This window comes from Nocardia carnea NBRC 14403, from assembly GCF_000308515.1.
Taxonomy (GTDB): Bacteria; Actinomycetota; Actinomycetes; order Mycobacteriales; family Mycobacteriaceae; genus Nocardia; species Nocardia carnea.
Genome location: NZ_BAFV01000003.1, coordinates 114,259 through 171,929, shown reverse-complemented (window position 1 = coordinate 171,929; position 57,671 = coordinate 114,259). Strand labels below are relative to the sequence as shown.

At 67.2% G+C, this 57,671-nt stretch carries 49 protein-coding genes and 1 tRNA gene (1 of these 50 running past the window's edge); 21 read left to right on the top strand and 29 right to left on the bottom strand.

Going from position 1 to position 57,671, the window contains the following annotated elements; genetic code table 11:
• The 4 genes in view from ON22_RS01310 to nth are tightly spaced (each overlapping or abutting the next) and all read right to left on the bottom strand, a layout consistent with a single transcriptional unit that may run on beyond the window.
• A protein-coding gene (locus ON22_RS01310) for a MarP family serine protease (RefSeq protein WP_033243930.1) crosses the window boundary here: on the bottom strand, nucleotides 1-888 show its 5' portion. 306 nt of this gene lie to the left of the window's left edge; 888 of the gene's 1,194 nt are visible here — the first part of the coding sequence; its start codon is at nucleotides 886-888; its stop codon lies off the left edge, out of view.
• Nucleotides 885-1,589: an NUDIX hydrolase gene (locus ON22_RS01305; RefSeq protein WP_033243929.1), complete on the bottom strand. Its 705-nt coding sequence runs from the start codon at nucleotides 1,587-1,589 to the stop codon at nucleotides 885-887. Before ON22_RS01305 ends, ON22_RS01310 begins: the two co-directional genes overlap by 4 nt.
• Nucleotides 1,586-2,242: a TlpA family protein disulfide reductase gene (locus ON22_RS01300; protein WP_051157033.1), complete on the bottom strand. Its 657-nt coding sequence runs from the start codon at nucleotides 2,240-2,242 to the stop codon at nucleotides 1,586-1,588. The genes ON22_RS01305 and ON22_RS01300 overlap by 4 nt, the downstream gene beginning before the upstream one ends.
• Nucleotides 2,239-2,946, bottom strand: coding sequence for an endonuclease III (gene nth / locus ON22_RS01295; protein WP_051157032.1), 708 nt, complete (start codon nucleotides 2,944-2,946; stop codon nucleotides 2,239-2,241). The genes ON22_RS01300 and nth overlap by 4 nt, the downstream gene beginning before the upstream one ends.
• Nucleotides 2,947-3,178: 232 nt before the next feature.
• Between nth and ON22_RS01290 the strand changes: the two genes are divergently transcribed.
• Nucleotides 3,179-3,418, top strand: coding sequence for a hypothetical protein (locus tag ON22_RS01290; RefSeq protein ID WP_081595241.1), 240 nt, complete (start codon nucleotides 3,179-3,181; stop codon nucleotides 3,416-3,418).
• A gap of 154 nt (nucleotides 3,419-3,572) precedes the next feature.
• Complete coding sequence (locus ON22_RS01285; protein WP_033243926.1) at nucleotides 3,573-4,247, top strand: Crp/Fnr family transcriptional regulator; 675 nt, start codon at nucleotides 3,573-3,575, stop codon at nucleotides 4,245-4,247.
• A 337-nt stretch (nucleotides 4,248-4,584) separates the two neighbouring features.
• On the opposite strand, the gene ON22_RS01280 is transcribed toward ON22_RS01285, so the two are convergent.
• The 3 genes from ON22_RS01280 to sp36 form a co-directional block, all read right to left on the bottom strand.
• Nucleotides 4,585-5,379 (bottom strand): MBL fold metallo-hydrolase, encoded by a 795-nt coding sequence (locus ON22_RS01280; RefSeq protein WP_033243925.1) that lies wholly within the window; start codon nucleotides 5,377-5,379, stop codon nucleotides 4,585-4,587.
• A 212-nt stretch (nucleotides 5,380-5,591) separates the two neighbouring features.
• Nucleotides 5,592-6,062: a RidA family protein gene (locus tag ON22_RS01275; protein WP_051157043.1), complete on the bottom strand. Its 471-nt coding sequence runs from the start codon at nucleotides 6,060-6,062 to the stop codon at nucleotides 5,592-5,594.
• A 20-nt stretch (nucleotides 6,063-6,082) separates the two neighbouring features.
• Nucleotides 6,083-6,247 carry a Sp36 family protein gene (gene sp36, locus ON22_RS36245; RefSeq protein WP_086007639.1) on the bottom strand — a complete coding sequence of 55 codons (165 nt, stop codon included), beginning with the start codon at nucleotides 6,245-6,247 and terminating at the stop codon, nucleotides 6,083-6,085.
• A gap of 168 nt (nucleotides 6,248-6,415) precedes the next feature.
• On the opposite strand from sp36, the gene bagA reads away from it, so the two are divergent.
• Entirely contained in the window at nucleotides 6,416-7,435 is a 1,020-nt protein-coding gene (gene bagA / locus ON22_RS01270) for an ATPase BagA (protein WP_033243924.1), read from the top strand.
• On the top strand, nucleotides 7,432-8,571 hold the full coding sequence (gene bagB, locus ON22_RS01265; RefSeq protein WP_033243923.1) for an ATPase BagB: 1,140 nt from the start codon (nucleotides 7,432-7,434) through the stop codon (nucleotides 8,569-8,571). Before bagA ends, bagB begins: the two co-directional genes overlap by 4 nt.
• Nucleotides 8,572-8,665: 94 nt before the next feature.
• Here bagB and ON22_RS01260 read toward each other — a convergent pair whose 3' ends face one another.
• Entirely contained in the window at nucleotides 8,666-8,989 is a 324-nt protein-coding gene (locus ON22_RS01260) for a WhiB family transcriptional regulator (RefSeq protein WP_033243922.1), read from the bottom strand.
• Nucleotides 8,990-9,338: 349 nt separating this feature from the next.
• Between ON22_RS01260 and ON22_RS01255 the strand changes: the two genes are divergently transcribed.
• Nucleotides 9,339-11,726 (top strand): penicillin-binding protein, encoded by a 2,388-nt coding sequence (locus ON22_RS01255; protein ID WP_033243921.1) that lies wholly within the window; start codon nucleotides 9,339-9,341, stop codon nucleotides 11,724-11,726.
• 30 nt (nucleotides 11,727-11,756) lie between these two features.
• Here the strand turns inward: ON22_RS01255 and ON22_RS01250 are convergent, their stop codons facing one another.
• Nucleotides 11,757-12,221, bottom strand: coding sequence for a GatB/YqeY domain-containing protein (locus ON22_RS01250; RefSeq protein ID WP_033243920.1), 465 nt, complete (start codon nucleotides 12,219-12,221; stop codon nucleotides 11,757-11,759).
• A 204-nt stretch (nucleotides 12,222-12,425) separates the two neighbouring features.
• On the opposite strand from ON22_RS01250, the gene ON22_RS01245 reads away from it, so the two are divergent.
• Together ON22_RS01245 and ON22_RS01240 are read left to right on the top strand one after the other, a co-directional pair.
• Nucleotides 12,426-13,385, top strand: coding sequence for a metallophosphoesterase (locus ON22_RS01245; RefSeq protein WP_033243919.1), 960 nt, complete (start codon nucleotides 12,426-12,428; stop codon nucleotides 13,383-13,385).
• Between the two features lie 84 nt (nucleotides 13,386-13,469).
• Nucleotides 13,470-13,543, top strand: a tRNA-Pro gene (locus ON22_RS01240).
• 31 nt (nucleotides 13,544-13,574) lie between these two features.
• Here the strand turns inward: ON22_RS01240 and ON22_RS01235 are convergent.
• Nucleotides 13,575-14,183 (bottom strand): TetR/AcrR family transcriptional regulator, encoded by a 609-nt coding sequence (locus tag ON22_RS01235; RefSeq protein ID WP_051157031.1) that lies wholly within the window; start codon nucleotides 14,181-14,183, stop codon nucleotides 13,575-13,577.
• 107 nt (nucleotides 14,184-14,290) lie between these two features.
• Here ON22_RS01235 and ON22_RS01230 point away from each other — a divergent pair, with 107 nt between their 5' ends.
• The gene (locus tag ON22_RS01230; protein WP_033243918.1) at nucleotides 14,291-15,544 is read left to right on the top strand and encodes an FAD-dependent monooxygenase; all 1,254 of its coding nucleotides are present in this window, start codon (nucleotides 14,291-14,293) and stop codon (nucleotides 15,542-15,544) included.
• Nucleotides 15,545-15,790: 246 nt separating this feature from the next.
• On the opposite strand, the gene ON22_RS01225 is transcribed toward ON22_RS01230, so the two are convergent.
• Genes ON22_RS01225 through ON22_RS01205 form a run of 6 tightly spaced genes read right to left on the bottom strand, consistent with a single transcriptional unit; the run spans nucleotide 15,791 to nucleotide 21,320 of the window.
• Nucleotides 15,791-17,086: a glycerate kinase family protein gene (locus tag ON22_RS01225; protein ID WP_051157030.1), complete on the bottom strand. Its 1,296-nt coding sequence runs from the start codon at nucleotides 17,084-17,086 to the stop codon at nucleotides 15,791-15,793.
• 33 nt (nucleotides 17,087-17,119) lie between these two features.
• Complete coding sequence (locus ON22_RS01220) at nucleotides 17,120-18,637, bottom strand: SLC13 family permease (protein ID WP_033243917.1); 1,518 nt, start codon at nucleotides 18,635-18,637, stop codon at nucleotides 17,120-17,122.
• On the bottom strand, nucleotides 18,634-19,296 hold the full coding sequence (locus ON22_RS01215) for a response regulator transcription factor (protein ID WP_033243916.1): 663 nt from the start codon (nucleotides 19,294-19,296) through the stop codon (nucleotides 18,634-18,636). Before ON22_RS01215 ends, ON22_RS01220 begins: the two co-directional genes overlap by 4 nt.
• 3 nt (nucleotides 19,297-19,299) lie before the next feature.
• The gene (locus ON22_RS38685; protein WP_425339832.1) at nucleotides 19,300-19,533 is read right to left on the bottom strand and encodes an ATP-binding protein; all 234 of its coding nucleotides are present in this window, start codon (nucleotides 19,531-19,533) and stop codon (nucleotides 19,300-19,302) included.
• A complete protein-coding gene (locus ON22_RS01210; RefSeq protein WP_425339831.1) occupies nucleotides 19,493-20,932 on the bottom strand; it encodes a sensor histidine kinase in 1,440 nt (479 codons plus the stop codon). Before ON22_RS01210 ends, ON22_RS38685 begins: the two co-directional genes overlap by 41 nt.
• Complete coding sequence (locus tag ON22_RS01205; protein WP_051157029.1) at nucleotides 20,865-21,320, bottom strand: hypothetical protein; 456 nt, start codon at nucleotides 21,318-21,320, stop codon at nucleotides 20,865-20,867. Before ON22_RS01205 ends, ON22_RS01210 begins: the two co-directional genes overlap by 68 nt.
• 1,054 nt (nucleotides 21,321-22,374) lie before the next feature.
• On the opposite strand from ON22_RS01205, the gene ON22_RS01200 reads away from it, so the two are divergent.
• A complete protein-coding gene (locus ON22_RS01200; protein WP_033243915.1) occupies nucleotides 22,375-23,721 on the top strand; it encodes a serine hydrolase domain-containing protein in 1,347 nt (448 codons plus the stop codon).
• Nucleotides 23,722-23,769: 48 nt separating this feature from the next.
• Here the strand turns inward: ON22_RS01200 and ON22_RS01195 are convergent, their stop codons facing one another.
• The 3 genes from ON22_RS01195 to ON22_RS01185 all read right to left on the bottom strand — a co-directional run bounded on the left by ON22_RS01195 (nucleotide 23,770) and on the right by ON22_RS01185 (nucleotide 26,836).
• Complete coding sequence (locus tag ON22_RS01195; protein ID WP_033243914.1) at nucleotides 23,770-24,804, bottom strand: aspartate-semialdehyde dehydrogenase; 1,035 nt, start codon at nucleotides 24,802-24,804, stop codon at nucleotides 23,770-23,772.
• Between the two features lie 3 nt (nucleotides 24,805-24,807).
• Nucleotides 24,808-26,073, bottom strand: coding sequence for an aspartate kinase (locus ON22_RS01190; protein WP_033243913.1), 1,266 nt, complete (start codon nucleotides 26,071-26,073; stop codon nucleotides 24,808-24,810).
• Between the two features lie 178 nt (nucleotides 26,074-26,251).
• Nucleotides 26,252-26,836 (bottom strand): dihydrofolate reductase family protein, encoded by a 585-nt coding sequence (locus tag ON22_RS01185; RefSeq protein WP_033244475.1) that lies wholly within the window; start codon nucleotides 26,834-26,836, stop codon nucleotides 26,252-26,254.
• A gap of 173 nt (nucleotides 26,837-27,009) precedes the next feature.
• Between ON22_RS01185 and ON22_RS01180 the strand changes: the two genes are divergently transcribed.
• Complete coding sequence (locus ON22_RS01180; RefSeq protein WP_444543641.1) at nucleotides 27,010-27,192, top strand: DUF1918 domain-containing protein; 183 nt, start codon at nucleotides 27,010-27,012, stop codon at nucleotides 27,190-27,192.
• Between the two features lie 167 nt (nucleotides 27,193-27,359).
• Nucleotides 27,360-27,818, top strand: a complete 459-nt coding sequence (locus tag ON22_RS01175; RefSeq protein WP_033243912.1) for an SRPBCC family protein — start codon at nucleotides 27,360-27,362, stop codon at nucleotides 27,816-27,818.
• On the opposite strand, the gene ON22_RS01170 is transcribed toward ON22_RS01175, so the two are convergent.
• The 3 genes from ON22_RS01170 to ON22_RS01160 all read right to left on the bottom strand — a co-directional run bounded on the left by ON22_RS01170 (nucleotide 27,803) and on the right by ON22_RS01160 (nucleotide 31,348).
• Nucleotides 27,803-28,666: an ion transporter gene (locus ON22_RS01170; RefSeq protein ID WP_231508535.1), complete on the bottom strand. Its 864-nt coding sequence runs from the start codon at nucleotides 28,664-28,666 to the stop codon at nucleotides 27,803-27,805. The two genes, ON22_RS01175 and ON22_RS01170, sit on opposite strands and share 16 nt — an antisense overlap.
• Before the next feature lie 156 nt (nucleotides 28,667-28,822).
• The gene (locus ON22_RS01165) at nucleotides 28,823-30,421 is read right to left on the bottom strand and encodes a GMC oxidoreductase (protein ID WP_081595239.1); all 1,599 of its coding nucleotides are present in this window, start codon (nucleotides 30,419-30,421) and stop codon (nucleotides 28,823-28,825) included.
• A 162-nt stretch (nucleotides 30,422-30,583) separates the two neighbouring features.
• Nucleotides 30,584-31,348: a sulfite exporter TauE/SafE family protein gene (locus tag ON22_RS01160; protein WP_033243909.1), complete on the bottom strand. Its 765-nt coding sequence runs from the start codon at nucleotides 31,346-31,348 to the stop codon at nucleotides 30,584-30,586.
• Nucleotides 31,349-31,834: 486 nt separating this feature from the next.
• Between ON22_RS01160 and leuA the strand changes: the two genes are divergently transcribed.
• Together leuA and ON22_RS01150 are read left to right on the top strand one after the other, a co-directional pair.
• On the top strand, nucleotides 31,835-33,634 hold the full coding sequence (gene leuA / locus ON22_RS01155; RefSeq protein ID WP_033243908.1) for a 2-isopropylmalate synthase: 1,800 nt from the start codon (nucleotides 31,835-31,837) through the stop codon (nucleotides 33,632-33,634).
• A 167-nt stretch (nucleotides 33,635-33,801) separates the two neighbouring features.
• Nucleotides 33,802-36,084 (top strand): nucleotide-binding protein, encoded by a 2,283-nt coding sequence (locus ON22_RS01150; RefSeq protein ID WP_373280835.1) that lies wholly within the window; start codon nucleotides 33,802-33,804, stop codon nucleotides 36,082-36,084.
• Here the strand turns inward: ON22_RS01150 and ON22_RS01145 are convergent.
• Complete coding sequence (locus ON22_RS01145; protein WP_033243907.1) at nucleotides 36,078-37,013, bottom strand: LysR family transcriptional regulator; 936 nt, start codon at nucleotides 37,011-37,013, stop codon at nucleotides 36,078-36,080. The genes ON22_RS01150 and ON22_RS01145 overlap by 7 nt on opposite strands.
• A 71-nt stretch (nucleotides 37,014-37,084) precedes the next feature.
• Between ON22_RS01145 and ON22_RS01140 the strand changes: the two genes are divergently transcribed.
• The 5 genes from ON22_RS01140 (at nucleotide 37,085) to ON22_RS01120 (ending at nucleotide 42,790) form a co-directional block, all read left to right on the top strand.
• Nucleotides 37,085-38,122, top strand: coding sequence for an EamA family transporter (locus ON22_RS01140; RefSeq protein ID WP_081595237.1), 1,038 nt, complete (start codon nucleotides 37,085-37,087; stop codon nucleotides 38,120-38,122).
• A 94-nt stretch (nucleotides 38,123-38,216) separates the two neighbouring features.
• The gene (locus ON22_RS01135) at nucleotides 38,217-40,025 is read left to right on the top strand and encodes a hydroxysqualene dehydroxylase (RefSeq protein WP_081595236.1); all 1,809 of its coding nucleotides are present in this window, start codon (nucleotides 38,217-38,219) and stop codon (nucleotides 40,023-40,025) included.
• Nucleotides 40,026-40,123: 98 nt separating this feature from the next.
• Entirely contained in the window at nucleotides 40,124-41,362 is a 1,239-nt protein-coding gene (locus tag ON22_RS01130; protein ID WP_081595235.1) for a MurT ligase domain-containing protein, read from the top strand.
• A complete protein-coding gene (locus ON22_RS01125; protein ID WP_033243906.1) occupies nucleotides 41,359-42,072 on the top strand; it encodes a type 1 glutamine amidotransferase in 714 nt (237 codons plus the stop codon). The genes ON22_RS01130 and ON22_RS01125 overlap by 4 nt, the downstream gene beginning before the upstream one ends.
• A gap of 76 nt (nucleotides 42,073-42,148) precedes the next feature.
• Nucleotides 42,149-42,790: a hypothetical protein gene (locus ON22_RS01120; RefSeq protein WP_033243905.1), complete on the top strand. Its 642-nt coding sequence runs from the start codon at nucleotides 42,149-42,151 to the stop codon at nucleotides 42,788-42,790.
• 361 nt (nucleotides 42,791-43,151) lie between these two features.
• Here ON22_RS01120 and recR read toward each other — a convergent pair whose 3' ends face one another.
• Entirely contained in the window at nucleotides 43,152-43,760 is a 609-nt protein-coding gene (gene recR / locus ON22_RS01115) for a recombination mediator RecR (protein ID WP_033243904.1), read from the bottom strand.
• 19 nt (nucleotides 43,761-43,779) lie between these two features.
• Entirely contained in the window at nucleotides 43,780-44,112 is a 333-nt protein-coding gene (locus ON22_RS01110; protein WP_033243903.1) for a YbaB/EbfC family nucleoid-associated protein, read from the bottom strand.
• Nucleotides 44,113-44,313: 201 nt separating this feature from the next.
• On the opposite strand from ON22_RS01110, the gene ON22_RS01105 reads away from it, so the two are divergent.
• Complete coding sequence (locus tag ON22_RS01105; RefSeq protein WP_033243902.1) at nucleotides 44,314-44,667, top strand: VOC family protein; 354 nt, start codon at nucleotides 44,314-44,316, stop codon at nucleotides 44,665-44,667.
• A gap of 67 nt (nucleotides 44,668-44,734) precedes the next feature.
• Here ON22_RS01105 and ON22_RS01100 read toward each other — a convergent pair whose 3' ends face one another.
• The gene (locus tag ON22_RS01100) at nucleotides 44,735-45,169 is read right to left on the bottom strand and encodes an SRPBCC family protein (protein ID WP_033243901.1); all 435 of its coding nucleotides are present in this window, start codon (nucleotides 45,167-45,169) and stop codon (nucleotides 44,735-44,737) included.
• Nucleotides 45,170-45,525: 356 nt separating this feature from the next.
• On the opposite strand from ON22_RS01100, the gene ON22_RS01095 reads away from it, so the two are divergent.
• Both ON22_RS01095 and ON22_RS01090 read left to right on the top strand, forming a co-directional pair.
• Entirely contained in the window at nucleotides 45,526-46,962 is a 1,437-nt protein-coding gene (locus ON22_RS01095; protein ID WP_033243900.1) for an FAD-binding oxidoreductase, read from the top strand.
• Complete coding sequence (locus ON22_RS01090) at nucleotides 46,959-48,275, top strand: class I SAM-dependent methyltransferase (RefSeq protein WP_033243899.1); 1,317 nt, start codon at nucleotides 46,959-46,961, stop codon at nucleotides 48,273-48,275. Before ON22_RS01095 ends, ON22_RS01090 begins: the two co-directional genes overlap by 4 nt.
• 1 nt (nucleotide 48,276) lies before the next feature.
• On the opposite strand, the gene ON22_RS01085 is transcribed toward ON22_RS01090, so the two are convergent.
• From ON22_RS01085 to ON22_RS01075, 3 genes are all read right to left on the bottom strand, one after another.
• Entirely contained in the window at nucleotides 48,277-51,909 is a 3,633-nt protein-coding gene (locus ON22_RS01085; RefSeq protein ID WP_231508590.1) for a serine/threonine-protein kinase, read from the bottom strand.
• A gap of 877 nt (nucleotides 51,910-52,786) precedes the next feature.
• Complete coding sequence (locus ON22_RS01080) at nucleotides 52,787-54,937, bottom strand: 3-hydroxyacyl-CoA dehydrogenase NAD-binding domain-containing protein (protein WP_033243898.1); 2,151 nt, start codon at nucleotides 54,935-54,937, stop codon at nucleotides 52,787-52,789.
• A gap of 38 nt (nucleotides 54,938-54,975) precedes the next feature.
• Nucleotides 54,976-56,187, bottom strand: a complete 1,212-nt coding sequence (locus ON22_RS01075) for an acetyl-CoA C-acetyltransferase (protein ID WP_033243897.1) — start codon at nucleotides 56,185-56,187, stop codon at nucleotides 54,976-54,978.
• Nucleotides 56,188-57,671: the final 1,484 nt, after the last annotated feature.

The window sequence follows — 57,671 nt, the reverse complement described above, 5'->3', positions numbered from 1 at the left end:
CGGATAACCGAGCACGATCGCGCTTTCGCCCGAACCGGCCGCTTCCGGCGCCTGCGGGATCACCGGCGCCGTGAGACCGGGCACCGACAGCACCGCAATATCCATGGACGGATCGAATTCCACCACTGAGGCTTCCAGCGGGCCCGCGGCCGAATCCACGGTCACGCTGGTGGTTCCGGCCACCACGTGCGCGTTGGTCATCACCCGCTCCGGCGCCACGACGAACCCTGAACCCTCCAGCGCGCGCTGGCAACTCGGCGCGACACCGCGGATACGCAGGACACTCTGCTGCAGCGATTCGGCCACGGGACTGGCCAGCACACTCGGATCCGGAGGTTCCACCGCCGCGATGGGAGCGCGCCCGAACGGCCCGATCACATCCGGCAGCCCCGAGGTGTTGAGCAGTTTCGAGAACTCGTTGGGCAGTTTGCGCAACCAATCCGGGGCGACCCGGTTGACATCGGCGAGCACCCGGGAGCTGTTGATCGCCGAGGCGATGGCCGGCTGCGACGAGGTTGCCAGCGGTAGCGCAAGCAGCCACGCCGTAACCAGTACCGCGCCGGCCATGAGCACCGCGCCGACCGTGCTGTCGGCGCCGCGGGCGAAGGGATGCCGCATTCCGCTGCGTGCCGCCCGGCCGAGCACCATCCCGGCGATCTCCCCGACGATCACCAGCAGCACGATGAGCAGCACACCGGCCAGAACCCGGCTACGGCCCTCGTCGATGTGCACGAGAATATGCGGGGCGATCAGGATCCCGGCGACAGCGCCCAGTACCACCCCGAGAAAAGCCAGCGCGGAACCGACCGCGCCCTGGCGCCATCCGGAGGTGGCCGCCGCCAGCGCCAGGATGATCACCGCGATATCGAGCCACGCCGAAGAGCTCACAACACCATCCCCACCGCGGCCAGCGCCTGCTCCAGATCACGCACGTCGGTTCGGTCCCATTCCGATTCCCAGCCCAGTGAAGTCATGAGTCCGGCCAGTATGCCGCCGGTGAGGCCCCAAACCAACATTCCGTCCACCTGGAACGCCGGGCCACGGTAGCCGAGCGCGCTGCGCACAAGGAAACGGTTCGCCGGATCCAGCAGGTCCGCCATCGGCACGCGGACCACCCGATCGGTTTCTCCCCGATCCATGACGCGTACTTCGCTCGGTGTGTGCCAATAGGCGACCACCGGGGTCACATCGAAACGGGAGGGCGGTACGAACAGCTCGGGCAGGGTCGTGACCGGTACGACGCCCGCGCGGTCGAGCCCGGTCTCCTCCCAGGCTTCGCGCAGCGCGGTATCGACCGGGCCGTCGTCACCGGGATCGACCGCACCACCGGGGAAGGCGACCTGGCCGCGGTGCTGGCGCATGGTGGAAGCACGTTGCGTCAGAAGTACCTCGGCATCCGCGGGCAGGCCGCCCGGCGCCGCCGGATCACCGGCGGGGTCACCGGCGAACAGCACCAGTACGGCGGCCTTGCGTACCTTGCCCGCCATGGTGCGGCGCAGAATCCGCGTCCGCCCCAGGGTATCGGTGAAATCGGGCTGCCCGGGACCGGCCGCCCTGCTCAGCCAGGGCGGCAATTGTTCTTCGGTCATGCGGTAACTCCCAGGGCACCGGCCACGGTATCGGCGATATCGGCGACATCGCGGAACGGGCGGGCGACGTATTCGGCAATCGAACCATCCGGCCGGATCAGCACCGTGATCGGTAGCGCATTCGGAGCATTCGCTGCCGTGCGCACCCGGGCGTCGGGATCCTGCAGGCCGGGCAGCCGCAGTTCCGGCCGGTGCCGGGCGCGGAGATCCTGATTCAGCGCGGCCAGCAGCGATAAGGCTTTCGCCTCGTCCGGATCGCTGTGCACGGTCAGCACCCGCACCGCGGAACCCGCCCGGTCCGCATACTCCTGGAACAACGGCAATTCGGCCCGGCAGGGCTCACACCAGTAGGCCCACAGGTTCAGCACCATCGGGGTGCCGGTCATCCGGCCGGGCGTGGCGCGAGTGCCATCGGCGAGGCAGGTCAGGACGATATCCGCCAGCGGTCCCGCCGCCGGCGGGGAATCGGAGCCCGGGGGGCAGATCGCGGCGCCCGAGGCCTGCCGCAGCGCGGGATCGACCCCGCGGGCAGGTTCCGGAGATGCCCCGGTGCCCTCGGAATCCGAACCGCCGCGCGGCCACAACGCCACCGCCGCCGCCAGAGCCACAATCACTGCCGTCAACGCCCATTTCCACAAAACCGGTCGGCTCACCGGCCCACCAGTTCGAGCAGATGTGCGGCCTCCGGTCCTTTCACCAGAGCCGCGGCCGTATCGGGATCGGTCGGGCCGGCGCCGAACGAAGGACAATCCTTGGCCAGGACACACACACCACACGCAGGTTTACGGGCATGACAGACACGGCGCCCGTGGAAGATCACCCGATGGGACAGCAGTGTCCACTCCTTGCGTTCGATGAGCGCACCCACGATGTGCTCGACCTTGACCGGATCCTCCTCGGTCGTCCAGCCCCAGCGACGCACCAGCCGCCCGAAATGCGTATCGACCGTGATACCCGGAATCCCGAACGCGTTCCCGAGAATGACATTGGCAGTCTTGCGGCCGATCCCGGGCAATCGGACCAGCTCCGCCATCGTGTGAGGTAATTCACCGTCGTGCCGTTCGAGCAGCGCCTGTCCGAGACCGATCAGCGAATTGGCCTTGTTGCGGTAGAAACCCGTCGGCCGGATGAGTTCCTCCAGCTCCGTACGGTTCGCCTCGGCATAGGCCCGGGCATCCGGATAGGCGGCGAAAAGCGCCGGAGTGGTCATATTCACTCGTACATCCGTGCACTGCGCCGACAGGATCGTGGCGACCGCCAATTCCAGTGGATTACCGAAATCCAATTCGCAGTGCGCATCCGGAAATGCCCGCGCCAGCATCCGGTTCATACGGCGTGCACGGCGCACCAGACCCAATCGGGTTTCAGCCGGTCGGGAACCGGTTTTCCGATTTCGTACCCCGCCGGAAACCGAGGGCGCCGCATCCGCGGCGGCTGTTCCGGAAAGGGGGCTTCCGGCGGTATCGGAGGGGGAGATTCGCACCCATCCACCATACGGAACCCACCGACAACCTTGCCCTGCCAGTTCTGGTCCCGTATTCCATCTGAGACCTCGACCGTGTTTACTACCCGGCATGCAAGGACTCGCTGTGGCGCTCTTCCCAGTGGTGTTGATGCTGTTCGCCCTCGGTATGGAACGAGTGGAGAACCGTCTTCGCAAACTTGTCGAGCCCGACGAGGAGGTCCAGGCCTACCTGGACAAAGCCAGCAACGCCGAGGTCAACGAGCTCACCAAACTCGGCCTACCGGCGGCGGTCGCACGTATGCGCCGACGTCGCAACCGTAGCGAGGAGGCCGAGGAACCCCTCGATATCGCCCGGGCGAGCTGATTCGGCGCGCCCACTGCCGTGGACCGGACAGCCCCCGGTTAACCTGCCTTTCGTGGTGTCTGTCACTGCGCGTCGATAAGGCCGCGTAGACTGCACTGTCGGCCGAACTGCTTCGGTCCGACGACTACAGCCATTCCCGATAAGGAGCACATTCGTGGACGAGGCCCTCGCCAGAGCCGGCATCTTCCAAGGCGTTGAGCCCACCGCGGTGGCTGCGCTCGCCAAACAGCTGCAGCCCGTGGATTTCCCCCGCGGCCACGTCATCTTCAACGAAGGTGAACCAGGCGATCGGCTGTACATCATCACCGCCGGCAAAGTGAAGCTCGGCCGCCGTTCCCCGGACGGCCGGGAAAACCTGCTGACCATCATGGGACCGTCGGATATGTTCGGCGAACTGTCCATCTTCGATCCGGGCCCGCGTACCTCCACGGCCACCACGGTGACCGAGGTCCGCGCCGTCACGATGGACCGGGACGCGCTCAAGTCCTGGATCGATCAGCGCCCCGAGATCGCGGAGCAGCTGCTGCGCGTGTTGGCCCGCCGCCTGCGCCGCACCAACAACAACCTCGCGGACCTGATCTTCACCGACGTCCCCGGCCGGGTCGCGAAGGCGCTGCTGCAGCTCGCCCAGCGTTTCGGGACCCAGGAGGCCGGTGCGCTGCGCGTCACCCACGACCTGACCCAGGAGGAGATCGCCCAGTTGGTGGGCGCTTCCCGGGAAACGGTCAACAAGGCGCTCGCCGATTTCGCGCATCGCGGCTGGCTGCGTCTCGAGGGCAAGAGCGTGCTGATCTCCGATTCCGAACGGCTGGCCCGCCGGGCGCGCTGATTCGCACGACCGGGTTACGAGCGCCGTGGTTCACGGCGGCAGTATCGCCCGGCCACCGTGAACGGTTCTCGGGGTCGTTTGTTCGTCGGTACCCGGCTGCAGCGCAGATAGCCGGGTACCGCTGTCCTGCTCGGGACCGCCGGCGGCGCGAGCTGCCGTTCAGTCACAGACCTGACTTGTAGGCGCCGCAGAGGCGGCTTTGCCGAGTCGACGTTCAGGTCAACACCATCCGGCAGCTGATCCGCCGATGCAGACCGGCTACAACCCGCGTATCGGCTCGTGTTCGGGACGCCCGCACCGATCCGTGCACGGCCAACGGTCGAACGCGATAACCCGCTCAGGCGTCCGCTTCGGACCGCAGATAGGTGAGCTGGGATTCGACCGAGTTGCGGGCCATCGGCCACATACTCTCGTCCACATCCACGTACACCTTGCGCACCACGTCCATGGCGTCGGCGTCCGCACCGAGTTCGTCGAGCGCGGAGCGGACCTGCTCGAGCCGCTCGTGCCGGTGGGCGATGTAGTACCGCGCGACCGGTTCCAGATCCGGATGGTCCGGCCCGTGCGCGGGTAGCAGTGCCCGTCCTGCCCCCTCCTCCAGCAACCGGTCCATCGAGCGCAGGTAGTCGCGCAGTGTCCCGTCACGGTCCAGCACGGTGGTACCGCGACCCAGGACGGTGTCGCCGGACAGCACCGCGTCCGCGAGTAGGAAGCTCACCGAATCGGCGGTATGCCCAGGGGTGTGCAGCACGGTGATCCGCAGACCGGCGATTTCGATGACCTCACCGTCGGTCAGCGGCGCGACATCGCCGCGCAGGAACTCCGCTTCCATGGCGCGTACCGGCGACCCGGTCAACCGGACCAGTTCGTCGATCCCGCCGGTGTGGTCCGGATGGCGGTGAGTGATGAGCGTGAGCGCCACCGCACCACCGGTCGCCGCGGCAATTGCGGCGATATGCGTCGAATCGTCCGGTCCCGGATCGACCACTACGCAGTCGGTGTGCCCGGGAGCCCGCAGAATCCAGGTGTTGGTTCCGTCCAGGGTCATCGGCCCCGGATTGTTCGCGAGCAGTACCGCCGCGGTCGGCGTGACGGCACGCAATTTCCCATAGGCGGGATGGGCGAGTGTCATCGACGACACCTCCGATCAGAAAGCAACAGAGTCGAATCTACGGTCCACGGCGCCGCAACTCCGGTCCAGGTCCCGGACCCCGGGACAGTCCGGCGTACCCGCAGCCTCACAGCAGATTCCCACAGCCACAGGAAGGTCGGACAGATTCGCTGGGCGAAGTGACAATCCGCACTCCGCCCATTCCCTTCCGGTTCGCCCGTGTGGGGGCGCGCCTATCGGACCTCGGCGATCAATTCGACCTCGACCGGGGTGTTCTTGGGCAACTCGAAAACGCCGACCGCCGAACGCGCATGTGCACCGGCGGGGCCGAACACCTCACCCAGAAATTCCGAGGCGCCGTTGATCACCAGTGGCTGATCGGTGAACCCGGGTGCCGAGGCCACGAAACCGACGACCTTCACGATCCGCACAACCTCGTCGAGGCCCACCAGATCGTGCACGGCCGCCAGTGCGTTGAGCGCGCACCAGCGGGCCGCGAGCACCGCCTCGTCGAGCGATACCTCCGCACCGACCTTGCCGACCGCCGTCAGTTCGCCCGATACGAACGGCAACTGCCCGGAGGTGTAGACATGCGCGCCGCTACGCACCGCCGGCACATAGGCGGCGACGGGGGCCACGACCTCGGGCACCGTCAGCCCCAGCCGGTCGAGGTTCACGCGCCATTCGGTAGCGGGTCCGCTCACGTTGGATTCCCCCACGACGCTTACTGCTTCGGCCGCTTCAGGTACGCGACATGCTGCTCACCGGTCGGGCCGGGCAGCACGGTCACCAATTCCCAGCCGTCGGCGCCCCACTGGTCCAGAATCTGTTTGGTCGCATGCGTCAGCAGCGGCACGGTCGCGTACTCCCACGAGGTGATATCGCTCATGCGCACCGAGCGTACTGGGTCCCGGGCCGAGTACCGGGCGCAGGACCGGGTGTGACCGAACAGGTGCCGGGTCCCGGTGTCTGGTACACCACAGCGGGACAATCCGGAGTATGCGGGCATCCGTCCAGTCCGGGTTATAGGCTCGCGACCGTGGCAGAACCAACGACGATGTCGGAATCGGCCCACCCGGATATGAAAACCGGATGGCCCGAGCGTGCGGCGAACGCCCGGCTGCACTACGTATCCGGTAAAGGCGGCACCGGTAAGTCCACGGTCGCCGGGGCGCTCGCGCTGGCGCTGGCCGCGGGTGGACGGCGCGTACTGCTGGTCGAGGTGGAGAACCGGCAATCGATCGCGCAACTGTTCGACCTGCCGCCGCTGCCACCCACCGAAACGAAGATCGCCACCGCCGACGGTGGCGGCGAGGTCGTGGCATTGGCACTCGATATCGAGCACGCCTTCCTCGAATACCTCGATATGTTCTACAATCTCGGCTTCGCCGGGCGGGCGATGCGCCGGATGGGGGCGATCGATTTCGTCACCACGATCGCGCCGGGCCTGCGCGATGTCATCCTGACCGGCAAGATCAAGGAATGCGTGGTCCGGGTCGACAAGCAGGGCTCGCCGGTCTACGACGAGGTTGTGGTCGACGCCCCGCCGACCGGTCGGATCGCGAGCTTCCTGGATGTCACCAAGGCAATGGCCGAACTCGCCAAGGGGGGCCCGATCGCCGGGCAGGCCGAGAGCGTATCCCGGCTGCTGCATTCGGATCAGACGATGATCCACCTGGTCACCCTCCTCGAGGCGCTGCCCGTTCAGGAGACCCTCGATGCCGTGGCGGAATTGAGCGCGAACGATCTGCGGATCGGCAGTGTCATCGTCAATCGCGCCGCGCAGAGCCCGCTGAGTGCGGAAACCCGCACGGCCGCGGCCGCGGGTGAGCTCGATACCGAGGCCCTCCGCGCCGGTCTGGAAGCCGCCGGGATCACCCTGACGGCGGCCGATTTCGCGGGCCTGCTCACTGAGACGGTCGAGCATTCGACCGTGTTGAGCGCCCAGGAGCAGAGCGCCACAGACCTGCTGGATCTGGATATCGCGCGATTACAGCTACCCACCCTCGACGAGGGGATGGACCTAGGCGGCCTGTACGAGCTGGCCTCCTACCTGACGGAACAGGGAGTCCGATGAGCACCCGACCGGCCGGCCCGGCACCCCTGGACATCTCCGGCATCCTCGCCGACCCCGGCGCCCGCGTCGTGGTGTGTTGCGGTTCCGGCGGCGTCGGCAAGACCACCACGGCTGCGGCGATCGCCTTACGCGCGGCCGAACAGGGACGCAAGGTCGTGGTTCTCACCATCGACCCGGCGCGGCGACTGGCCCAGTCGCTGGGGGTCGCGGATCTGGACAACAGCCCGCAGCGGGTGGACCTGGGTCCCGAGGTCAAGGGCGAACTACACGCCATGATGCTGAACATGCGGCGCACATTCGACGAAATGGTGCTCGAACACACCACGCCGGAAAAGGCCGAACAGATCTTCGCCAACCCCTTCTACCAGGCGGTGGCCTCATCGTTCGGTGGCACCCAGGAGTACATGGCGATGGAGAAGCTGGGCCAGCTGGCGGGGCGCAAGGAATGGGACCTGATCGTCGTGGACACCCCGCCGTCGCGGAATGCGCTGGATTTCCTCGACGCACCGAAACGGCTGGGAACTTTCCTCGAAGGCCGCATGATCCGGGTCATCATGGCCCCCGGCCGGGGGGTCGGGCGGTTCGTCACCGGCGCGATGAGTCTGGCGGTACGCGGGGTATCGACCATTGTGGGCGGTCAGATGCTCAAGGACGCCTCGAATTTCCTGCAATCGCTGGAATCGCTGTTCGGCGGCTTCCAAGAGCGGGCGAATCGCACCTTCGCGATGCTGGCCAAACCCGGCACGCATTTCCTGGTGATCGCCGCCCCGGAACCCGATGCACTGCGCGAGGCATCGTTCTTCGTGGATCGGTTGTCGACCGAGCGGATGCCGCTGGCCGGGCTGGTGCTCAACCGCACCCATCCGGTGCTGTGCTCGCTTCCGGCCGATCACGCCCTGACCGCCGCCGACCGGTTGGGCGAATCCGATCCGCTGACCGCCGGAGTGCTGCGCGTCCACGCCCACCGGGTGGCAACCGCCCGGCGTGAGCAACATCTGCTGCACCGGTTCACCGGTGCGCATCCGCGGGTGCCGATGGTCTCGGTGACCGCGCTGCCGTTCGATGTCACCGATCTGACAGCGCTGCGCGCGGTGGGATCCCAGCTGGCGGGTACCGAATCCGCGGCCGTCGGCTGATCGGTCTCACAGCCGGATCTTCCGGCCGATCAATCGACCGCCGGGCATTCGGCGATTCGAATGCCCGGCGGCCGGTCGTCCAATAGGGATACGGTTACATCGCCATCTGGTGCTGGCGCTGGGCGTTGAAGAAATCCGCCCAGGAGGTCACCTCAGGATGCTGTTTGAGCAGCGCCCGTCGCTGCCGCTCGGTCATACCACCCCACACTCCGAACTCGACTCTGTTGTCCAGTGCGTCCGCCCCGCACTCCATCAGGACCGGGCAGTGCCGGCAGATCGTCGCCGCCTTGCGCTGCGCCGCGCCGCGTACGAACAACTGATCGGGATCGACTTCCTTGCATCGGGCCTGGGAAACCCAGGCGATCCTTGCTTCGGCCTGCTCTACATCCAAGCGAGCGACGGGGGTTGTCATGTGCATTTGGTGTGCCCCTTTGCCAGTCCGAACACCGGGTCACGGCGCTCCGGAATCGCGTGTACTCCGCAGCAACCCGAACCCCGCTGCGAAGTGCACCACATTCCACATTGAGTGTTAGCTCTATCACACTGAGCTCTCAATCTAGGTAAAGGTATGCCGCGAGCGCAAGACCGGATGATGACTTTTTGGTACGTCCGTCCCTGCACCCCCCGCCGCGTCGGCCGCCCCCACGCCCGAATACGCACGTCAGGCACCCTCCCCGCGATTCGCCGCACAATCGGCGAATCCGGATACACAACACCGAATGTCCACACGTCACGGACGCCGGACGGCCACCCTCTACCCTGGTGCTGTGCCGATCACACGTGCGCTCCTCAAGCTGGCGGGCAGCTGTGTACTCGCCTCCGTACTCGTTGCCGGAATGTTGTTCCCGGTCGCCGGAGGTTTCGGATTCGTCTCGAACCGCGCCGCCGACGCTGTCGACAATGTGTCGGCGGAACTGGTCGAGGGAACCGTACCGGCCGTTTCCACCATGGTGGACGCGGCCGGTAACCCCATCGCCTATCTGTACGAGCAGCGCCGCTTCGAAGTGCCCAGCGACCAGATCTCCAACGATATGAAGCTGGCCATCGTCTCCATAGAGGACAAGCGCTTCGCCGACCATCACGGTGTCGACTGGCAGGGCACCATCCGCGCCTTCCTCACCAATACCAGCAGCGGCGAGGTGCAGCAGGGTGCCTCCACGCTCGACCAGCAGTACGTGAAGAACTTCAACCTGCTGGTGGTCGCGAAAACCGATGCCGAACGCCGGGCCGCCATCGAGACCACTCCCGCGCGCAAGATCCGCGAGATCCGCATGGCGCTGACCCTGGACAAGGAGCTCAGCAAGGACGAGATCCTCACCCGGTATCTGAACCTGGTCCCGTTCGGCAACTCCTCCTACGGCATCCAGGACGCCGCCCAGACGTACTTCGGTATCGATGCGAAAGATCTGAACGTCGCGCAATCGGCAATGCTCGCGGGCATGGTGCAGAGCAGTTCGAAACTGAACCCCTACACCAACCCGGAGGGTGTGACCGCGCGGCGCAACACCGTCCTGGACACCATGATCCAGAACATCCCCAGCCGGGCCGAGGAGTTCCGGGCCGCGAAGACCCAGCCGCTGGGTGTGCTGCCGGATCCGAAAGGCCTGCCGCAAGGCTGTATCGCCGCCGATGACCGCGGCTTCTTCTGCGACTACGCGCTGCAGTACCTCGCCGAGGCCGGGCTGAGCCAGGAACAGATCCAGAAAGGCGGATACCTCATCCGCACCACTCTGGACCCGGTCGTGCAGGACTCGGTGAAACGTTCTCTCGCCGAGAACGCCGACCCGCATCTGCCGAATATCGCCGAGGTCATGTCACTGATCGGCCCGGGTAAGGACAAACATCCGCTACTGGCAATGGCCAGCAGCCGCACCTACGGCCTGGACCGGGAGGCACACGAGACGCTGCTCGCCCAGCCGTATTCGATGGTCGGCGACGGCGCGGGATCGGTGTTCAAATTGTTCACCACGGCGGCGGCCATGGAGAAGGGCATGGGCATCAACGCCCAGCTCGACGTTCCGGGCCGGTTCGACGCCCGCGGGATGGGTAACGGCGGCGCCCCCGGCTGCCCGCCCGCCACCTACTGCGTCGAGAACGCCGGTAACTACAAATCGCCGATGTCGGTGACCGAGGCGTTGGCCACCTCCCCCAACACGGCCTTCGTGAAACTCATCCAGGCCGTCGGCGTGACGCCGACCGTGGATATGGCGGTCCGGCTCGGCCTGCGCTCATACACCGAACCGGGGTCCTCCGGTTTCGACAACCAGAGCCTGGCCGACATGATCAAGGGCCAGAACCTGGGTTCGTTCACCCTCGGCCCGGTCGCGGTGAACCCGCTGGAGCTGTCGAATGTGGCGGCCACCCTGGCCTCCGGCGGGACCTGGTGCCCGCCCTCGCCCATCGCGGAGGTGATCGACCGCTACGGCAAACCGGTGCCGCTCACCGAGCAGGCCTGCGAGCAGGTTGTCGAACCGGGCTTGGCCGACACTCTGGCCAACGCGATGGGTAAGGACCACGATCCGGGCGGTACCGCCGGGGCCGCCGCCGCGGCGACCGGCTGGCAAGGGCCCGTGGCCGCGAAAACCGGGACCACCGAAAGCCACCGTTCCTCCGCGTTCGTCGGTTTCACCAATTCGATGGCGGGCGCGGCCTACATCTACGGTGACAGCCCGACCCCCGGCGAGATCTGTTCGTTCCCGCTGCGCAACTGCCCGGCCAGCGACGCCAACGGTCTGTTCGGCGGTAACGAACCGGCCCGGAGCTGGTTCAAAGCCGTCAAGGAAGCCTCGGTGAACTACCCGCCGCCGGCCCTGCCGCCGGTGGACGAGAAATATGTCCGGGGCTCGGAGAACGCCCAGGTCCCCGATGTTGTCGGGATGACGGCGGGTGAGGCGACCGGCGCTCTCACCGGCGCGGGTTTCAAGGTCACCTCGGTGACTTCGCCCGGCTCGGCGCCGAAGGGCACCGTCACCGGGTCGACGCCGAACGGTTCGGCCATTCCGGGTTCGCAGGTGACGATCTATCTCAGCGACGGGACCGTCCGGCAGGCGCCGGAGCCGGGACGTCCGCCCGCCTCGACGCCGAACGGTCCCGGCCTGCCACCGCTGCCGCCGTTCCTGCCGCCGATTCCCATACCGATACCGATACCCCGGTGATCTCCGGCGGTGCGGGCGCGGCGCGAACGTCTAGAGCCGCGCCTTCACCGCCGCCGAGACCCGGGAACCGTCGGCCTTCCCGGCAGCCAGCCCGGTCGCGACCTTCATGACCTGCCCCATCTGCCGTTTCCCCGGCCGCTCCCCCAGGTCCTCCGCGACCTGGGCGATAGCGGTATCGGCGATATCGGCGACCTCCGCGTCGGTCAACTGGGTGGGCAGATATTCGTCGATGATCCGCGCCTCGGCATGCTCGTTGGCGGCCAGCTCGCCACGCCCGGCCTGGGTGTAGATCTCCGCGGCTTCGTTGCGCTTCTTCGACTCTTTGGTGAGCACCGCGACGACCTCCGCATCGGAGAGTTCCCGGGATTCCTTGCCGGCCACTTCGGCCGTCTGCACGGCGGCGAGCAGCATCCGCAGCGTATTGAGCCGCAGCGAGTCCTTCGCTTTCATCGCGGCGGTCATATCGGCGCGTAGCCTCGTTTTCAGTTCCGACATGGGCGCAACGGTAGCCGCTGCGCCGCGCCACGCCCATCGCTTTATCCTTCCGCACCGGGCGTGTCCACCTGCGGTTATCGCATTGTTTCCCAAGGCCACAGGCCCGGCGTGGGCAAGCATGAGCAGGTAATCCGCCTGCTACGGCGCCGTAACTGTGGTTGATCACGCTGCGCACTGCGCCTGCTGGTCACCTATGCTGGGCAAATGCCCGTGATCTCGACGTCGGCCCTGCGCCGGACCGCGTTCGGCGCAGCCGGAGCCGCGGCTGCCGGAGTCGGCTACGCCTCACTGATCGAACGCAATGCCTTCGTTCTGCGCGAAGCCACCATGCCGGTACTGCGGCCGGGTTCCGCTCCGCTGCGGATATTGCATATCAGCGATCTGCACATGACCCCCGGGCAGAAGCTCAAACAGCAGTGGTTGCGAGAGCTCGACCGCCTGGAACCGGACCTGGTGATCAACACCGGTGACAATCTGTCCCACCAGAAGGCCGTACCGGCGGTGGTGCAGTCGCTGGGCCCGCTGTTGTCGCGCCCCGGTCTGTTCGTATTCGGCAGCAACGACTATTTCGCGCCGGTACCGAAGAACCCGCTGAAGTACTTCGACAAGAATCACAAGCGGGTCCACGGTGCTCCGCTGCCGTGGAAGGATCTGCGGGCGGCGTTCACCGAACGCGGCTGGCTGGATCTCACCCACATCCGCCGCGATATCGAGGTGGGCGGTATCCGGATCGCCAGTGCGGGCGTCGACGATCCGCATATGCAGCGCGACCGCTACGACACCATCGCCGGCGCCCCCAATCCGCTGGCCGATCTGCGGCTCGGTCTCACGCATTCGCCGGAGCCCCGGGTCCTGGATCGCTTCGCCGAGGACGGCTACGACCTGGTACTGGCCGGCCATACGCACGGCGGCCAGCTGTGCCTGCCCGGTTACGGCGCCCTGGTGACCAATTGCGATATCGACCGCTCCCGCGTGAAGGGCCCGTCCAAATGGGGCGCCCACACGCGGCTGCACGTATCCGCCGGTATCGGCACCTCACCGTGGGCGCCCTACCGTTTCTGCTGCCGTCCGGAAGCGACGCTGCTCACCCTGGTGGCAGTGCCGCCGAAAAAGCCCGCCACCGATTCCGGCCACGTCTCGGCCTCGCAGGCAGTGGCCAGATAGGTTTTGTCGCCCGGAAAAACGGCCTCGAGCTGCCGGTTTCTTTTCCGGACCGGACCTGGGGTAAGCTACCTCAGGTCCGCTTCACGGGGTGTGGCGCAGCTTGGTAGCGCGCTTCGTTCGGGACGAAGAGGTCGTGGGTTCAAATCCCGCCACCCCGACTCGTGTGGTCGAGACACGATTGACCCCTGATCAGTTTTTCTGGTCAGGGGTTTTCTCGTATCCGGGCCTATTTTCCCCGGTCAGTGCGGATAGCGCCGCGCCGAGTTCCGCGCCGGTGGGCAGGGCGCCCTCCGGATGGCTCATCCATTGCATGACCAATCCGTTGAGCAGGATCATGTAGAGCCCGCCGAGGGCGTGGGCGTGCGCCGGGTCCAGATCCGGATGGGTTTCGGCCAGCGAGGTCGCGAGTTCGGTGGCCCCGGTTTCGCTCAGCTCCCCCATCCGCGCTTGTTCGCTGGGCGTCCGGTGGACCCTGACCAAGTTCTCCACACTCGCTACCAGGACTTCCCGGTTGCGTTCGAACAACTCGGCGATTCCCTCCCAGACCTGCGGGAACGCGGTGGCGGGCGATTGCCCCGCGGTGGCGCGGATCCGGAGTTCGAGGTCGTCACCGATCACCCGGCCGGTCTCGTCGGTGAAGGCTTCGGTGAGGAGCCGGTCCTTGGATCCGAAGTGGTAGCCGATGGCGGCGAGGCTCACGCCTGCTTCGGTGGCGATATCCCGGGCCGTGGTCGCGGCGAATCCGCGCTCGTAGATGCAGGTGCGCGCGGCAGCCAGCAGGTCCTCCTTGTTTCCCATGAGCACACCTTAACCGCTCGTCTTAGACGTTTGTCCTAGACAGTTGTTCTACGCTTGTGTTAGACATTTGTCTAAGACGAACGATCAAACAGCTCAGCGAGGAACCCATGACCACACACGCCACCGCCCCCAGAGTGCTGATCTCCGGCGGCGGAATCGCCGGCAACGCCGTCGCCCTGCAACTGTCCCGAGCCGGTATCCGGCCGACCGTGGTCGAACGCGCCCCCGCTCCCCGCCCCGGTGGTCAGGCCGTCGACCTGCGTGGACCCAGCCGGACCGTCGCCGAACGGATGGGCCTGATGCCCGGGATCCAGCGACACCGGCTCGACGAACGCGGCATGGTCCATGTCGACAACGCCGGACACGAGATAGTCCGCATGCCCGCGGACCTCTTCGGCGGTAACGGCGCGGTCGCCGAAATCGAGATAACCCGCGGCGACCTGAACCAGGTTCTGCTCGACGCGATCTCCGATGCCGCGGGCCACCCCGGCAATCCGGGCGTCGACTACCGATACGGGGAATGGATTCGCGACCTGCACGAACACAACGAAGGTGTCCGGGTGGATTTCGCCTCGGGCGCCACCGCGGAATTCGAGCTGGTGATCGGCGCCGACGGCCTGCACTCGGCGACCCGGCGGCTGGCATTCGGACCCGAGGAACGGTTCAGCACCTACCTCGGCGCCTATACATCGTTCTTCACGATGCCGACCCCGGCCGGAATCGAACCGCACTGGATGACCATGTATTCGATGCCCGGTGGCGTCGTGGCAGGCCTGCGTCCCGATGCCGATCCGGCCACCGCCAAGGCGATGGTCATCATCCGGACCGATCCGGACCCGGCGCTGCGGGGCAATATCGCGGCCCAGCAGGAACTCATCCGCGCAAGCCTCGCCGGCGGCGGCTGGCAGACGGCCGCCATCCTCGACGCGATGGAGCGGGCCGAGGATTTCTATTTCGACGAGATCGCGCGGATCACCCTCCCGCACTGGACCACCGGACGGGTCGCGCTGGCCGGTGACGCCGGCTACTGCGGGTCGCCACTGAGTGGCCAGGGCACGGCCATGGCGCTGGTGGGCGCCTACGTACTGGCCGGGGAGATCGCCCGGCCGCCGCGCAACCCGGCCGCCGCCCTCTCCCGCTACACCGAAACCCTGCGACCGTTCGTCGAAACCGCACAGCAGTTGCCGCCGGGTGGTGTGAAAGGTATGGCCCCGCGAACAAAGACCGGAATCCGAGCGGCCCACGCCTTCGCCCGCCTCGCGGCATCCCGGCTGATGCAGCCGCTGATGACCCGCATGCTATCGGAGACCGAGAGCTACACCCTCCCGGAATACCCGGCGGCACAACCGGTACCCGACTGATCTCCCGCTCGCCTCAGTGCACTCCGGATCCGCGTTGCCCGTGGCGGAACAGTACGCCGCCGGGGCCGAACCTCGCTGGTAGCTGCGATGCCGGCCGATGCATGACCTGCATGGTTGCCAGAACCCGATTGGAAGGCACCTACGAGTCGCAAGGGGGCGGCGCCCAGCGCGGAGCACGGGTGTGGATATCGCGTAGCGGTGCTCGAATCGAACCGGACCGCGCTGCCACCCGGCGTGGACGTAACCTCACCGATTCTGCCCGCGAGCCCGGCCACGGGCAGCCGGTATACGAGGTCCGGTGGCGCGGCGGGCACCCAGGACGGGCCGGGCGGGACGGTTCGCACCGCGACCCATCCGCACCGAGAGCGCTCCGCCGACCAGCAGCATCCGCATCATGCGTTCGGCGGCATCGGTGAGCAGGTGTTCGGCATCCGCCACCGCATCGGCGAGGGCCATGGGCACCGGGATGATCGAGGCGATGGCGCCGATACCGACCTCGTGGACCGACGGCGCGCCCTCTCCCAGCGAACCGGCCAGCGCGACCACCGGCACCCCCTGCGCGCGGGACCTGCGGGCGATTTCGGCCGGCACCTTGCCGTGTGGGGTCTGCAGGTCGATCGCGCCTTCCGCGGTGATCACCAGATCCGCCAGGCCGATCCGGCGGTCCAGGTCCGCCCCGGTGAGGCCGGAGTCCAGCAGTGCGTCGAATCGGGAACGCAACGCCGCGCCCACCCCGCCGGCCAGCCCGGCGCCGAGCCCACCGGATGCGCCGGTCACCGGCCCGGTGCGCAGATCGCCGAGTGCCCGGCCGTCGCGTTCGAGTATCGCCGCCCAGTTGTCCAGCGCGAGCGACAGTGCTTCGACCTGCGCGGGTGTTGCTCCTTTCTGCGGTCCGAAAACACGCGCGACACCGCGGGGGCCGCAGAGGAGATTGTGCGGGTTACCCGCCACCACGATTTCGGCGCGGGGCAGTCCGGGGTGCAGGCCGGAGAGGTCGAGGCGCGCAGCCCGCGCGAGTTCATAACCACCACGGCCTATTTCGGAGCCGGATCGGTCGAGGATCCGCGCACCCAGTGCCTGGAGCGCACCGGCGCCGCCATCGCAGGTACCGGAATCGCCGCAGCCCACCACGATCCGCTCCGCATCCGAATCCAGCGCTGCCGCGATGAGCTGCCCGACCCCGGTTGTCGTGGTGGCGCCGGGATCTCGGCGGTCGCGCGGTACCTGCCGCAGCCCCGCGGCCGCGGCCACCTCGACCACGGCCGTCTTCGCCGCGGGGAACCCGAGCCGGGCCCACTGGGCGCGCACCGGAATATTCACCGGCCCAGTGACATCGAGGTGACGCAGTGTGCCACCGGTCGCGGCGGCGAGCATGGCGGCGGTGCCCTCGCCGCCGTCGGCGATCGGGGCGAGATCGACGTGCACGCCGGGCAGCACCCGGCGCAGACCCGCGGCAATGGCGTGCGCCACGGATTCCGCCCCGAGACTTTCCTTGAATCCGCTGGGTGCCACGAGGATGCGCTGCGGAACGGTTACCGACATGGTGGTGCCTTTCGAGAGAGCCGACCGATCGGGTCAGGGGGTGGGACTCAGACCCAGCTGCGGCCAGACCCAGACCGCGAACGCAAGGAGTAACGCCACCGACAACGGGGCGAGGACAGCGGAGTACCGCAGTAGATGTTCGGGCCGGTACCCCGGAACGGTCTCGGATGCGGCGAAGACGGCCATCGGTTTCGCCGAACTGGTCATCGTGTGGCAGAAACCGGCCGCCGCCGTCGACAGGAAGGCCGCTGCCGCGGCGTCCACGCCCACCGCCGGGGCGGTCGCGACGATGATCGGCACGAGCACGGCCGACCTGGCCGAACGTGACTGGATCATCAAATGGGCGAGTAGGGAGACGACCACGGTCAGCACCAGAAAGACCGCACCGGCAGCAGTTCCCAGTGAGCGCACCGGATCGAACACGAGTCCGGCGAGCCAGGCGGATGCGCCGGTAGTCGTGAGGGCGATACCCAGGCACAGTGTGGCGGCCATGAACAACAGCAGCGTCCACGGGATCGTTTTCGCGGCCGCGGGCAGCGTGGTTGCGCCTATCCTCGGCGCGGTCGCGAGCAGGGCGCCGAGCACGGCGATCACCGCCGGGTCCACACCGTGCAGAGCCTCGGTGCACCACAGCACCACAACGGCCGCGAGCACACCGAGTACCCGGCGCTGAGCGGCGGACAGTGGCCCCCGCACGTCAGCACCTGCCGTCTCGGCGAAGGCGGAGGCGGGCACGGTGAGCGGTGTGCGGCGCTCGGTGCGGTCGGCGAACAGCGTGAGTGCGATTTCCGCGGCCAGATGCGACCACACCACCGCAAGCGGGAGGCCGAGGATCAGCCACTGTACGAAGTGATAGCCCTCACCGGTGGCGGTCGCGACGATCTCGCTGGTGATGAGATGCGCGCCCGCGCCGAGAAGGGAACCCACCGCGGAGAACAGGATGACCGAGGGAACCCCCACCGCGAACGCCAGCACAAGCTGGGGCCGATGCCGCAGCACCGTGGCGAGGGCCAGGAAAACCGGTAGCGCCAGCGCGGCGCGACCGGAGGTCGCCGGAATTGCGAAAGTGGTCACCAGCAGGACGGCCGTGAGCAGATGCATCAGCTGCCGCGGGGTCCGGGCGACGGTGAGAACCCGTGCGGCGATCCGCGCCGACAAACCGCTCGCGGTGACCGCAGCCGCGATCACGAACGACCCCACCAACAGCCAGATCACCGAATCACCGAGAGTTCCGGTGAACGTCTCGGTATCTATCGGTCCGGTGACGACGAGCGCCACCGCCGCGCCGAGCGCGACATAGGTGTCGGGTACCGGCGCGAAAACCCACATCCAGATCGCGGCCACGAACACCACTAGCGTGATCAGGGCATCGCGGCCGAGGTCACCTGCTGCCGCGGCGGCGAGAAAGCCCAGGCAGACAAGGATTCCCGCAATTGCAGCCAGCAACGGCGCCCATGCGGGCTCACGCGCGGGTGATCCGGCCGGTGGGCGCCGGCGCGGCACGGTCCGGAATTCGGTCGCTTCGACGTCCGCCCGACGTTGCGCTGTCATGAGAGGCGGTATCCCATCCCGCGCACGGTCTGCAGACGCTGGGCCCCGATCTTGCCCCGTAGCGCCCGCACATAGACATCGACCACGTTGGAGGCGGGGTCGAAATCGTAACCCCAGACCTGCCCGAGGATCTGCTCTCGGCTCAGCACCTGGTCCGGATGCCGTAGAAATACCTCGAGCAGGCCGAATTCGCGAGCGGTGAGATCCACGGTCCGGCCGTCGACATGTACCCGCCGGGCGCGTAGATCGAGACCGATACCGTTGTAGGACAAAGAAGCCGACGGCGTGCCCGCGGTCGTATCGTCCTGGAGGCGCAACCGGACCCGCGCGAGGAGTTCGGCGAACTGGAACGGTTTGGTCATGTAGTCGTTGGCGCCGCCCTCCAGCCCGGCGACCGTATCGTCGACACTGTCGCGGGCGGTGAGCACCACCACCGGGGTCCGCACACCTTCCCCGCGTAACCGTCGCAGCACGGTGAATCCGTCCATCGAGGGCAGTCCGATATCGAGGATCACCATGTCGAAGGCACCGGACCGGGCCATCAGCAACGCGGTTTCGCCGTCGCCGACATGCTCGGTGGTGTATCCGGCGGCTCGCAGGCCTTTGCCGACGAACGACACGATGTGCACATCGTCCTCGGCGATCAGGATCCGGCTCATCTCCTACCCCTTGCGTTCGTGCGGATCGGCGGTATCGCGGTGTGCGGGATATGCCGGATCGGCCGGCAGGTCGAGACCGAATGTGGCGCCGTCACCGGGCACACTGCGCACCCAGGCCGACCCGTGGTGCGCGTCGGCGATCGCGCGGACGATGGCCAGGCCGAGCCCCGCACCGGCCCGCCGGTCCGCGCCGGAACTATCGGCCGGGCGCCCACGCCGAAAGCGTTCGAAGATCACGGGCGCGTCTTCGGGCGCCCTGATCCGATATCCACAACGACAGGGTGCGATCCGGTTCGGTCCCGGTGAACCGGGATCCCAGCTGCACGGTCGTCCCGTCCGCCGAATGCGCGACCGCGTTCGCCGCGAGCTGCAACATCGCCTGGGTGACCCGCTGCGCGTCGATCCACGCGGTGCCTTCGGCCACCTCCATCAGATGCCAGCGCCGCTCCCCCAGCGGTTGCACCTTGGATTCGATATCCAGCATGGTCTGTGCGATATCGACGGGGCGCCGGACCACGAAATCCGGCTGTTCGGCCTTGGCCAGCATCAGCAGGTCGGAGACCAGCCGCCCCATCCGGTTCAGTTCGGAGTCGACGAGGGCCAGCGTGCGGCGCCGTTCCTCGGGGTCTTCGGAGAGCAGTTCGAGATGCCCTCGGACCACCGTGATCGGCGTGCGCAGTTCGTGGCCCGCGTCGTCGACGAATTGCCGCTGGGTCGTATAGGCGTGTTCGAGGCGGTCGAGCATATCGTTGAAGGTCTCCGCCAGCGCCGCGATATCGTCGCGTCCCTCCACCGGAACGCGAGCGGTGAGATCGGTTTCGCCGATATCGGCGGCCACCGCGCGCACGGTGCGCACCGGCAGCAGGATGCGTCCGGCCACCAGATAGGCGACCCCGGTGGTCAAGGCCAGTCCGGCCAGCGATACCGCGGCGATGGTGCGCATCGTCCGGTCCACACCCGCGCGTCCGACCTCGGTGAACGCGGCCACCACGAACGATCCCCGATCGGCCCCGGATTCGACGTCGACGCGACCCCACCGCATCTCCCCGGCCGGGGAGATGACCACCCCCGAGGTCCGGTCCGCCGCTGCTGTCGCGGTGAACAGGCCCGGATCGGCGGCCACCGGCACGGGCAGGTCGCCCCGGATACCACCGAGCTGCCTACCGTCCACGACGCCCACCATCACCTCGCCCTCGATCGGCGACTGCCGCAGCAGATAGGTCTCGAGCAGCCTTTCCACCGAGGTGAACGGCTGCGTGGTGGTCGGGTCCACGCCCTCGGCGGCGAAGGTCCGGAATTCGTCGGCTTCCTGCGCGATATCGGCGTTCGCCCGGGTGTTCACATCGCGCAGCAGCAGGTTACGGGCGGTTACCAGCACGACGACCAACAGCAGGAAGGTCGTGAGCATGATCCATGCGGTGATCTTCCAGCGGGCCGGCAACCGGGAGCCGCGCCGCCGGAGTATCCGCGAGCCGGCCGCTGCCGGGCGGAGATCTGTGGTGTGGGGTTCGGGCGCTGGTTGCCGCAGGGTCGGCTCCGTGGTGTCGGCGGATCGCGCGGGGTCGAGATCAATCATCGTCGCCGGACGGCCCATCCATGTCGGGCTGGTCATCCGCGTCGTCGTCGAATCCGTCATCGTCGTCATCGTCCAGTTGCGGTGCGGGCGCCGGAGCAGCCGGTCCGGGTGGCGGAGCAACAGGTGCCGGAGCCACCCGGCCCGGCGCCGGAGCGGGCGCCACCGGACCGGGGGCAGGGCCCGGGGGTGCCGGCGCGGGAACCGTGGCGTCCGGACCCGGCGGCGATACCGCACCCTCCTGTGCACCCGGGGCCTGCCCGTCCGAGCCCGAACCCGGCCCCGTGTCCGGTGCGGCCGGCGATTCCGACCCGTCCGGCGCCACACTCACCGACACCGAGGACGGATCGAGCTCGGGTTCAGGCGAACGGGTCAGGGCGAAGCTCACCAGCACCACGGCGGCGGCACCTGCGAGGACGAGAGCGGCGGCGAAAGAACGAGAACCGGACATAACAGCCACTATGCCCAACTCTGATGACCCTGCCGTGAGGCGTAGATGAGGATTTCTTCATCACGGACACGAACGACCGGCCGGACGATTCGACACTTTCTCGTCCGGCCGGCCGCTGTTCACAGGCGCTGCCGTACCGATTCTCGAACGGTTACCTTTCGCGGTGCCGGACCGGCGGACGACTGTGCGCCCGGTCCGCCACTGAGCATCCGGAAGAGCCGTACGGTGCGACGGCTGCCGATCGGACCGGTCACCCCGCGAGACCGGTCCGATCGACGACGCCCTGCCCGTGGGCCGGTCTGTCACCCCACGAGACAGACCGATCCACCCGGTCGGCCTACTCCCCCGTTGCGCCGACCGGCCCCGTTCCCCCGTGCTGGTTCCGGTTCCCCTCCCCGGTCACCGGACCACCACACCCCCGCGGATCCCCCACGATTCCCCCGGATCCGTACTTTCCGAGATGCGTACCGGGTCCTCCCCAGACACCGGTTCGCATCCCGCCCCCTCCTTCGGCGGCGTCGCGACTACTGGCGGGTGTCGACGACGCCGGGCTCGGTGCGACCGTCCTGGATCAGGTATCCGGGCGCATACAGTTCGGCGATCGGCTGGGTGATCATCAACGGGTTTCCTCTTCGCGGTGTGAGTGCCGGTGTGTTCTCCGGCGTGACTCAACAATGCGGCCCCGCGCTTGGCGCCCCCTTAACGTGAACTTATAACGCTGAGAACACGATCCGTCACAGTGCAATCAAGGTCGTGGAACGGGTTGTGCGGGTGTCCCGCGGGCCGGGTATCTCGGGCATCATGGAGGGCATCCGCTACGACAAGAGTGGGAGTGTCGATGGATACGTTGGTCCTATGGGCGCTGGCCTCGGTGGTCTATTGGTTCGGCCTGCTGTAGCCGCGCCCGTACCGACATCGTGAACGGCACGACAGGAGTGCCACTGGGCGTGACGCCCCTGATCGATCCCGGATCGATCAGGGGCGTCACGTATCTGCGCCGGTGCCACGCAAGCCGATACCGGCCCTGCCGGCAGTCCGGCATTAGGGTGTGCGCATGGCGCGTTTCGGTGGGCTCCTGGCGGGAGTCGCAGCGGTAACACTGGTGGTGGGGCAGGTTTTCGTAGCTCAGGCGCAGGCCGCGCCGGCGCAGGTCGAATGCGCGGTGAGTTCCGGTCGGGAACCGCAGCGGGCGCAACCCGAGCAGGTGGGCCTGGACGCGCAGCGGCTGACGGACGCACTGGCCTTCGCCGGTGGCCGGAATCGGTTGAATGTGCAGGTATTCCGGCACAACTGCCTGGTGGGCGAGGGCCCTGCCAACGAGCAGACGGGGCATATCCCGTGGAATGTGTGGAGCGTGACCAAGAGTGTGGTCTCACTGCTCACCGGGATCGCCGCCGATCGAGGGCTGGTCGATATCGCGGCCCCGATCGACCGCTATCTGCCGCCGAGTCTCGGCGATCCGCGCCGCCGCGCGATCACGGTCGAGAATCTGCTCACCGAAACATCCGGTATGCGCACCGGCGTGGTGACCGAGGGCATCACGGGAGCTGTCCCCATAGATCCCAACAGCGCTGTTCAGGCGCTCGGCGTACCGCTGGATCACGAACCCGGCACCGTGTTCACCTACAGTCAGCGCACGGTGGACCTGCTCTCGTATGTGGTGGAGCTGGCCGTCGGCGAACCGCTACAGGAGTTCGCGCAGCGAGAGCTGTTCACGCCGTTGGGGATCGAACGGGGTGACTGGTATTGGGCGCGGGACCGCAGCGGTCACACCTACGGTTACGCACATCTGCTGATCCCACCGGACGATCTGGCCAAGCTGGGGCTGCTGGTGGCCAACAACGGCGACTGGAATGGGCAGCAGGTCGTATCCGCACAGTATCTGTCCCGCGCGACCACCCCGTCCCGGGCGAACCCGTGCTATGGCTATCTGTTCTGGCTGGGATCGACCTGCGCGGAGAATCCGTCGTTCCTGCCGCCGGATACCTACGCGATGTCCGGGATGGGGTTGCAGAACGTCTTCGTCGTGCCGAGCCTGGACCTGGTAGTGATGTGGACCGGCGTTTTCGGCAATGTCAGCAAGTACGGTCCGGCCGGGATCATCCAGAACTTCGAGGAATTGCCGCACGAATTCTTCCGGCGACTCATGGCAGCGTTCCAGGAACCACCCGTCGCCGATCCCGGCCCATACGTGGAGCCGCCGGTGAAAGCGGATCCGGATGCCTACATCGACACCGAAATCCTGCTGGCAGTCTTCGGGATCGGCAATTCGGCGTATCCGGGCTGCGATGTGTTCGCGTGTCTGAGCGAACCGCTGGCGGCCCCGTTCACCGACGCGCCGCCCGGTTGTGTGCTGCTGGCCTGCGTCGGGCCGGATCCACGGACACCGGGAATCCACTGAGCCCGCTGTCTCCCCGGCACGGGTCGCGCCGGGGAGACAGGCTCGTCGTCACCGATCGGCGAGCAGGACTTCCGCGATCTGGATGGTGTTGAGCGCGGCGCCCTTGCGCAGATTGTCGCCGGAGATGAACAGCGCCAGACCGCGCCCGTCCGGCACACCCGGATCCTGGCGGATACGTCCGACCAGGGATTCGTCCTTACCCGCGGCGGCCAGCGGCGTCGGCACATCGGCCAGCTGCACACCGGGCGCCTTCGCCAGGATCTCCTGGGCCCGCTGCACCGACAGCGGATCGGCGAATTCGGCGTTGATCGACAGCGAGTGGCCGGTGAACACCGGGACCCGCACGCAGGTGCCACTCACCAGCAGCTCCGGCAGACCGAGAATCTTGCGGCTCTCGTTGCGCAGCTTCTGGTCCTCGTCGGTTTCGCCGGAACCATCGTCCACCAGCGAACCCGCGAGCGCGAGCACGTTGAAGGCGATGGGTGCCACGTACTTGTTCGGGGCCGGGAAATCCACGGCGCTGCCGTCGTGGGTGAGTTTCTCGGCGTCGTCGATCACCGCGCGGGTCTGCGAGACGAGTTCCTCGACGCCGGCCAGCCCGCTACCCGAGACCGCCTGGTAACTGGACACGATCAGGCGCTGCAGCCCGGCCGCGTCGTGCAGCGGTTTGAGCACCGGCATGGCGGCCATCGTGGTGCAGTTCGGGTTGGCGATGATGCCCTTGGTGAGATTGCGGGTCTGTTCCGGATTGACCTCACTGACCACCAGCGGGACATCCGGATCTTTACGCCACGCCGACGAATTGTCGATCACCGTGACCCCGGCCGCCGCGAACCGCGGCGCCTGCACGCGCGACATGGTCGCGCCCGCGGAGAACAGGGCGATATCCAGGCCGGCGGGGTCGGCGGTTTCGGTGTCCTCCACGACGATCTCGCCGCCGCGCCACGGCAGTTTCTTCCCGGCCGAGCGGGCCGAGGCGAAGAACCGCATCTCATCGGCGGGGAAATCACGTTCTTCCAGGAGTTTGCGCATCACGGCGCCGACCTGTCCGGTCGCGCCGACCACGCCTACACGTACACCCATCGGTTATCGCCCCGTTCCGGCGTGCACGACGGCGACCTCGTCGCCGCCGAGATCGAAGGCGCGGTGCAGGACCTGCACGGCGTCGTCGAGTTCGGTGTCCTTGACCAGTACCGAGATGCGGATCTCGGAGGTCGAGATGAGGTCGATATTGATACCGGCCTCGGCCAGCGCCTCACAGAAGGTGGCAGTGACCCCGGGGTGGCTCTTCATACCGGCGCCGACCAGCGACACCTTGCCGATGTGATCGTCGTAGAGCACCTGCGAGAAGCCGATCTCCTCCTGGTGCCCGGCGAGCATCTCCACCGCCCGCTGACCGTCGGAACGGGGCAGGGTGAAGGTGATATCGGTCTTCCCGGTCTCCACCTTGGAGATGTTCTGCAGGACCATATCGATGTTGATCTCGGACTCGGCGACGGCGCGGAACACCTTGGCGGCGTATCCGGGAACGTCCGGTAGCCCGACCACGGTCACCTTGGCCTCGCTGCGGTCGTGCGCGACGCCCGTGAGGATTGCTTGTTCCAAGGGAATGTCCTCCATCGATCCGTATACGTAGGTGCCCGGCTTGTCGGTATAGGACGAGCGCACATGCACGGGCACGTTGTAGCGGCGCGCGTATTCGACACAGCGCAGCATCAGCACTTTGGACCCACAGGCCGCCATCTCCAGCATCTCCTCGTAGGAGACCTGCTCGAGTTTCTGCGCGTCGGCGACGATGCGCGGATCGGCGGTGAATACTCCGTCCACGTCGGTGTAGATCTCGCAGACGTCGGCTTCCAGCGCGGCCGCCAGGGCGACGGCGGTGGTATCCGAACCGCCACGCCCCAGCGTGGTGACGTCTTTGCTGTCCTGGCTCACGCCCTGGAAACCCGCGACGAGCACGATCGTGCCCTCGTCGAGAGCTTCCTGCACGCGGCTGGGCGTCACGTCGATGATCTTGGCCTTACCGTGCACCGATGTGGTGATCACGCCGGCCTGGGAGCCGGTGAACGACCGCGCCTCGGCGCCGAGAGTGTGGATGGCCATGGCCACCAGTGCATTGGAGATGCGTTCACCGGAGGTGAGCAACATATCCATCTCCCGCGCGGGTGGCGCGGGAGCGACCTGTTCGGCCAGGTCGAGCAGTTCGTCGGTGGTGTCGCCCATGGCCGAGCAGACCACGACCACGTCGTGGCCTTGCTTCTTCGTCTCGACGATCCGTTCGGCGACGCGCCGGATCCGGTCGGCCGAGGCGACCGAGGATCCTCCGTACTTCTGGACAACGAGTGCCACGAGGGGTCCTCCAATGTCGGCGAACAGGCGATCAGTGCATAAGCGTACCGAGCCCGCTGTGCATGTTCCGGCAGTATCCGCCCTGGCTGTGGAATAACACACAGCCGTGCGACGTCACGTTTACCGCGCCGGACAACCGCCCGACGCGCGGGCGCCCGACCTCGCCCCGGGGCCGGCCTCAGCCGCGTTCGAACCAGGTGACCTGCGCGCCGTTACCGAACTCCTTGCGCCGCACGGGAGTGAACAGCGCCGGCCGGAACGCCCCGCTGATGATCGGGACACCCGCACCGGCCGATACCGGATAGCTCTTGACGATCAGCTCGTCGATCTCGCCTATCAGTGCCCCCGCGAGTTTGCCGCCCCCGGCGAGCCAGATGTCCTTACCCTCCGGACCTTCTTCCCGCTTGAGGCGCTGCACGAGTTCGACGGGGTCGGTGCGGACGAGTTCGATCTCGGGATCGTCGATCCGTTCGAGCGTGGTCGAGACGACGTACTGCTTCATATGCGGGTAGGGGCTGGCGATGCCGGCCTCGAGGGCCGGATCGTAGGTTCCGCGGCCCATGACCAGGGTGTCCCAGCGCTGGTTGGACGTATCGACGGGCAGGCCGACGAGTTCCCGGATATGGCGCGGGACCGTTTCCGGATAGCGGGCATTGATCCACTCCATCATGTCGTCGGCGACCGGGTAGAAGTCGACTTCCCCGCCCGGACCGGCGATATAGCCGTCGATGGATGAGCCCACGTAGTAGGTCAGCTTTCGCATGAGGTCCCGCCTGTCCATATCACTCTAATTGAAGTGGTTTGAATATAGTACTACGATTGCAGTGGTGTCAAGAATCGCTCCCCGGCGGCGCATATCGACCCCGGTCGAACAAGTAATAGCCATACGATTTGGGTTGTGATACCCGACACGATCACCGAATAATGGAAATCATGATGGCGAATGTCGGAGACCGCTTGCATGTGCACGGGCACACCGTCGGGCAAAGTGATCACGAAGGGGAGATCGTCGAAGTACGCGGACCGGAGGGATCACCGCCGTACATCGTGCGTTTCGACGACGGCCACGAGTCCCTGGTCTTCCCCGGACCGGACGCCACGGTCGAACATCCACACTGAGCTCGCCCACCCCGGAATCAGGCCCTGAGCAGACGCCCGTAGTTATTTACGAGCCGCATGCCCACGGGCCGGGCACCTTAATCTCACCGGGCAGCGTGTTGACGATCACGCGCCGACCGGGAGACAATCGTGGCCTATTCGTAATAACCGGGGGCGCGAGGGATCAGATGCGTACGAAGACCGATATCAGTTTCGACGTCCAAGCCGATCCATCACAGGTAATGGACGCACTGATGGCGGTCGAAATGTTCGCCGAATGGTCACCGGATTTCACCGACGCCAGGGTCGCCACCCGCGACGACGCCGGCCGCCCGCGGCGGGTCTTCATCCAGGTCGATGTCTCCAATACACCCGATATGCAGGTGTGGGAGTTCGACTGGTCGGACCACCGGATGTCGTGGGAGGTCGCCGACAGTACGCGCGGGATCAGAGGCGGCGGATCCTTCGAGGTCACCGGCGACGCGGGCGGTAGCCAGGTGTTACTGCGAGTCGAACAGCACACCCCGGTCCCGCTACCGGGTTTCCTGGCCAAACGCACGGTCCGCAGAACCTACGAGACCCTGGTCGAGAATTTCACCGACTACGCCGAACAGTTCGGCGAATCCGAGGCCTACGACCTCGTCTGATCCCGCTGCCCGTTGATATGGCGGGCGGTGAGATGGTGCGGTGTCGGGCCGTAGGCCGACGGGGCGACCTTGACCCCGGACCGCACGGAATCACGGATCTGATCGACGTTCTCCCGGATCATGTCCGACACCAGTTCGTCGGTGCGCGGATCGGCCAGCACCTGGAACAGGATGCGGAAAACGGTATCGGCGACCAACCGGATGATGTCGTCGTGGAACGGGATGTAGCGCACCCGGCCGGTCTGCGGATCGTTCTTGATCATCTCGACGATCATCTCGTCCAGTTCGCCGCGGTTCTCCTCCAGCGCGTTCGCGATATTGCGGGTGTAGTGGCCGGTGCGCAGTACCGCGGTGACCTCCTCCATGATCGCGATGGTCATCGGCCGTTTGATGACCTCCACGATCGTGCCCACGGAATGGTTGATCACCGCCGCGGTGACCCGGTCACCGAAGACCCGGTCGGCCACCCGGGCCAGGCGTACGAGGATCACGATGATCCGCAACAGCCGGAACGCCCGGAAGAACGGGCTGGTCACCGGGATCATGCCGAGAATTTCGTACCAATAGACGAACGGATAGGTCCACGGCCAGCCGGCCCGCCGCCAGCGCCACAGGAACTCGGCCGCGAAAACTGCGCAGATCGTGTAATCCGCGATGACGATATAGCGGTAGGTATCGGGATCCACCTCGAAGAAGGTGATCCAGCCCACCAGCACCACCGAGGCGACGGCCAGTGCCAGCATGACGAAATCGGTCCACAGCGCGGGCGGCTTCCGCGGGAATTCGTCCGGTTCGGCCGTTGCGGCTACGGCCATCGGCCCGGATTCCGTGGACGACGGTGTTGACACCTACATTCCCTTCGACGCCGAAAGATCGTAGTCAAGTATTACCCGCTCACCGCCCGCCCGAGCCCCCGAATACGCCGCCGTGCGGGCCGCGCACCACTGAACGGGACCGTACCGGCGGCCCGGGATCCTCGGCGCGCCGCGCAGATTTCGCCCTGTTCAGCGACCCTCGCGAATGATCGCCTCGATATTGCGTTCGGCCAGCGCGGTGATGGTGAGCGACGGGTTCGCTGTCGCCGTACTGCCGGGAATTGCCGCGCCGTCCATCACGTAGAGACCGCGATAGCCGTGCACCCGGCCGTAGGAGTCGGTCGCCTTACCTAGCACGGCGCCGCCCAGCGGATGGGCCGTGAACAGGGCGTTCGCGTCGTATCCCAGCGCACTGTATTCGGCTAGCGCACCGGCCCGCTCCGCGATCCGCCGGTCCACCGCGAGCGCGGCCGCGGTCACCTCCTCCTGCGCCCGCGTCGGCCAGGACAGCCCGACCCCGCCGGTGGCCGGGTCGAAACCGAAGCGGGCGCGAGTGGGGTCCAGGACCACGGCGAGCGAGGCCAGCGCTCCGGTCTCGAACGGGATACCGGGGATGTACCAGTTCTCCAGAGTGAGCGCGGTCCCGCTGTCGTCGTGGATGCGGCTGGCACTGGGCACACCCTGCCCGTTCCCCGCGACCGAACTGGCGCCGCGGGCCAGCACCACATCACCGTTGGTGCCCCAGCCGTCGCCGACATGCTCGTTCAGCCGCGGCAGCGCACCGGTCTCGCGGGCGCGGACCAGCAGTTCCGAGGTGCCGATCGAACCGGCACCGAGGAACAACTTGTCGCAGGTGATCGTGCGGGTGCCGACCACCACGCCGGTGGGATGGAGTTTGGATACCGTGACCGAGAACCGGCCGCCCGGTTCCTCGGCGATGGCGTCGACCCGGTGCCCCGGGAAGATCCGCGCCTTACCGCCGGCCTGGGCGTCCTTCAGATAGTTCTGGTTGAGATCGAACTTGGCGCCGTTGGAGTTGCCGAGGTTGCTGCGGCCGACGGTCGCCGAGGGCCGGGTGGACCCGTTCAGCTCCCCGCGCAGCACATCCCAGGTAAAGATCGAATCGTTGGGAACGGGCCGGTAGCCGGCCTTACGGACCTGGTCGTCCCAGGCGCGCGAGTGGCTGAACGGCGACGAGTTGTAGATATCGGCGGGCATCGTGTCCAGCCGGAGCATGGACCGGACCCGCGGGTAGTAGACGCGCTCCAGCTCCCCGTAGTCGACCACGCCGCCGAAGACATGGTCGAACAGCCGGCGCTCCGGTGCGATCATCGCGCCGGTGAAGATCACCGATCCACCGCCGACCGCGGATCCCCGCCAGACGTCGATGCCGGGGTAGCACGTGCAGTCCAGTACGCCGCCGAAATCGGCGAATTGCATCGGCACCTTGGTGACACCGGTGAAGCTGGTGGCATGCCAGAAACCGCGGCCGTCGGGCAGGTCGTCGCCGGTGAAGATCTCGCGCCAGGGGTCGTTGGGCCAGCGTGATCCGCGTTCCAGCACCGTGGTCGCGACCCCGGCCTGGGCCAGCCGTAGCGCGGTAACGGCCGCGCCGAAACCGGAGCCGATGACGATGGCCTCGGTATGTTGCGGCGCGTCGGGTATCGGTTCGAAGATTTCCGGAACCCACTGGGCGAAGAGTTCGTGCCAGATCGGCTGTGCCGCGGCCCACGGAAGGACGGGGCCGGGTTTCGCGACCGATCCCACCGCCCCGACCAGCGCAGCCATCCCCGCAGCCTTGAAAAGGGATCGCCTATCCACCCCTGTACCTCTTTCGTAACGCAACAAGCGCAGGGATGGTACCGATATTCACCGGTATTGAACAGCGGAAGCCGCGAACCCCCCTGGGCGCGAGGCGGATTCGTACTGGTCAGGCGAACAACTTGCTGGTCAGCCGAATATCAGGCGGATCACCGCGATCGTGCCGACCACCACGATCACCGCGCGCAGCACATTCGGTGACAGCCGCCGCCCCACCCGCGCGCCGATCTGTCCCCCGATGATCGACCCGGCCGCGATCAGCGCGACCACCCGCCAATCGATCTCGGCGACCGCGATGAAAACGACCGCGGCCAATGCGTTCACCAGCAGCGCCAGCACATTCTTCACCGCATTGAGCCGCTGGAGTTCGTCCTGTACGAACACCCCGAGCAGCCCCACCAGCAGCACGCCCTGGGCGGCTCCGAAATAGCCGCCGTAGATACCGGTCGCGAAAATCGCGGCCAACAGGATCGGGCCACCGTGCGCGGGCGTGGCCTCCTTATCGCGCTGCCGTTCGCGCACCCACGCCGACAGCCTCGGTTGCAGGACCACCAGCACCAGCGCGATGATGATCAGCACCGGCACGATCGTGGCGAACGCGTCTTCGGGCAGGTTGAGCAGCAGTACCGCGCCGACCGCGGCCCCCAGCAGCGATGCCGAGCCGTACCGCAACAGCCGGGCCCGCTGGCCGGACAGTTCCCGGCGGTAGCCGATGACGCCGCTGAGCGAACCGGGTACGAGACCGACGGTGTTGGAAACGTTCGCCGTCACCGGCGGCAGTCCCACGGCGAGCAGCACCGGGAAGGTGATCAGCGTGCCGGACCCCACGACCGCATTGATTCCGCCCGCGGCGATACCCGCGGCGAAAACGGCCAGCATTTCCAGCCAACTCATGCTCGACCTCTCGACCTCGCCGGAACAATCCGGTCACTCGCAACGCACCCAGGCACGCTAACCGTTGCGGTCCCCTGCAGTAGCGACGGCCCCGCAGACCGCAGCGCAATTCCGCATCCCCTACGCGAGCGGGTCACGTACCTCACCGACGCAAGGCGCCGAGACCGCGGCAGCCGCCGACTGGACCGTGACAACAACGGAGTATTCACGCGGCCTTGCCCGTGGTCGGCGGCAACCGTGCCGCCGACCGGCGACGACCTCGGGCAGGGTCCGGGCGGGCTCGGCATCCGGGCGGCGGTGAAACGTCGACCCTCCGCACCGCCTTGTCAGGGGTGGTGGCGCAGGGGGTAGACTCGCACGGGTTATGCAGCGGGCACTTCTTCTCAGCCGCCGCGACGGGGTCTGATCGGACCGGCTTCCCGTCGCGGGGTTCCGCCGCGCCGGTCGACCCAATTCGGGAAACAATCTCACCCACGGAGAAATCGCATGTCACCCGCTGACGCCTTCGTATCGAGCACGCGCACCATCACCGCGCCCGCCAAGCCCGCGCCCGCCGACCAGCCTGCGTGGAACCAGCAGAAGAACTCCTCCATGCCGGTGTTCCGCTACCGGCCGTTCGCCGAAGAGGTCGAACCCGTCACGCTGCCCGACCGGACCTGGCCGGACAAGGTGATCGACCGCGCCCCCGCCTGGTGCGCCGTCGACCTGCGCGACGGCAACCAGGCGCTGATCGACCCGATGAGCCCCGCCCGCAAACGCCGGATGTTCGATCTGCTGGTGCGGATGGGTTACAAGGAGATCGAGGTCGGTTTCCCGTCGGCCAGCCAGACCGATTTCGATTTCGTTCGCGAGATCATCGAAGACGGCGCAATCCCCGACGATGTCACCATCCAGGTGCTCACCCAGTGCCGTCCCGAACTGATCGAGCGCACCTTCGAGGCCTGCGCCGGTGCCACGAACGTGATCGTGCACTTCTACAACTCGACCTCCATCCTGCAGCGGCGGGTGGTGTTCCGGGCCGATCGCGATGCGGTCCGCAATATCGCCACCGATGCCGCGCGGCTGTGCCTGCAGGTCGAGCAGCGCTACCCGGACACCAATTGGCGTTACGAATACAGCCCGGAGTCCTACACCGGCACCGAGCTGGAATACGCCAAGGAGGTCTGCGACGCGGTCTCCGAGATCATCGCCCCGACCCCGGACAAACCGCTGATCATCAACCTGCCCGCGACGGTGGAGATGGCGACCCCGAACGTGTACGCCGACTCCATCGAATGGATGCACCGCAATCTGGCGCGGCGCGATTCGATCGTGCTGTCGCTGCATCCGCACAACGACCGGGGCACCGCCGTCGCCGCCGCGGAGCTCGGCTATCAGGCCGGCGCCGACCGGATCGAGGGCTGCCTGTTCGGTAACGGCGAACGCACCGGCAACGTCTGCCTGGTCACTCTGGGGATGAATATGTTCTCCCAGGGTGTGGACCCGCAGATCAACTTCTCCGATATCGACGAGATCCGCCGGACGGTGGAGTACTGCAACCAGCTGCCCGTCCACGAACGCCACCCCTACGGCGGCGATCTGGTGTACACCGCGTTCTCAGGCAGCCATCAGGACGCCATCAACAAGGGCCTCGACGCCATGAAGGCCGCCGCGGACGCTGCCGAGACCGATGTGGACGATATGTCGTGGGAGGTGCCCTACCTGCCGATCGACCCGAAGGATGTCGGCCGGACCTACGAGGCCGTCATCCGGGTCAACTCGCAGTCCGGTAAGGGTGGTGTGGCCTACATCATGAAGACCGATCACGGCCTGGCGCTGCCGCGCCGGCTGCAGATCGAGTTCTCCCAGGCCGTCCAGCAGATCACCGACGGCGAGGGCGGCGAAGTCACGCCGAAGGAGATGTGGGACGCCTTCGCCGACGAGTACCTGACCCCGATCCGGCCACTGGAGCGGATGCGGCAGAAGGTGACCGCCTCGGAAACCGACGGTGGGACCGACAGCATCACCGCCGTGGTCAAGGTGGACGGTGTCGAACAGGAGATCTCCGGTAGCGGTAACGGCCCGCTCGCGGCCTTCGTCGACGCCATCGCGGCGGTCGGCTATCAGGTCGAGGTGCTCGACTACTCCGAGCATGCCCTGTCGGCGGGTGACGATGCCCAGGCCGCGGCCTATGTGGAATGCGCGATCGGCGACCGGATCGTCTGGGGGGTGGGTATCGCCACCTCGATCACGACCGCCTCGCTGCGCGCAGTGGTCTCGGCGGTGAACCGGGCCGCCAAGCAATAATCCGAGCTCGTCGGACCATCCCTCGGCCGCCGCACCCGCACCCGTCGGGTACGGCGGCCGAGGTCGGGAATGCACCGGCGTGCGTTACGCTCCGCACCTGCTAGCGTTGGTGCCGACTCCACGCCGCCGAGCTCTCTGCTCGAAAAACCCGAGCAGATGGGGGAACTGTGACTACTGACGACCACAACCCGACTTCCCAGCCCTGGCCCCCGAGTCAACCGGCGGATACCGCCGGCGGCGGTGAGCAGGAGAAAACACCGCCCACCGATCCGGCGACCGGGTCGCCATCGGATACCGACGCGGATTCGCGGGCCGGCGATACCGAGAACACCACCGCCGCGGTGAACGAGAACACCGGCGGAACCGATGCGGAACCGGCGCCCGCCGGCAACTTCCAGTACCAGGCTCCCGAAGCCGGTGCGCCTGCACCGTGGCCCGCCGATCCCGCAGCCGGTCCGTGGGGCGGGCAGAACGGATTCGCCCCACCCGGTGCGGACGGTCAGGCTCCGGCCGGTAACGGTGCAGCGCCGATCGATTCGTTCGCACCGCCGGTCTCCGGCGGCCAGTTCACCGCACCCGGCGCCGAATCGTTCGCACCCGGCAGCGGTCAGTTCGCCCAGCCGGACCCGAACCAGTTCGCGCCCGGCGGTGGTCAGTTCTCGCAGCCGGATCCGAACCAGTTCCCCCCCGCGAACACCGGTTACCCGAGCGGCCAGTTCACGCAACCGGATCCCGGCCCCTACCCGCCGCCGAATCCCGCGCACGGTAGCGGACAGTTCGTGCAGCCGGATCCGAACCAGTTCCAGGCTTCGAACACCGGATATGCCGTCGGCCAGTTCGCACCGCCGGACGGGAACCAGTTCCAGGCCACGAACTTCGCCCCGGGCGTCGGCTCGTTCGATCAACCGAACCCGTACCAGGCACCCGCCGGGCCCGGCGGGTTCGAGCCGCCGCAGCCCGGTGGATTCCAGGCACCCGAGGCCGGCGGCCCGCACAGTAGCGGGCAATTCGAGCAGCAGCCGGGGTTCCAGGCTCCCGGGCCCGACAGCGGTGCACCGTACGGAAGCGGGCAGTTCCCGACAGCCGACCCGAACCTCTATCCCGGACAGCACAACCCGGAGCAGCCGCCCTACGGCGCTCCCGGCGCGAGCGGGGCGGGAGCGGACGGCGGTAGCCGATTCGACCAGGCCCCGGGCGGTTACGCGCCGCCCGGCTCTCCCGAACCCGGTGTCGTCCCCGGACCGCAGGGTGAGGCGCCGGGTAGCCCGGACTACGGCTGGGCTCCGCCGCCGATGCCGGCCGCGCCGCCTCAACAGCAACCGTTCCAGCAGGCCCCGCCGCCGGTGGGCAACCCGATGTCCGGACAGTTCGGTTCACCGGATTGGGGTGGCAACCCCGCAGCGCAGGCCGGCGGCGGACAGCAGCCTCCGCAACAGCCGTTTCAGCAGCAGCCGGGCCAGCCGCCGCAGGGCCGGTTCCAGCCGCGGCATATGCCCGAACCGGGCCAGCCGGGCCATTCGGTCAACGATCTGAACCTGCTCAAACGCGCCCGCAAGGCACCCCGCGGCGGCTGGCGCCGGGCGGTGCACAAGGTTTCGCGCGGGGTGATCAATCCGGGTGAATCGGCCGCCGATGTCGTCCACCGCGACCTGGTGGGCCGGGTGAACGCACCCGTACACGGCGATTTCCGGATCGCGATCCTCTCGCTCAAGGGCGGGGTCGGCAAAACCACCACAACGGTCGGCCTGGGCGCCACCTTCGCCTCGCTGCGCGGCGATCGGGTGATCGCCATCGACGCCAACCCCGACCTGGGCACCCTCGCCCACCGGGTGCCGCGGCAGACCCGCTCCACCGTGCGCAATCTGCTGGAAGACCAGAACATCACCCGGTACTCGGATGTGCGGGCGCATACCTCGCAATCGCCGAGCCGGTTGGAAGTGCTGGCCAGCGAGCAGGATCCGGCGGTTTCCGAAGCGTTCAGCGAGGCCGATTACCGGCGCGCAATCGGCATCCTGCAGTCGTTCTACAACATCATCCTCACCGACTGCGGTACCGGGCTGATGCATTCGGCGATGTCCGGGGTGCTCGATATGGCGAGTTCGCTCGTCCTGGTCACCTCACCCGCCATCGACGGCGCGCGCAGCGCCTCGGCGACGCTGGATTGGCTGGACTACCACGGGTATTCGCATCTGGTGCGGCAGACGGTGGTCGTGGTGAACGCCTCGCGGCGCGGTTCCACCTCGGTGAACCTGGATCATCTGCGCCGGTTGTTCCTGGACCGCACCCGCGCGGTGCAGGTGGTGCCGTTCGACGATCATCTCGCCGAGGGTGCGGAGATCGATCTGGAGCTGGTGAGCAAGCCGACCCGGCTCGCGCTGCTGGAGCTGGCCGCGATGGTCGCCGACGATTTCGCCAATGTGGACGGGTATCCGTACGGCAACCGTTACTGACCGGGTGCCGCGGGCGGGGGCTCCGCGGTGGTCCGGCGGGCCGCCGTCACGAAGGAGTCCAGTACGGCCGCGATGGCCGGGCGGGTATCGGCGCGCGGCCGGGTGACCAGATCGTAGAGCCGGGCGGCGCGGACGCCGGACAACCGGAGCTGGGACAGACCGGTGTGGGTGACGACGTAGCGCGGCATGAGCGCTACCCCGTAACCGGCGGCGACCAATGTTTCGATCATGCGGAAATCGTTGAGCCGCTGAACGATTCGTGGCGCCACACCGGTGACGGTGGCGATCGACCGCAGGACATCGTCCACCGGGAAACCACCGCGCACACTCAACCATGCCTCTTCGGCGAGTTCCGCCGGCGTGACCGCGGATTTTCCGGCCAGCGGATGGCCGGGCGGCACGAGCACATCGATGGGCTCGCGCATGAGGACCCGGGAGCTGATCCGGGGTCCGGATACCGGCGCGGCGCGTTCGTCGCGGTGGGTGAGCACGATGTCGTAATCGGCGAGCAGGCGCGGTGTCTCGGTAGGCGGCACATCCTCGTCACCGGCCACGATCTCCACACCGCTGCCCGCCATCGCCGGTAGGACATGCGGTAGCAGCAGCGCCCCACCCGACGGGAACACCGCCACGCGCACCTGCCCGCGGGGTGAGCCGCGGTAGTGGGCCATTTCGGCGACCGCGCGATCGAGTGCGGCCAGCACCTCGTCGGCGCGGACCACGAGGGCATGGCCCGCATCGGTCAGCCGCACCCGGCGGCCGCTGGGTTCGAGCAGGGTGACCCCCGCCTCCCGGGTGAGCACCTTCAATTGCTGTGATACCGCCGACGGCGTCATCGACAGGGCCTCCGCCACGGCGCCGACCGTGCCGCGATCGGCGAATTCCCGCAGGACACGGAGCCGTTCCACGGATAAGTTCGGTGAAACCATTAAGTAATTCTAAATCATTCGTCCATAACAATTCGATTGTGCTCATTATTCAAACATCCCATGATTGAACGGTGACCTCCCGTGACCGCCTCCTCGCCGCGACCGTCGTCCTGCTGTGGGGTGTGAACTTCCTGGCCATCCGGGTAGGACTCGACCACCTCCCACCCTTCTTCTTCGCCGCCCTGCGCTTCGCGATCATCGCGGTGCCCGCGCTGCTGTTCATCCCGCGGCCACAGGTGCGATGGCGCTGGATCCTGCTCTACGGCACGGGTTTCGGCATCCTGCAATTCGCGTTCCTGTTCACCGCGATGCGAATCGGCATGCCCACCGGGCTGGCCTCCCTGGTCCTGCAATCCTCCGCACCGTTCACGGTGGTCCTGGGCGCGGTGCTGCTGCGCGAACGGTTACGGCCGGTGCAGGTCGCCGGGCTGCTCGTCGCCGTGGCGGGTATGGCGCTGATCGGCTGGAACCAGTTCGCGCACGCCGCGCTGCTGCCCGTACTTCTGACGCTGGCCGCCGGATTCGGCTGGGCACTGGGCAATATCGGGGCACGCCAGGCGAGCGTGGAAGCCCCGGGAATCAATCCGCTGCACCTCACACTATGGATCACTACGGTGCCGGTACTACCGCTGCTGGCGATATCCGCGGTCTGGGAGGGGCCCACGACGGGGGTGGAAGCCCTGCTGGACACCTTCACCGCGGACGGCTGGCCTGCACTGGTGGCTCTGGGCTATACGGCCGTACTGGCGACCGTGGTCGGGTCGGGTTTGTGGACCTACCTGATGAGCCGGTACCCCGCGGGGAGCGTCGCGCCGCTATCGCTGCTGGTTCCGGTGGTCGGGTTCACCGCGGCATGGCTGTTCCTGGGGGAGACGCCCGCACCGGCGAGCCTGATCGGTGGTGCGGTGGTCATCGCAGGTGCGTTTGCGGCCACCGCGGGCGCCCGCAAACCGACCGGCTCGCGCCGCGAGGTCCCGGCAGATCCCGAACAGGGGCAGAGAGACCTCGTCGCGGCGCAAGGCGCCATGCCACTCCGGTATTGCGGCAGGACAACCGGAGCGGTGACGTCCACAGACCTTGCGCGCCCCGCCGAGCACGTGGTCCGGTAGTGCCGGTTTCCACTCGGTCGATGCGCCGTGGACAGCGCATCCCGTTAGAGTATGGCGCAATCGCGACAGCAATCCGGATCGAGTAGTGGACACAATGGCACAGCATCGGTGGCCCGCCACGGGTACCGCAACGGTTTCTGATCAGCGGACCACCGGTTTCGGGCGGTTTTCCCGGCGCACCGCGCTCCGCGCGGCGGCCGCCGGCGTCGGCGTGGCCGCCGCGGCGGCACTTCCCGCAGGGTCGGCCGGCGCAGCGAAAACCCGGGTGGCGGTGCTCGGCGGCGGGGTCGCCGGTCTCACCGCGGCACACGAACTCGCCGAACGCGGGTACGAGGTCACCGTCTACGAACGCCGCGCGCTGGGTGGAAAGGCCCGCAGTATGGGCGTGCCCGGCACCGGTAGCGGCGGCAGTCCCGACCTGCCCGGCGAACACGGCTTCCGCTTCTTCCCCGGTTTCTACCAGCACGTCCCCGACACCATGCGACGGATCCCGTTCGCCGCCAACCGCAACGGCGTATGGGACAACCTGGTGGCAGCACCCGACGCCCGGTTCTCGAGGGCCGGCGGCGACGATATCCGCGTCCCGATGGCATTGGAGGGTCTGTCCACCGCGACCGCCGACGGTATGCGCGAAAGCCTCGCCTCGGTGATCTCCACCATGCTGAAGATGCCGCCCCAGGAGGGGCTGTTCTTCGCCAACCGGCTGCTGGTGTTCAACACCAGCTGCGATGCCCGCCGCCTGCAACAGTGGGAGAAGACCTCCTGGCTCGATTTCGTGGGCGGCCACGAGCGCTCGCACGAGTTCCGGGCGCTGGTTTCACGCACGCTGACCAGCCTGCTGGTGGCGGCCAAGGACGAGCTGGCCAGCGTGCGGACCATCGGCACGATGGGTGAGCAGTTCCTCGGCAACCCGCTGCAGATCGGCTTCGACGGAGACCTGGACCGGGTGCTCAACGGCCCCACCAACAGCGCCTGGATCGACCCCTGGGTGACGCTGTTGCGCGATCTCGGCGTGCGGTTCGAGCTCGGTGCCGAGGTCCGCGGACTCGATATCACCGACCGGCGGATCACCGGCGCCCGAATCGTTTCGGCGAACGGCGGCACCGAGACGGTGACGGCGGATCATTTCGTGGTCGCACTCCCCGCGGAACGCGCCCGCGACCTGTGGAGCGCCGATATTCTCGCCGCCTGGCCGGAGCTGGCGAAGATGAGCAGTCTCTACACCGACTGGATGACCGGAATCCAGTTCTATCTGCGCCGCGGTGTCGCACTCGGCAGCGGTCACACCGCCTATATCGACTCGCCCTGGTCGCTCACCTCTATCGCCCAGAACGCCCTGTGGGCGCGCAAACTGCCCGAATACGGCGACGGTACGGTCCAGGACTGTCTCTCGGTGGATATCTCCGACTGGAACACCCCCGGGATCCTGTTCGGCAAAACCGCCAAGGAATGCACCCACGAAGAAATCGCGAAGGAAACGTGGGCCCAGATCCTCGCCCACCTCAACGATCGCGAAGAACTGCTGCGCGATACCGATCTGCATTCCTGGTTTCTCGACCCCGGTATCACCTGGCATGCCGATCGCGGCGAGAACAGCAACGCCGACCCGCTGCTCATCAATACCGCCGGCTCCTGGGACGCACGCCCCGAACCGCACGGCGGAGTCGAGAATCTTTTCCTGGCCGGCGACTATGTGCGCACGAATATCGACCTGGCCACCATGGAGGGCGCCAACGAATCCGCCCGGGCGGCGGTCAACGCGATACTCGATGTGACCGGCTCGGATGCTCCGCGCTGCCGCACCTACACCCTGTACCGAGCCGTCGAACTCGAGCCGCTGCGCCAGGCCGACGCCGCCGACTTCGCCGCCGGGCGCCCGAACCGGTTCGATATCCAGTTCTGACAGCGAACCGCGCCGCCTTCGGGCCCATATTGTCACCAGGGTGTGAACTCACCTGCGCCGAGTGAGCGCGGGTGCCGCGGATCATTAGACTGCCCGGCGTGGCAGATATCTCGGTGCGCGGGCGAACAGCCCTCGGAGTGGCCGACGCGGCGGCGTGGGCATCGCGCAAGGCGGGCCGTGGCAACGGTTCGATGATCGGCGGCCTGCTGGCGCTGCGCATCGATCCCACGATCATGAAGCAACTCGGGCGCGGCAAGCGAACCGTGCTGATCACCGGCACCAACGGGAAATCCACCACTACCCGGATGACCACCGCCGCGCTGAGCACCCTCGGCGAGGTCGCCACCCAGGCCGACGGCGCCAATATGGACGCCGGAATCGTCTCGGCGCTCAACGCCCACCGCGACGCGCCGCTGGCTGCCATCGAAGTGGACGAACTCCATCTGCCGCATATCACCGACTCGCTGAAACCCGAGGCGGTCGTCCTGCTCAACCTCAGCCGCGACCAGCTGGACCGGGTCGGCGAGATCAATATGATCGAACGCCGGTTGCGCTCGGGCCTGGCCCGCCATCCGGACACCGTCGTCATCGCCAACTGTGACGATGTACTGGTCACCTCGATCGCCTACGACCATCCCAATGTCATCTGGGTCGCCGCGGGCAGCGGCTGGGCGATGGATGCCACCAGCTGCCCGCGCAGCGGGGAACCCATTCTGTGGGAGGGTCCGCACTGGCACAGCACCGGCACCGATTTCGCTCGGCCACAACCGGATTGGTGGCTCGACGGGGATAAGCTCTGCGGCCCCGATGGTGTCCGGCTGCCCCTGCGGCTGGCCCTACCCGGCCGCGCGAACCGGGGTAACGCCGCGCAGGCCGTGGCCGCGGCCGTGGCCATGGGCGCCGAAGTAGAGCAGGCGTGCGCGGCCACCGGCACCGTGCAGGAAATCGCGGGGCGGTACCGCACCGTGCAGGTCGGCGAGCATGCCGCCCGGCTGCTGCTCGCCAAGAACCCGGCCGGCTGGCAGGAAGCGCTGTCGATGATCGACCACAGTGCCGCGGGCCTGGTGATCGCGGTGAACGGGCAGGTCCCCGACGGCGAGGACCTGTCGTGGCTGTGGGATGTGCGATTCGAGCATTTCGAGGATGTCCACGTCGTGGCCGCCGGTGAGCGCGCCACCGACCTGGCGGTGCGCCTGACCTACGCCGGGGTCGAGCACACCATCGTCCCGGACCCGGTCCGCGCGATCGCTTCCTGCCCGGCGGGGCAGGTCGAGGTGCTGGCCAACTACACGGCGTTCCGCGATCTGAACCGTGACCTCCGGGAGCGCACACAATGAGCGAATCGACCGTCCGGATCGGGCTGGTACTGCCCGATGTGATGGGCACCTACGGCGACGGCGGCAACGCCGTGGTACTGCGGCAGCGACTGCGGTGGCGCGATATCGACGCCGAGATCGTGGAGATCACCCTGCCCGACCCGGTACCGGACTCGCTGGACATCTACACCCTCGGCGGCGCCGAGGATTCGGCCCAGCGCCTGGCGACCCGCCACCTGCTGCGCTATCCGGGCCTGCAGACCGCGGCCGGCCGCGGTGCTCCGGTACTGGCGATCTGCGCGGCGATCCAGGTACTCGGCCAGTGGTACGAGACCTCCAGCGGCGAACGCGTAGAGGGAGTCGGGCTACTGGACGCCACCACCACCCCGCAAACCACCCGCGCGATCGGCGAGGTGACCACCACGCCACTGCTGCCCGGACTGTCCGCCCCGCTCACCGGTTTCGAGAACCACCGCGGCGGTACCACGCTCGGTCCCGATGCCACCGGTCTGGCGCGGGTGTCCCGCGGCGTCGGCAACGGTGTGGGTGATGGTCTGGAAGGTGTGGTGCAGGGTTCGGTTCTCGGCACCTACATGCACGGCCCCGCGCTGGCCCGTAACCCCGAGCTCGCCGACCACCTCCTCTGCCGAGCCCTCGGCGTGGACTCGTTGCCTCCGCTGGACCTCCCCGAGGTAGACCGACTGCGCCGCGAACGCCTCCGCGCTGCGTGATCGCCGGAATTGCGGCGACACCACCGGCAAGGGGGCCGGGCCCCGCGTGTGGGGTTGTGCCATAGACACTGGGTGGGTGAGCTACGACCATATGCTGCTGCCGTCCGGTGTCGCCGCTACACCTGCCGAGGTCGATGCGTATTTCGTTACGCAGGAGGGGCGGGCGGAAACGCCCGCGGTGGCGGCCCTGGCGGCCGAGTTGAACGACCGCAATGCCGAACTTCCGGAGGCGGACAGTTTTCTGAGCACATCCGTCGGCGGAGTGCCGTACGGGGCGGCGCTGCATATCGCCGGCCCATACGATGCGATCGGTTTCGTCCGGAATCTGGTGTTCGAACTGGCGACACCGCGCGACTACGCGGTCTACGACCCGCAGCTGACCTGGCTGATCGACCCGGCCGGGCATATCCCCGTCACCGTCACGCACGGCGGCGCGGGGGAATTCCCGTATCTGACCGAAACCCTGGCCTATTTCTGGGTCCGGGAATTGGCCGATCCGAATCCGTATCTGATCGTGGAACGCGAGCCGCAGTTCTATATCCAGACCTACCGGAATTCGACGCAGGATTTCACCCTCGAATACCGCGACGGCGCCCCCGACCGGCATTTCACCACGCAGGTCGCGGGTGCGGATACCGTGGCCGGGCTCATCTGGGACTGGACCCGCCGCAACCACGAGCGGCTCGACCAGCTGTCCTGGGAACTCCTGGAAATGTAAAAGCCGGCAACCGACCTGTTGTGGCGGATGTAGCCGACACGTTCGGCGTACCCGACGAACCCACACCGAACCGAACGCGACCAACGGCAGCGCCGAGTCCAGCGAGGTACGACAAATTCGGCCACCCCTACGAACCGAACGTGACCAACGGCAGCGCCGAGTTCAGCGAGGTACGTCAGATTCGGCCCCCTACGGACCGGACGCAACCAACGGCGGCGCCGAGTTCAGCGAGGCCCTGAAAGGTTTCGGCCCGTCCCTGCTTTCCGTGCTCGATGCGATGCGGCGCAGCCGCGAGTGTCGAGTGCGGAAAGCAGGGACCAAGGGGGGCCGAAACCCCGCGCCGACGGAGTCGGCGCCAAAATTACAGCCTGCGGCGGCCGGAGAAAGCTCGGCCGAGAGTCAGTTCGTCGGCGAACTCCAGATCGCCGCCCATGGGGAGGCCGGAGGCCAGGCGTGTGACGGTGAGTCCCGGGAAATCGCGCAGCATTCGCACCAGGTAGGTCGCGGTGGCCTCGCCTTCGGTATTCGGGTCGGTGGCGATGATGACCTCGGTGACGTCCACACCGTCGTCCTGGTTGCCGATCCGGGTGAGCAGTTCCCGGATCCGCAGTTGTTCGGGGCCCACACCGCTCAGCGGATCCAATGCGCCGCCCAACACGTGGTAGCGGCCCCGGAATTCGCGGGTGCGTTCGATGGCCGGAACGTCCTTGGGTTCCTCGACCACGCAGATCATGCTGCGATCCCGGCGGGGGTCCGCACAGATCCGGCACAGTTCGCCGTCGGCGACGGTGCCGCACTGCACGCAGAACCGCACACCGTCGCGGATCTTCTGCAGTACCGCCTGTAGCCGGTCGATCTCCGGCGGTTCCACCTGCAGCAGGTGGAAGGCGATCCGCTGGGCGCTCTTGGGGCCGACGCCCGGTAGTTTGCCCAGTTCGTCGATGAGATCCTGAACCGGACCCTCGTACACCGCGATTCTCCGGGACGGCTCAGAAGCCGGGCAGGCCCGGCGCGCCACCGCCGCCGGCCAGCGGACCCAGCCGCTCGGCCGCCAGCTGCTGGGCGTTGGCCATCGCCTGGTTGATCGCGCCGATCACCAGATCCTGCAGTGTCTCCACATCCTCGGGATCCACCGCTTTGGGGTCGATGTTCAGCGACAACACCTCACCGGTCGCTTTGATCGTCACCTTGACCAGGCCGTTTCCCGCCTGCCCCTCCACTTCGGCAGCAGCGATCTCGGCCTGCGCCGCCATCATCTGCTCCTGCATCTGCTGGGCCTGCTGGAGCAACTGCTGCATATCGAACTGACCATCGGGCTGCACGGCATTCCTCTCTACGGACGAGTCGTGATTCAGCCTAGTGGGCGCGGCTCCACATCCGCTCAGGCCATGCGCTCCGAACATGCCGGCGAGACGGAGCGGCCGGTAGCGACTCCGCCGCGCCGTACATCGCGGATCGGCCGATTCTTGTCGGTGGGCCGGTGAATGATGCGGGCAATCATTCGTTCGAGGACAGGAAGCACCATGGCCCCGACCATCGCCGCTACCACGTACGATTGCGCGGATGCCGCCGCACTGGCGGGTTTCTACGCGCGCCTGCTCGACCACCCCGTCGACCCGGATGCCAGCGAATACGTCGCCACCGTCGGACGCGAATCCGGGCTGACACCGCCGCTGTTCTTCCTGCAGGTACCCGATAGGACACCGGGCAAGAATTCGATCCACCTGGATCTGCTCGCCACCGATCTGGCTACCGAGGTCGAGCGGGCCGTGGCGCTGGGCGCGAAGCATATCGGCGATTTCGACGAGCACGGCTTCCAGTGGGCCACGCTGGCCGATCCGGAGGGCAATCTCTTCGATATCGCCGTCCATTCCTGAGTGGAACGTCCACGCCGCGGGCGCCGGGCACGACCGGTGCCCGCCACCCGCGGCATGATCGGCGGTCTCAGCCGAGTTCGCGGTTCAGGTTGGCCAGCACCTCGGCCTGGATCTTGCGCAGACCCAGCGGTGCGAAAATCCCCTCGAAGATGCCGGCGATCCCACCGGCACCCTGCCAGGTGGTTTCGAGGGTCACCGTCGAACCGGCACCGGACGGGGTGACCTTCCAGGTGTTGACCAGCGTGGAGTTGGCGTCCTTCTCGGTGACCACGGTATCGGCCACCGAAACCTGGGCGCGGATATTGCGGACTCGTTTCTCGGTGGCCTGCAGGGTCCACTCGGCCACGGTGCCGTCGCCCTGGCCGCCTTCCACCACCTTGTAGTCGCGATAGTGCGCGGAGAGAATCTTCGGCCGCACTTCCGTGTAGTCGGTGATGGCCGCCAGCGTGCGCTGCGGATCCGCTCCGACCTCGATCGAACTGCCGGCCTTGACCTGTCCCACTTGAACACTCCTTATACGGATGGGTTCTGACAGCACCATCCTGCCCTGTGCCCACCGAACGCGCCCCGCCAGCCCGGTAATTACGGACAAATGTCTTAAAGCCGACTATTCGACTAACTCGCCCGAAACGGTTACACATTGGATAACACAACGGCCGATTCGGGACCACCCGAAGCAGCCGCGCCGTACATCGACGCCGTGTCCGGCACGACACCTTGAAGGTTTGGGTTCGTCCACGCCGCCGGATTCTCGCGCACGCAGGCGTGCGAATGACACAAATATGTGACATTTCAATCCGGATGATCCCCCTGCGCTGGCCGATCAAGACCATGTAGGACTAGCGTCTAGACGTGGCAATGAGTCTGTTGGGGAAGGCCGGCCACGGTCCGGCCGCATATGAATCCGGGTTCGCTGCATATCGGGCAGGTGTCGACCGCCTGCTCGCGAGCTACCATGCGATCCCGGCCGATGCCGATGTGCGATTGGCCAAGAAGACTTCCAATCTGTTCCGGGCGCGGGCGAAAAACACCGCACCGGGACTGGACGTCTCGGGGCTCACCCGGGTGATCGAGGTGGACCCGCAGGCGAAAACCGCCCAGGTCGCGGGAATGACCACCTACGAGGATCTGGTGGCCGCCACCCTGCCCTACGGGCTGGCCCCGCTGGTTGTGCCGCAACTCAAGACGATCACTCTGGGCGGCGCGGTAACCGGGCTCGGGATCGAATCCAGTTCCTTCCGTAACGGCCTACCGCACGAATCGGTGCTCGAGATGGAGGTGCTCACCGGTGCGGGAGAAATCGTCACCATCACCCCGGACGGCTCGGACGCCGATTTGTTCCGCGGGTTCCCGAACTCCTACGGCACCCTGGGCTACACCACCCGACTGAAGATCGAACTGGAATCGGTGCCGCCCTATGTGGCGTTGCGGCATCTGCGGTTCCACGATCTGCATGAACTCGAAGCCACACTCGATCGGATCGTGCTGGAGCGCAACTACGACGGGGAAGCGGTCGACTACCTCGACGGTGTGGTGTTCAGCGCCGGGGAGAGCTACCTGACGCTCGGGCGGCAGACCGACGAACCCGGCCCGATCAGCGATTACACCGATATGGATATCTACTACCGGTCCATCCAGCACGACGGCCCCGAGGCGAAACGGGACCGTCTCACCATCCACGATTACCTGTGGCGCTGGGATACCGACTGGTTCTGGTGCTCCCGCGCGTTCGGTACGCAGAACCCGAACATCCGCCGCTTCTGGCCGAAACGCTACCGCCGCAGCAGTTTCTACTGGAAACTGATCGCCCTCGATCACCGCTACAACATCGGCGACAAACTCGAGGCGCGTAAAGGAAATCCACCGCAGGAGCGTGTGGTGCAGGATATCGAGGTCCCGGTGGAACGCACCGCGGATTTCATGGAATGGTTCCTGCGCGAAATTCCCATCGAACCCATCTGGCTGTGCCCGCTGCGGCTGCGCGATACCGGCGCCGCGACCGGAACCCAGCCGTGGCCGCTGTATCCGCTGCGGACCGGTCGTACGTACGTGAACATAGGCTTCTGGTCGGCGGTGCCCAAATCGCCCGGCCGGATAGATGGTGCGGCAAATCGTGCCATCGAGAAAACCGTCACCGAATTCGACGGACACAAATCCCTGTACTCGGATTCATATTACGAACCCGAGGAGTTTGCCGCCCTGTACGGCGGTGAGAGATACAAAGAATTGAAGAAACGCTACGATCCCGGCCAGCGCCTGCTGGATCTGTATTCGAAGGCGGTGCAACGCAGATGACGACATTCAAGGATAGATCCGATGCTTTTGCGGATCTGGGCACCCGGCTCAGTATCGCCGAAGTCGTCGAGACCTTGGTCGACGGCGATGTTCCCATCAAGCTGACCGCCTATGACGGCAGCACCACCGGCCCGGTGGAATCCGATTTCGCGCTGGAGATCCGCAATCCACGCGGTATCAACTATCTCGCCAACGCGCCGGGTGATCTCGGCCTGGCCCGCGCCTACATCGCCGGAGATATGGACGCTGCGGGTGTGCACCCCGGCGATCCCTACGAAATCCTCGCGGCGATGACGGACCTGAAGTTCAAACGTCCGTCGGCGCTTTCGCTGGTGGCGATCGCCCGCTCGCTGGGCTGGGAGCGGCTGCGCCCGGTACCGCCGCCGCCGCAGGAGACGGTGCCGCGGTGGCGCCGGATCGCGATGGAGGGTCTGCGGCATTCCAAGGCCCGCGATGCCGAGGTCATCCACCATCACTACGACGTCTCGAACACCTTCTACGAGTACGTGCTCGGCCCCTCCATGACCTACACCTGCGCGTGTTACGGCGAGCGGGATTGGACGCTGGAGCAGGCGCAGGAGAACAAGTACCGGCTGGTCTTCGAGAAGCTCGCGCTGAAGGAGGGCGACCGGCTGCTCGATATCGGCTGCGGCTGGGGTGGCATGGTGCGCTACGCCGCCAAACGTGGAGTCCACGTCATCGGGGCGACCCTCTCGGCCGAACAGGCCGCGTGGGCGCAGAAGAAGATCGCCGAAGAAGGACTGAGCGATCTCGCCGAGGTGCGGCATTCGGATTACCGCGATGTGCCCGAGGGCCAGTTCGACGCGCTGTCCTCGATCGGACTCACCGAACATATCGGGGTCCACAACTACCCGTCCTATTTCCGGTTCATCCAGGGCAAACTGCGCGACGGCGGCTTGTTCCTGAACCACTGCATCACCCGGCCGGACAACACCCGCACCACGAAGGCCGGAGATTTCATCGACCGCTATGTCTTCCCCGACGGGGAGCTCATCGGCTCGGGTCGCATCATCAGCGATATCCAGAATGTCGGGCTCGAGGTGCTGCACGAGGAGAACCTGCGCGAACACTACGCGCTGACTCTCGCGGAATGGTGCAAGAACCTGGTGGCCAACTGGGATGCCTGTGTCGCCGAAGCCGGCGAGGGCACCGCGAAGGTGTGGGGCCTGTACATGGCGGGCAGCCGGCTGGGATTCGAGCGCAACGTGGTGCAGTTGCACCAGGTACTCGGGGTCAAACTGGGCAGTTCCGGTAAACCGGAGGTGCCGCTGCGGCCTTGGTGGCAGCCCTAGATCAGCTCAGCAGCTCGTCCAGGAAACGGATCGGGACACGGTTCTCACCCAGCGTGCGAACCGTGTCCGTTCCGTCCGGGGTGGATACCGGTAGATCGTCGCGCAGGACCCGCATGATCTCGAGTACCGCCGGTCCCGCATCGAGCAGCGGCCGGGTCCAGCCGAGCTCGGCGCAGGTGGCGACCACCGGCGCCAGCAGCGCGGCGGCCTCACCGACCCAGCCGGCGGCAGCCAGCGATTCGGCGAGCAGCAGCGAGAGATCCAGCTCGGCGCGGGGCCGCCCCTGGTCCCGCGTGCGGCTTTGGAGTGCCCGTGCATGCCGGGCCGCGCGTTCGTGCTCCTGCCGGGTACCGCCTGCCAGCAGGGCCCGGATGGTGGCGATCTCGCCGGCCTCCATATCCAGCACCGACGGCACCACCGGATGCTCGGGTTCGCGGCCGGGTTCGAGGAAATTGCCGGCGACGGCCGCCGTGCTTTCCGGAGCACGATCGGGCGCGACCACGCCCAGCCGGAACTGCTCGGCCCGGATCTGCGCGGCCAGCCGGGTCAGCTGGTGGTCCGCGGCGATCCGCGCCCCCTCCCCCAGCCGCACCGCGGCCGCCGGTAGATCACCGAGTAATGCCTTCACCCGCGCGCCGGTCACAATGGTGGCGATCAGCGATTCGATCGGCCCGACCCGCGCCACCAGCTGGTAGGACTCGTCGAACAGTTCCTCGGCGGCGGCCAGATCACCGCGCCGGTATTCGAGCTCTCCCAGCAGTCCGGCAGCGGCCCGGACCCCGTGCGAACGCGGCCCGGACCGCATCTGAGCCGTTTTGTAAGCCTGCCGGTAGGCACTCAACGCCACCGCGGTATCCAGCTGCTCGTAGGCGATGAGGCCGCGTCCGCACCAGGCGAAGATCTCCCCGAGCGGCTCCCGGGAGCGTTCCTGATACGGTCGCGCCCACTCCAGCATTTCGCTCGCCGCCCGATAGTCGAATTCGCAAATTCGCACGTAGGCGTGGATATTGGCCGCTGTGGCGACCGTCCAGGCGGGTAGTTCGCCGGGATGGCGCAGCGATTCGGCGACCTGTTCGAGTACACCCGCGGAGCGGTCGTGCGAGATCTCGTCGGCCGCGGCCAGTACATCGGCCTGGCAGCGCTGTTTGCGCACCTCCCCGTCGTCCTCCGGGCTCCGGGAGAGCACATTCGACAGCCGATTCAGCGCCGAACGGGCTGCGGTGGACTGTTGCAGATTCACATTGGCCCGCGCGACCGCCATCAGCAGCTTCGAACGCGAGGCCACCTGCTGGACGGGAAGTTTGGACACCGAACCGAGCAGTGTCGCGACCCGCGAACCGTCGATCAGATCCATCCCGCCGTTCTCGAGCAGATCTAGCGCCGTCTTGAAATCGGTCCCGGCCAGCGAATGGTCCACCGCGCGGCGCAGCAGCTGGTGTTCGGCATACCACCGTGCGGCCCGGCGGTGCAGGGTTTTCACCTGGCCCGGATCCGTCCGGTCCAGGCGGGCACGCAGATATTCGGCGAACAACGGCTGCATCTGGAACCATTCCGGTTCGTCATCGGCACGCCGCACGAACAACTCGCGCCGCTCGGCCTGCTCCAGCAGTCGAGGCGCCTCGGAGTTACCGGTGAGCGCAATGGCCAGCGAACCGTTCGCCTGCTCGGCCACCGCGATCACGGCGAGGAAGTCGAGCATCTCGGGTTCGAGGGCGTCGAGCACGTTCTCGGCCAGATATTCGCGGATACCGTGCCCGCCCTCGGACAGGCGTTCCACCAGGACAGCCGGATCGGGATCGTCGCGCAGCGCGAGACTGATCAACTGGATCGCCGCGGGCCACCCGTCGGTGGCGGTGTACAGCCGGTCCAGCTGTTCATCGTCGAGAGCGAAACCGTTGCGGCGCACCAGGATCTCCCCGACCTCGGCGCGGGTGAGCCGCAGCTGCGCGGAATCGAGCTGCACCAGTTCGTCGTTCATCCGCATCCGGCCGATGGGCAGTTCCGAGGGATCTCGGCTGGTCACCACGAGCCGCAGATGGTGACATCCGCTGTCCAGCAGGCTCGACAGCACCCGTTTCGCGCCGGGGTCGGTAAGCCGATGCCAGTCGTCGATGATCACCACCACCGGTTCCCCGCTGGTGTGTAGTTCGGTGATCAGGCTGGATTCCGCGATAGTGACCGAATCCGCGGGCCGCTCCTCGAGCATCTGCCCCAGACCTGCCCCGATATCGGGCCGCACCCGGTGAATGGCCTCGATGAGGTGCGCGAGGAACCAGACCTCGTGGTCGTCGCCGCTGTCGATCCCGATCCAGGCGACCGGTAGTCCGAGCCCCTCCAGCTCGTCGCGCCACTGCGCCGCCAGCACGCTCTTACCGAAACCGGCGGGGGCGTGGATCACGGTGAGCCGGCGTTCCACACCGGTGCGCAGGATATCGAGCAGCCGCGGCCGGCGCACCGGCTCCCGCGGTGGTGTCGGCGGCCGGAACTTCGTGGCCGGGCTCGGCGGCAGGGTGGCCGGGGAGCGCCGTCGTGCGCCCGACACCACTTCCTGCCGACCGGAAGTGCTGCCGCGCGGGCCGGTCTCGCCGGTGGCCCTCCGTGGATGTGCGCCGGTGCCGCTCAACCAGCCGGCGGCCGTCGGCGGCAGCAGCGGCCAGCTGCGGCGGGCGGTCACCGCGGGCGGCTGCCGGTCGTGCGCCGGCGGTCCCGTTTCCATCGCGGTGATCTCCGGGTCCAGTAACGCCATATCGTCCGGGACCTGCCCGTGCGCTATCTGGACCTCCCGCAACATCTCACCGAACTCGTAGGCGGAGACCGGGCGATCCTGCGGGTCCTGCGCCATCGCCTCTTCGATCGCGGCGGCCACATCGGCCGGTATGTCCTGGTCACGGAGGTCGGGCACCGGTTGCGTGGTGATCCGCAGGAATTGCGCGACCACCCGCTCTCCGGCCTGCCGTTCGAACGCCGCATGACCGGTGAGCAGAGCGAACAATGTCGCGCCCAGGCCGTACACATCGGATCGGACGGTGGGTTCCTCGCCTTTGAGTACCTCGGGCGCGGTGAATGCCGGTGATCCGGTGATCTGACTGTCCGAAGTGCGGAAACCGCCGGGCATCCGCGCGATCCCGAAATCGGTGAGCTGCGGTTCGCCGTAGGAACTGAGCAGCACATTGGCCGGTTTCACATCGCGGTGCAGGATCCGGGTCCGGTGTGCGCTCTCGATCGCCCCGGCCAGTTTCACTCCGGCACGGAGGGTATCGGCCCAGCTCAACGGGCCCAGGTCATGGACGAGGCGTTCCAGCGACCCGTGCGTGGCGAACGGCATCACGATGAACGGCAGGCCACTGGCTGTCACATCCACCTGCAGGATGTCGACGATATTCGGATGCCCGGACAGCCTGCCCATGGCGTGCTCTTCGCGCAGGAATCGTTCCCGGCTCTCCGGGTCCAGATCCGACGACAGCACCTTCACTGCGACCACACGGTCCAGTGCCCGCTGCACACACCGGTATACGACGCCGAAGCCGCCGCGGCCGATCTCCTGCGCCTCGGTCAGCCCCATGGCGGCCAGGTCTTCGACGATGCGCTCCGGTTCGGCGCCCGCGGACTCCGGCCCCCGTCCCGGAACTGCCATGGTGGGCTCGGGGCCACCGCTGTCGGGCTCGGCTCCGCTGGTGTCGGGCTCGGCTCCGCCGGGGTCGTCGCTGCCGGACTCGGCGCTACCGGGAGCCGCACCACCGGATTCCCGGGGTTCCTCGGTGCTCGGCTGCGCCGCCCGTTCCGGAGCCCCCGGGCCGGGCCTACCGCTTTCCACCCCAGCGCTTTCCGGCTCGACGGCGGATGTGGCGTAGGAGTCCTCCGATTCGCGGCCCGGTGGGCCCGAACGCGTTCGTGGAATCATCTCACCACCTCGCACTCGTTACGAACCGGCTGCGGTGGAGTACGCCGCCGCGGCGCCGTTCCGGTATCCACTTCCAACGTAGCGCGCGCAATACCCGGATGCGCGGCTTTCCTCCTTGCTCGCGTGTTGAGTTCTCGGCAGGGCGTTCGCCGCCCCACGCAACCGCAGAACACGCTGGTCGGCGAAGGTCCGTATGTAGTTCTGGGCGCGCCCGCGCCGTGCGCTGCTCGGCGGCGCATCTACGGGGCGGCCCCCGGACAAGCCGGCTGATACAGGTATATCCCTGGTATCCGACAACAAACCGGCCGCACTGCCCCGCGCGCCTTTCGGTCCCAGTAGATCTATCGGTCGCGCCTACCCGGCCGTTGCCGATTCCGGGGCGAATCTTCGAAACGTCCGGGTAGGCCGGTAACCGAACACATTCGGCGACACGCCGAGCGGAGCGAAGTATTCCACGGCGTGGTAGGAGCCCGGGCGAGGCACCGAGCGGTTCCGCGAGGCCCCGAGAGGTTCGGCACCGGAGGAGCCGCGAAAAAAACACAGCCCGCCCCACGAAAAGGTGGGGCGGGCTGTGCCGATCGTCCGAACGGACTGTTCGTCCGGTCCGGGACTACTTACGCAGCGAGGCCGGGACCTCGAAACGCTTACCGTACTTCTTCGCCAGCTCGTCGGCCCGGGCCACGAAGGCCGCCTGGCCGCCGGGGTAGCCGACGATGAACTGGTGCACGCCACCGGTCCAGGCCGGGAACCCGATACCGAAGATCGAGCCGATATTCGCGTCCGCGGTGGACTCGAGCACGCCTTCGTCGAAGCACTTCTGGGTTTCGATGGCCTCGGCGAACAGCATGCGGTCGATCAGGTCCTGCAGCGGCACGCCGAAACCGGTCGTGGTCTTGAAGTGCTCACGCAGCTGCGGCCAGATGTTGAGACGCTTGCCGTTCTCGTCGTACTCGTAGAAGCCGGCCTTCTCGAGACGCCCCGGGCGCCCCTGCTCGACCATGTAGTCGACCACGTCGATGGCCGGATGCCGTTCGGTGCCCATGGCGGCGTCGCCGGCCTTGGCAGCCTCTTCGGTCTCCCGCGCGATCTTCTGCATGAGCTTCATGTTCAGCTCATCGGTCAGCTGCAGCGGCGGGGCCGGGTAGCCCGCCTGCGAACCGGCCTGCTCGATGGTGGCGGGCTCGATGCCCTCACCCAGCATGGCGATCGCCTCGTTGACGAAGGTGCCGATCACGCGCGAGGTGAAGAAACCGCGGCTGTCGTTGACGACGATCGGGGTCTTCTTGATGGCGAGGGTGTAGTCGAACACCCGGGCCAGGGCCTCGTCGGAGGTCTTCTCACCCTTGATGATCTCGACCAGCGGCATCTTGTCGACCGGCGAGAAGAAGTGGATACCGATGAAGTCCTGCTCGCGCTTGACACCCGCGGCCAGGCCGGTGATCGGCAGGGTGGAGGTGTTGGAGCCCAGCAGCGCGTCCGGGGTGACGATATCCTCGATCTCCTGGAACACCTTGTGCTTGAGCTCGGTGCTCTCGAAGACGGCCTCGATCACGAAATCGACGCCCGCGAAATCGGCGGCATCGGCGCTCGGCTTGATCCGGTCGAGCAGCGCCTTGGACTTCTCCTCGGTGGTCTTGCCCCGGGACAGCGCCTTGGCCTCGATCTTCTCCGAGTAGCCCTTACCGCGTTCGGCCGCCTCGATGGTGACGTCCTTCAGCACGACCTCGTAGCCGGCCTTGGCGGAGACGTAGGCGATACCGGCGCCCATCATGCCCGCGCCGAGCACGCCGACCTTCTTGATCTCGCGCTTGGGCACATCGTTCGGCCGCGAACCACCGTTGTTGATGGTCTGCAGATCGAAGAAGAACGCCTGGATCATGTTCTTCGCGACCGGCCCGGTGAGCAGGTGCACGAAGTAGCGGGACTCGATCAGCGAGGCATCGTCGATGCCGACCTGCGAGCCTTCGACCGCCGCGGCCATGATGGCGCGCGGGGCGGGCATATTCGCGCCCTTGAGCTGCTTGCGCAGGTTGGCCGGGAAGGCCGGGAGCTGGGCGGCGAACGCTGGGCTGGCGGGGGTGCCGCCCGGGATCTTGAAGCCCTTCTTGTCCCACGGCTGCACGCCGCCCTCGGGATTGGCCTTGATCCACGCCTTGGCGGCGGGCACCAGTTCGTCGATCGAGCCGACCAGCTCGTCGACCAGGCCGATCTCCTTGGCCTTGGCCGGCTTGTTGCGCTGGCCCTGCAGCAGAACCTGCATCAACGCGTTCTGCAGGCCGAGCATGCGCACGGTGCGGATGATGCCGCCACCGGCGGGCAGCAGGCCGAGGGTGGCCTCGGGCAGGCCGATCACGACGCCGGGGATATCGGCCGCGACCCGGTGGTGGGTCGCCAGCGCGATTTCCAGGCCGCCGCCCAGCGCGGCACCGTTGATGGCGGCGACGACGGGCTTGCCGAGGGTCTCCAGCCGGCGCAGCGCCGACTTGATCTCGCCCAGCTCTTCCATCAGCTCCGGACCGTTGTCCGGGCCGACCTGCATCATGTTCTTCAGATCGCCGCCGGCGAAGAAGGTCTTCTTCGCGGAGGTCAGCACGACACCGGTGATGTCGTCCTTCTCGGCCTCCAGCCGGTCGACCGTTTCGGTCATCGACTTCTTGTAGAGGTCGTTCATCGTGTTGGCGCCCTGGTTCGGATCGTCCATCGTCAGTACGACGATGCCGTCCGAATCCTTCTCCCAACCGATCATGTTGGCTTCGCTCACAGCTCTGTCTCTCCTTGTTGAATCAGTGACCGGTGGGATCAGACCCGCTCGATGATGGTGGCCACACCCATGCCGCCGCCGATGCACAGCGTGACCAGGGCGTAGCGGGCGTTGCGGCGCTCCAGTTCGTCGACCATGGTGCCGGTGATCATGGCACCGGTGGCACCCAGCGGGTGGCCCATGGCGATGGCACCGCCGTTGACGTTGAGCTTCTCGTCCGGGATCTGCAGATCCTTCTGGAACTTCAGCACGACCGAGGCGAAGGCCTCGTTGATCTCGAACAGATCGATATCGTCCATCGTCAGACCGGCCTTGGCCAGCACCTTCTTCGCCGCCGGGGTGGGCCCGGTGAGCATGATGGTGCTGTCGGCGCCGCTGGTGGCGGTCGCGACGACGCGGGCGCGCGGGGTCAGACCCGAGGCCTTACCGGCCTCTTCGCTGCCGATGAGCACCAGCGCGGCGCCGTCGACGATGCCGGAGCTGTTGCCGCCGTGGTGGACGTGGTTGATCTTCTCGACGAAGTGGTACTTCTGCAGCGCCACCGCGTCGAAACCGCCCATTTCACCGATACCGGCGAACGAGGGGTTCAGCTTGGCCAGATCTTCCACAGTGGTGCCGGGACGCATATGCTCGTCGCGGTCCAGCACGGTCAGGCCGTTGAGGTCCTTGACCGGGACGATGGATTTGGCGAAGTAGCCGCCGGTGGTCGCCTTGGCGGCCAGATCCTGCGAACGCACCGCGTAGGCGTCGACATCATCGCGGGAGAAGCCCTCGATGCTGGCGATCAGGTCGGCGCTGATGCCCTGCGGTACGACGTAGGTGTCGTAGTTGGTGGCCGGGTCGAGCATCCAGGCGCCGCCGTCGGAACCCATCGGCACGCGCGACATGGATTCGACGCCACCGGCGATGACCAGGTCGTCGAAGCCGGAACGGACCTTCTGGGCGCCCAGGTTCACGGCTTCCAGGCCCGAGGCGCAGAAGCGGTTGAGCTGGAAACCACCGACGGTTTCGGGCAGGCCGGCGGTGAGCACGGTGGTGCGGGCGATATCGGAGCCCTGGTCACCGACCGGGGAGACGACACCGAGGATCAGATCCGAGATACGGTCCTCGTCCAGGTTCGGGAAGCGGTTGCGCAGCTCCTGCACCAGGCCAGTGGTGAGATCGATCGGCTTGACCGAATGCAGCGACCCCTTCTTGTTGCGGCCGCGCGGGGTGCGGATGGCCTCGTAGATGTAGGCCTCTGTGGTCATATCGGAGTGTTTCCTTCCTAGGAATACGCCCGCCCGCACCTGGCGGAGCAGACGCGAGTTACCTCGCCGACCGGCCGTTCGACCGACCGTCCGTATTCAGTTGGCATAGCGCCGGCGGGCCGGAGAACCCGCGCGGGCATACGCTGTACAAACCACGGCACGAACCAGCGGACGGGTATCCGGCGGCCCGCTCGTCAGGGCCCACCATAGAACCTTGTCTCGCGGAAGTCCGCAGCCACCCGCCCATAGTACCGCCGGATGCGAACTCCGGTTAACTTAACGTGGTCGAGCCGGTGCTTGTCAACCATTCAACGGGGTGGCGCCCAGCTCACTCGCCAGCAATTCCAGAGCGACCTCGTCCGGATCGCGCCGCTGCCCCGGATCGACCGGCCGCGCGGCGTCGGCAAGCATCTCCTGCTCCTCCTCCGGAGTGGAGGCCGGAACGGCAGCGGATCCGTAACCGTAATCGTCCGGACCCGGGTCGTCCGGGAGGTCCGGATAGTCCGGCGGCGGAATGTCGTCATACGGATTCCCGGCACCGCCCGCGCCGGAGTTACCAGGGCCCGCCGAACCGGGGTCCCCGGTCGCTGCGGCGCTCCGGGCCTGACTGGGCCGGGAGAACCGGGGGGCCGGTTTGCCGGACGCACCCGGCGCACGGGTCGGCTCCCCGCTACCGGCACCGGACTGCGCGGTTCCCGCGGCACCGGCGGCTTCCGTACCGGATTCCCCGCGGGCGGTTTCGCCGTCACCGGCGCCGGGCCGGCCGGTCCACGTCCGGCGCGGACCGCCTCGACGCCCCCCTTCGGAATCACCGGAATCGGTATCACCGGACCGCCGGCCGCCCCGCTCCCGGCCGCCGGGACCGCGCGAAACCTGCTGACCGGCCACCACCCAGCGCACCGGATGCTCGTGCCCGAGCACCGCGGCGACCGCCGACCGGACGGCCCCCATCGGCTGCGGCTGGGACAACCGCTGCACCAGCGCCGCGTGGTGAGCGAGAACGATCTCGCCCTGCTCGACCCCGGCGACCGACGCCCCCGAGGTGAGCATCGCGCCGATGGTCGGCCCGAATTCCCGGACCTTCACCTTGATGTCGGCCCAGGCGGCCTCGACGGCCGCCAGCAATTCGGCGTCGGTATCCGCGTCGGCCGGCCCGGCGGGTGCGGTCGATCCGCCATCGGGCCGACGGGTGCCATCGTGATCCCCGGCAGAACTGTCCACGCCCGTCGCCCCGAGTTCCCGATCACCCGCGCCACCGCTCGCGGCTACATCGGCACTCGCACGATCCCGGCTGCCGTGCGCTATCCGAGCCTCCGCACGACCTTCCTCCCCGGCTCCCGCCGCCGGGCGATCCCGCTCACCACCGGACCCCTGCGTCCCCGGTCGATCTCCGGCGCCGACGCCCGAACGATCCTCGTCACCGATCGCCGCCGGTGCTCCCGCACGACCTTCCTCCCCAGCTCGAACGGTCGGACGATTCCGCT

Excerpts from the sequence above, each read along its gene's own strand:
- ON22_RS01125 (WP_033243906.1), top strand. The coding sequence starts at position 41,359 with ATGAGCGAATCGACCGTCCGGATCGGGCTGGTACTGCCCGATGTGATG.
- ON22_RS01230 (WP_033243918.1), top strand. The coding sequence starts at position 14,291 with ATGACCACACACGCCACCGCCCCCAGAGTGCTGATCTCCGGCGGCGGA.
- ON22_RS01180 (WP_444543641.1), top strand. The coding sequence starts at position 27,010 with ATGGCGAATGTCGGAGACCGCTTGCATGTGCACGGGCACACCGTCGGG.
- leuA (WP_033243908.1), top strand. The coding sequence starts at position 31,835 with ATGTCACCCGCTGACGCCTTCGTATCGAGCACGCGCACCATCACCGCG.
- ON22_RS01105 (WP_033243902.1), top strand. The coding sequence starts at position 44,314 with ATGGCCCCGACCATCGCCGCTACCACGTACGATTGCGCGGATGCCGCC.
- ON22_RS01195 (WP_033243914.1), bottom strand. The coding sequence starts at position 24,804 with ATGGGTGTACGTGTAGGCGTGGTCGGCGCGACCGGACAGGTCGGCGCC.
- ON22_RS01160 (WP_033243909.1), bottom strand. The coding sequence starts at position 31,348 with ATGAGTTGGCTGGAAATGCTGGCCGTTTTCGCCGCGGGTATCGCCGCG.
- ON22_RS01090 (WP_033243899.1), top strand. The coding sequence starts at position 46,959 with ATGACGACATTCAAGGATAGATCCGATGCTTTTGCGGATCTGGGCACC.
- ON22_RS01225 (WP_051157030.1), bottom strand. The coding sequence starts at position 17,086 with ATGTCGGTAACCGTTCCGCAGCGCATCCTCGTGGCACCCAGCGGATTC.
- ON22_RS01200 (WP_033243915.1), top strand. The coding sequence starts at position 22,375 with ATGGCGCGTTTCGGTGGGCTCCTGGCGGGAGTCGCAGCGGTAACACTG.
- ON22_RS01220 (WP_033243917.1), bottom strand. The coding sequence starts at position 18,637 with ATGACAGCGCAACGTCGGGCGGACGTCGAAGCGACCGAATTCCGGACC.
- ON22_RS01250 (WP_033243920.1), bottom strand. The coding sequence starts at position 12,221 with ATGTCGGAACTGAAAACGAGGCTACGCGCCGATATGACCGCCGCGATG.
- bagA (WP_033243924.1), top strand. The coding sequence starts at position 6,416 with ATGTCGGAATCGGCCCACCCGGATATGAAAACCGGATGGCCCGAGCGT.
- ON22_RS01210 (WP_425339831.1), bottom strand. The coding sequence starts at position 20,932 with ATGACGGATTCGACGACGACGCGGATGACCAGCCCGACATGGATGGGC.
- ON22_RS01215 (WP_033243916.1), bottom strand. The coding sequence starts at position 19,296 with ATGAGCCGGATCCTGATCGCCGAGGACGATGTGCACATCGTGTCGTTC.
- ON22_RS01075 (WP_033243897.1), bottom strand. The coding sequence starts at position 56,187 with ATGACCACAGAGGCCTACATCTACGAGGCCATCCGCACCCCGCGCGGC.
- ON22_RS01260 (WP_033243922.1), bottom strand. The coding sequence starts at position 8,989 with ATGCACATGACAACCCCCGTCGCTCGCTTGGATGTAGAGCAGGCCGAA.
- ON22_RS01235 (WP_051157031.1), bottom strand. The coding sequence starts at position 14,183 with ATGGGAAACAAGGAGGACCTGCTGGCTGCCGCGCGCACCTGCATCTAC.
- ON22_RS01185 (WP_033244475.1), bottom strand. The coding sequence starts at position 26,836 with ATGCGAAAGCTGACCTACTACGTGGGCTCATCCATCGACGGCTATATC.
- ON22_RS01145 (WP_033243907.1), bottom strand. The coding sequence starts at position 37,013 with ATGGTTTCACCGAACTTATCCGTGGAACGGCTCCGTGTCCTGCGGGAA.
- ON22_RS01135 (WP_081595236.1), top strand. The coding sequence starts at position 38,217 with ATGGCACAGCATCGGTGGCCCGCCACGGGTACCGCAACGGTTTCTGAT.
- ON22_RS01085 (WP_231508590.1), bottom strand. The coding sequence starts at position 51,909 with ATGGCAGTTCCGGGACGGGGGCCGGAGTCCGCGGGCGCCGAACCGGAG.
- ON22_RS01245 (WP_033243919.1), top strand. The coding sequence starts at position 12,426 with ATGCCCGTGATCTCGACGTCGGCCCTGCGCCGGACCGCGTTCGGCGCA.
- sp36 (WP_086007639.1), bottom strand. The coding sequence starts at position 6,247 with ATGAGCGATATCACCTCGTGGGAGTACGCGACCGTGCCGCTGCTGACG.
- bagB (WP_033243923.1), top strand. The coding sequence starts at position 7,432 with ATGAGCACCCGACCGGCCGGCCCGGCACCCCTGGACATCTCCGGCATC.
- ON22_RS01205 (WP_051157029.1), bottom strand. The coding sequence starts at position 21,320 with ATGTCCGGTTCTCGTTCTTTCGCCGCCGCTCTCGTCCTCGCAGGTGCC.
- ON22_RS01305 (WP_033243929.1), bottom strand. The coding sequence starts at position 1,589 with ATGACCGAAGAACAATTGCCGCCCTGGCTGAGCAGGGCGGCCGGTCCC.
- ON22_RS01175 (WP_033243912.1), top strand. The coding sequence starts at position 27,360 with ATGCGTACGAAGACCGATATCAGTTTCGACGTCCAAGCCGATCCATCA.
- ON22_RS01165 (WP_081595239.1), bottom strand. The coding sequence starts at position 30,421 with ATGGCTGCGCTGGTCGGGGCGGTGGGATCGGTCGCGAAACCCGGCCCC.
- ON22_RS01280 (WP_033243925.1), bottom strand. The coding sequence starts at position 5,379 with ATGACACTCGCCCATCCCGCCTATGGGAAATTGCGTGCCGTCACGCCG.
- ON22_RS01095 (WP_033243900.1), top strand. The coding sequence starts at position 45,526 with ATGAGTCTGTTGGGGAAGGCCGGCCACGGTCCGGCCGCATATGAATCC.